Annotated in this window: 44 protein-coding genes, 10 pseudogenes and 1 CRISPR repeat array (2 of these 55 cut by a window edge); of the genes and pseudogenes, 31 read left to right on the plus strand and 23 right to left on the minus strand. The window is 31.3% G+C overall.

What is annotated here, in order from left to right; translation table 11 throughout:
* The 6 genes from AC0L5U_RS04025 to AC0L5U_RS04050 form a co-directional block, all read left to right on the plus strand.
* Window positions 1-572 carry the 3' portion of a beta-galactosidase gene (locus AC0L5U_RS04025; protein ID WP_473414792.1) on the plus strand. 460 nt of this gene lie to the left of the window's left edge, so 572 of the gene's 1032 nt are visible here — the last part of the coding sequence; its start codon lies beyond the left edge, outside the window; the stop codon is at window positions 570-572.
* Window positions 569-1687: a hypothetical protein gene (locus AC0L5U_RS04030; protein WP_473414793.1), complete on the plus strand. Its 1119-nt coding sequence runs from the start codon at window positions 569-571 to the stop codon at window positions 1685-1687. The genes AC0L5U_RS04025 and AC0L5U_RS04030 overlap by 4 nt, the downstream gene beginning before the upstream one ends.
* Window positions 1688-2824: 1137 nt before the next feature.
* On the plus strand, window positions 2825-3283 hold the full coding sequence (locus tag AC0L5U_RS04035; protein WP_473414794.1) for an HNH endonuclease: 459 nt from the start codon (window positions 2825-2827) through the stop codon (window positions 3281-3283).
* Window positions 3284-3499: 216 nt separating this feature from the next.
* The gene (locus AC0L5U_RS04040; RefSeq protein ID WP_473414795.1) at window positions 3500-3886 is read left to right on the plus strand and encodes a hypothetical protein; all 387 of its coding nucleotides are present in this window, start codon (window positions 3500-3502) and stop codon (window positions 3884-3886) included.
* 188 nt (window positions 3887-4074) lie between these two features.
* Complete coding sequence (locus AC0L5U_RS04045) at window positions 4075-5505, plus strand: hypothetical protein (RefSeq protein WP_473414796.1); 1431 nt, start codon at window positions 4075-4077, stop codon at window positions 5503-5505.
* Complete coding sequence (locus tag AC0L5U_RS04050) at window positions 5489-7027, plus strand: hypothetical protein (protein ID WP_473414798.1); 1539 nt, start codon at window positions 5489-5491, stop codon at window positions 7025-7027. Before AC0L5U_RS04045 ends, AC0L5U_RS04050 begins: the two co-directional genes overlap by 17 nt.
* Before the next feature lie 238 nt (window positions 7028-7265).
* Here the strand turns inward: AC0L5U_RS04050 and AC0L5U_RS04055 are convergent, their stop codons facing one another.
* Together AC0L5U_RS04055 and AC0L5U_RS04060 are read right to left on the minus strand one after the other, a co-directional pair.
* On the minus strand, window positions 7266-7994 hold the full coding sequence (locus tag AC0L5U_RS04055; protein ID WP_473414799.1) for a hypothetical protein: 729 nt from the start codon (window positions 7992-7994) through the stop codon (window positions 7266-7268).
* A 26-nt stretch (window positions 7995-8020) separates the two neighbouring features.
* Entirely contained in the window at window positions 8021-8386 is a 366-nt protein-coding gene (locus tag AC0L5U_RS04060; RefSeq protein WP_473414800.1) for a hypothetical protein, read from the minus strand.
* A 290-nt stretch (window positions 8387-8676) separates the two neighbouring features.
* Here AC0L5U_RS04060 and AC0L5U_RS04065 point away from each other — a divergent pair, with 290 nt between their 5' ends.
* On the plus strand, window positions 8677-9096 hold the full coding sequence (locus AC0L5U_RS04065) for a hypothetical protein (RefSeq protein WP_473414801.1): 420 nt from the start codon (window positions 8677-8679) through the stop codon (window positions 9094-9096).
* Between the two features lie 614 nt (window positions 9097-9710).
* Here the strand turns inward: AC0L5U_RS04065 and AC0L5U_RS04070 are convergent.
* Complete coding sequence (locus AC0L5U_RS04070) at window positions 9711-14741, minus strand: DUF5724 domain-containing protein (RefSeq protein WP_473414802.1); 5031 nt, start codon at window positions 14739-14741, stop codon at window positions 9711-9713.
* A 16-nt stretch (window positions 14742-14757) separates the two neighbouring features.
* A complete protein-coding gene (locus tag AC0L5U_RS04075; RefSeq protein WP_473414803.1) occupies window positions 14758-15174 on the minus strand; it encodes a hypothetical protein in 417 nt (138 codons plus the stop codon).
* A gap of 290 nt (window positions 15175-15464) precedes the next feature.
* Here AC0L5U_RS04075 and gcvT point away from each other — a divergent pair, with 290 nt between their 5' ends.
* From gcvT to AC0L5U_RS04140, 13 genes and pseudogenes are all read left to right on the plus strand, one after another.
* Window positions 15465-16547: a glycine cleavage system aminomethyltransferase GcvT gene (gene gcvT, locus AC0L5U_RS04080; RefSeq protein ID WP_473414804.1), complete on the plus strand. Its 1083-nt coding sequence runs from the start codon at window positions 15465-15467 to the stop codon at window positions 16545-16547.
* Window positions 16548-16571: 24 nt separating this feature from the next.
* Window positions 16572-17401: pseudogene (locus AC0L5U_RS04085) on the plus strand (sugar nucleotide-binding protein).
* Between the two features lie 151 nt (window positions 17402-17552).
* Window positions 17553-17846: a 4a-hydroxytetrahydrobiopterin dehydratase gene (locus AC0L5U_RS04090; protein ID WP_473414805.1), complete on the plus strand. Its 294-nt coding sequence runs from the start codon at window positions 17553-17555 to the stop codon at window positions 17844-17846.
* Between the two features lie 18 nt (window positions 17847-17864).
* Complete coding sequence (locus AC0L5U_RS04095) at window positions 17865-18698, plus strand: hypothetical protein (RefSeq protein ID WP_473414806.1); 834 nt, start codon at window positions 17865-17867, stop codon at window positions 18696-18698.
* A complete protein-coding gene (locus AC0L5U_RS04100; protein WP_473414807.1) occupies window positions 18602-18853 on the plus strand; it encodes a PDZ domain-containing protein in 252 nt (83 codons plus the stop codon). The genes AC0L5U_RS04095 and AC0L5U_RS04100 overlap by 97 nt, the downstream gene beginning before the upstream one ends.
* Complete coding sequence (locus AC0L5U_RS04105; RefSeq protein ID WP_473414808.1) at window positions 18838-19053, plus strand: hypothetical protein; 216 nt, start codon at window positions 18838-18840, stop codon at window positions 19051-19053. Before AC0L5U_RS04100 ends, AC0L5U_RS04105 begins: the two co-directional genes overlap by 16 nt.
* A 2-nt stretch (window positions 19054-19055) precedes the next feature.
* Complete coding sequence (locus AC0L5U_RS04110) at window positions 19056-19187, plus strand: S41 family peptidase (protein ID WP_473416161.1); 132 nt, start codon at window positions 19056-19058, stop codon at window positions 19185-19187.
* On the plus strand, window positions 19153-19326 hold the full coding sequence (locus AC0L5U_RS04115; RefSeq protein ID WP_473414809.1) for a S41 family peptidase: 174 nt from the start codon (window positions 19153-19155) through the stop codon (window positions 19324-19326). The genes AC0L5U_RS04110 and AC0L5U_RS04115 overlap by 35 nt, the downstream gene beginning before the upstream one ends.
* 10 nt (window positions 19327-19336) lie before the next feature.
* Window positions 19337-19933, plus strand: coding sequence for a carboxy terminal-processing peptidase (locus tag AC0L5U_RS04120; RefSeq protein ID WP_473414810.1), 597 nt, complete (start codon window positions 19337-19339; stop codon window positions 19931-19933).
* Window positions 19934-19943: 10 nt separating this feature from the next.
* A complete protein-coding gene (locus AC0L5U_RS04125) occupies window positions 19944-20108 on the plus strand; it encodes a hypothetical protein (RefSeq protein ID WP_473414811.1) in 165 nt (54 codons plus the stop codon).
* Between the two features lie 177 nt (window positions 20109-20285).
* The gene (locus AC0L5U_RS04130; RefSeq protein ID WP_473414812.1) at window positions 20286-20477 is read left to right on the plus strand and encodes a hypothetical protein; all 192 of its coding nucleotides are present in this window, start codon (window positions 20286-20288) and stop codon (window positions 20475-20477) included.
* Between the two features lie 240 nt (window positions 20478-20717).
* Entirely contained in the window at window positions 20718-20891 is a 174-nt protein-coding gene (locus AC0L5U_RS04135) for a hypothetical protein (RefSeq protein WP_473414813.1), read from the plus strand.
* A gap of 148 nt (window positions 20892-21039) precedes the next feature.
* Window positions 21040-21756 (plus strand): annotated as a pseudogene (locus tag AC0L5U_RS04140) (YebC/PmpR family DNA-binding transcriptional regulator).
* An 87-nt stretch (window positions 21757-21843) separates the two neighbouring features.
* On the opposite strand, the gene AC0L5U_RS04145 reads toward AC0L5U_RS04140, so the two are convergent.
* From AC0L5U_RS04145 to AC0L5U_RS04190, 10 genes and pseudogenes are all read right to left on the minus strand, one after another.
* On the minus strand, window positions 21844-22263 hold the full coding sequence (locus AC0L5U_RS04145) for a hypothetical protein (RefSeq protein ID WP_473414814.1): 420 nt from the start codon (window positions 22261-22263) through the stop codon (window positions 21844-21846).
* Complete coding sequence (locus AC0L5U_RS04150) at window positions 22220-22465, minus strand: hypothetical protein (protein ID WP_473414815.1); 246 nt, start codon at window positions 22463-22465, stop codon at window positions 22220-22222. The genes AC0L5U_RS04145 and AC0L5U_RS04150 overlap by 44 nt, the downstream gene beginning before the upstream one ends.
* 214 nt (window positions 22466-22679) lie before the next feature.
* Window positions 22680-23450, minus strand: coding sequence for a lysostaphin resistance A-like protein (locus AC0L5U_RS04155; RefSeq protein ID WP_473414816.1), 771 nt, complete (start codon window positions 23448-23450; stop codon window positions 22680-22682).
* 403 nt (window positions 23451-23853) lie between these two features.
* Window positions 23854-24887, minus strand: a pseudogene (locus AC0L5U_RS04160) (o-succinylbenzoate synthase).
* A gap of 9 nt (window positions 24888-24896) precedes the next feature.
* Window positions 24897-25585, minus strand: a pseudogene (locus AC0L5U_RS04165) (DUF2490 domain-containing protein).
* Window positions 25586-25599: 14 nt separating this feature from the next.
* On the minus strand, window positions 25600-26277 hold the full coding sequence (locus tag AC0L5U_RS04170) for a metal-dependent hydrolase (protein WP_473414817.1): 678 nt from the start codon (window positions 26275-26277) through the stop codon (window positions 25600-25602).
* A 32-nt stretch (window positions 26278-26309) separates the two neighbouring features.
* Window positions 26310-27026 carry a hypothetical protein gene (locus AC0L5U_RS04175; protein WP_473414818.1) on the minus strand — a complete coding sequence of 239 codons (717 nt, stop codon included), beginning with the start codon at window positions 27024-27026 and terminating at the stop codon, window positions 26310-26312.
* 59 nt (window positions 27027-27085) lie between these two features.
* On the minus strand, window positions 27086-27805 hold the full coding sequence (locus AC0L5U_RS04180) for a hypothetical protein (RefSeq protein ID WP_473414819.1): 720 nt from the start codon (window positions 27803-27805) through the stop codon (window positions 27086-27088).
* A 16-nt stretch (window positions 27806-27821) separates the two neighbouring features.
* A pseudogene (menA, locus tag AC0L5U_RS04185) lies at window positions 27822-28725 on the minus strand (1,4-dihydroxy-2-naphthoate octaprenyltransferase).
* Window positions 28726-29566 (minus strand): annotated as a pseudogene (locus tag AC0L5U_RS04190) (1,4-dihydroxy-2-naphthoyl-CoA synthase). It lies immediately after the preceding pseudogene.
* Window positions 29567-29847: 281 nt separating this feature from the next.
* Between AC0L5U_RS04190 and AC0L5U_RS04195 the strand changes: the two are divergent.
* On the plus strand, window positions 29848-30042 hold the full coding sequence (locus AC0L5U_RS04195) for a hypothetical protein (protein WP_473414821.1): 195 nt from the start codon (window positions 29848-29850) through the stop codon (window positions 30040-30042).
* A gap of 3 nt (window positions 30043-30045) precedes the next feature.
* Here the strand turns inward: AC0L5U_RS04195 and AC0L5U_RS04200 are convergent.
* Together AC0L5U_RS04200 and holA are read right to left on the minus strand one after the other, a co-directional pair.
* A pseudogene (locus tag AC0L5U_RS04200) lies at window positions 30046-30710 on the minus strand (uracil-DNA glycosylase).
* Window positions 30710-31714 (minus strand): DNA polymerase III subunit delta, encoded by a 1005-nt coding sequence (holA, locus tag AC0L5U_RS04205; RefSeq protein WP_473414822.1) that lies wholly within the window; start codon window positions 31712-31714, stop codon window positions 30710-30712. Before holA ends, AC0L5U_RS04200 begins: the two are co-directional and overlap by 1 nt.
* Window positions 31715-31775: 61 nt before the next feature.
* On the opposite strand from holA, the gene AC0L5U_RS04210 reads away from it, so the two are divergent.
* The 3 genes and pseudogenes from AC0L5U_RS04210 (at window position 31776) to AC0L5U_RS04220 (ending at window position 34149) form a co-directional block, all read left to right on the plus strand.
* Window positions 31776-32222: a type I restriction enzyme HsdR N-terminal domain-containing protein gene (locus AC0L5U_RS04210; RefSeq protein WP_473414823.1), complete on the plus strand. Its 447-nt coding sequence runs from the start codon at window positions 31776-31778 to the stop codon at window positions 32220-32222.
* Window positions 32219-33209, plus strand: a pseudogene (locus tag AC0L5U_RS04215) (glycosyltransferase family 2 protein). The gene AC0L5U_RS04210 and the pseudogene AC0L5U_RS04215 overlap by 4 nt, the downstream one beginning before the upstream one ends.
* Window positions 33210-33315: 106 nt before the next feature.
* Window positions 33316-34149 (plus strand): OmpA/MotB family protein, encoded by an 834-nt coding sequence (locus AC0L5U_RS04220; protein ID WP_473414824.1) that lies wholly within the window; start codon window positions 33316-33318, stop codon window positions 34147-34149.
* A gap of 276 nt (window positions 34150-34425) precedes the next feature.
* Window positions 34426-36829: direct repeats of the CRISPR family, unit length 46 nt; unit sequence GTTGTGAATTGCTTTCAGAATTGTATTTTTACTTAGCATTCGCAGT.
* Between the two features lie 108 nt (window positions 36830-36937).
* Here the strand turns inward: AC0L5U_RS04220 and cas2 are convergent.
* The 5 genes and pseudogenes from cas2 to AC0L5U_RS04245 form a co-directional block, all read right to left on the minus strand.
* Window positions 36938-37284 (minus strand): annotated as a pseudogene (gene cas2, locus AC0L5U_RS04225) (CRISPR-associated endonuclease Cas2).
* Between the two features lie 28 nt (window positions 37285-37312).
* The gene (cas1, locus tag AC0L5U_RS04230; protein WP_473416162.1) at window positions 37313-37981 is read right to left on the minus strand and encodes a type II CRISPR-associated endonuclease Cas1; all 669 of its coding nucleotides are present in this window, start codon (window positions 37979-37981) and stop codon (window positions 37313-37315) included.
* Complete coding sequence (locus AC0L5U_RS04235) at window positions 37960-38208, minus strand: hypothetical protein (RefSeq protein ID WP_473414825.1); 249 nt, start codon at window positions 38206-38208, stop codon at window positions 37960-37962. Before AC0L5U_RS04235 ends, cas1 begins: the two co-directional genes overlap by 22 nt.
* Window positions 38209-38210: 2 nt before the next feature.
* Complete coding sequence (gene cas9 / locus AC0L5U_RS04240; protein ID WP_473414826.1) at window positions 38211-41687, minus strand: type II CRISPR RNA-guided endonuclease Cas9; 3477 nt, start codon at window positions 41685-41687, stop codon at window positions 38211-38213.
* Between the two features lie 385 nt (window positions 41688-42072).
* Window positions 42073-42693: an L-threonylcarbamoyladenylate synthase gene (locus tag AC0L5U_RS04245; RefSeq protein WP_473414827.1), complete on the minus strand. Its 621-nt coding sequence runs from the start codon at window positions 42691-42693 to the stop codon at window positions 42073-42075.
* A 172-nt stretch (window positions 42694-42865) separates the two neighbouring features.
* Between AC0L5U_RS04245 and AC0L5U_RS04250 the strand changes: the two genes are divergently transcribed.
* From AC0L5U_RS04250 to AC0L5U_RS04260, 3 genes are read left to right on the plus strand one after another with little or no spacing between them, the layout of a single operon-like run.
* Window positions 42866-43600 carry an alpha/beta hydrolase fold domain-containing protein gene (locus AC0L5U_RS04250; RefSeq protein WP_473416163.1) on the plus strand — a complete coding sequence of 245 codons (735 nt, stop codon included), beginning with the start codon at window positions 42866-42868 and terminating at the stop codon, window positions 43598-43600.
* Window positions 43601-43643: 43 nt separating this feature from the next.
* Window positions 43644-44612: a pepsin/retropepsin-like aspartic protease family protein gene (locus AC0L5U_RS04255; protein WP_473414828.1), complete on the plus strand. Its 969-nt coding sequence runs from the start codon at window positions 43644-43646 to the stop codon at window positions 44610-44612.
* Entirely contained in the window at window positions 44609-45577 is a 969-nt protein-coding gene (locus AC0L5U_RS04260) for a glycogen-binding domain-containing protein (RefSeq protein ID WP_473414829.1), read from the plus strand. Before AC0L5U_RS04255 ends, AC0L5U_RS04260 begins: the two co-directional genes overlap by 4 nt.
* Window positions 45578-45711: 134 nt before the next feature.
* Here the strand turns inward: AC0L5U_RS04260 and AC0L5U_RS04265 are convergent, their stop codons facing one another.
* Window positions 45712-48063, minus strand: coding sequence for an ATP-dependent helicase (locus AC0L5U_RS04265; RefSeq protein ID WP_473416164.1), 2352 nt, complete (start codon window positions 48061-48063; stop codon window positions 45712-45714).
* A 130-nt stretch (window positions 48064-48193) separates the two neighbouring features.
* Between AC0L5U_RS04265 and AC0L5U_RS04270 the strand changes: the two are divergent.
* Window positions 48194-49748: pseudogene (locus AC0L5U_RS04270) on the plus strand (FMN-binding glutamate synthase family protein).
* Between the two features lie 30 nt (window positions 49749-49778).
* Window positions 49779-50300, plus strand: coding sequence for a DUF7935 family protein (locus AC0L5U_RS04275; RefSeq protein WP_473414830.1), 522 nt, complete (start codon window positions 49779-49781; stop codon window positions 50298-50300).
* A gap of 21 nt (window positions 50301-50321) precedes the next feature.
* Here AC0L5U_RS04275 and AC0L5U_RS04280 read toward each other — a convergent pair whose 3' ends face one another.
* Window positions 50322-51221, minus strand: a complete 900-nt coding sequence (locus AC0L5U_RS04280; RefSeq protein WP_473414831.1) for a patatin-like phospholipase family protein — start codon at window positions 51219-51221, stop codon at window positions 50322-50324.
* Window positions 51222-51404: 183 nt separating this feature from the next.
* On the opposite strand from AC0L5U_RS04280, the gene AC0L5U_RS04285 reads away from it, so the two are divergent.
* Window positions 51405-57503, plus strand: coding sequence for a PKD domain-containing protein (locus AC0L5U_RS04285; protein ID WP_473414832.1), 6099 nt, complete (start codon window positions 51405-51407; stop codon window positions 57501-57503).
* A gap of 5 nt (window positions 57504-57508) precedes the next feature.
* Window positions 57509-57671: the 5' end (the start) of a PorP/SprF family type IX secretion system membrane protein gene (locus tag AC0L5U_RS04290; RefSeq protein ID WP_473414833.1), read on the plus strand. The gene runs 836 nt beyond the window's last position; the window shows 163 of its 999 coding nt (coding positions 1-163); the start codon lies at window positions 57509-57511; the stop codon falls past the right edge of the window.

The following is a 57671-nucleotide window of genomic DNA, read 5'->3' on the forward strand; positions in this document are numbered from 1 at the left end:
TTTGGAATACAAACGTTCCTAAATGGGTGAAAAAACAAGACCCAGAGGTTACTAAGGGGAGGTGTACTTTTATTGGTTTTGATATTGATAATCCGTTAATGCGTGAAGTTTGGAGTGAGATATTGCAGAAAGCAGGAGCAATAACAAAAGGTAAAAAAGGCGTGCAATTAGGGTATATTTTGGCCAACGAACCTCATTGGTTTTCAGAGAAAGGAAATTGGGCGTTTAAACGTGGGGAAATGAATGAGCTTTCTTCATATACCTTAGAAAAATTCAATAATTGGTTAAGTGTTAAGTATCAAAATAATATAGCCGAATTGAATAAAAACTGGAATACAAATTTTAAATCTTTTAGCGATGTAACTTTTGTTTTTCCTTTAAGAAAAGAAACAAAAGGAACACCACTTAGATATGACTGGGATCGTTTCAATATGGATAGAGCTGTTGAATGGTTTTCTTTTTTACAAACAGAATTACATAAAACAAACCCAGATGGTGATACTCATATAAAATTAATATCGCATTTTTCTCTGATGATGAACGTTCTCATGGTATTGATTTGGAATCATTGACTGAATTAACTACAATGATTGGTGATGATGCAAAAACCCGAGAAAGAGACATTCGTTATAATAGAGTAGAGCCTTGGGAAAAGTATTATTCTTACCATTGGGAAGAGCTTTGTGTTTCGTACGATTTTATGGAATCAGTAGCTCCTGAGAAGATTCATGTAAATTCAGAAACGCACTTCCTGTCTAGTGTTGCATGGCGTAAACTAGATACATCACCTGAATATATTAGAAATAACTTCTGGTTGGCAACATTACATGGTATGGATGCAGGCTTGTCTTGGTTTTGGGCTAGAGACCCAGATGGTTCTCCTGAAGCTAGATTTGAAAACAATGTGTATTCAAAAGATGTAGCTCTTGCTAAATCTTTTGCAGCATCTGTTAATATGCAACCTCAAGTAGCTAATGAGCTTACTCAGGTAATGATGGATTTGAATAGTTTTTCGGAGGAAATTATGGCATTGCGTCGTCAGCCAAAACCAATACGATTATTTCATTCCGAAACATCAGCTATAAATAAAAAACATCATATGACTGAACAATACGACCTTTATGAATCATTGTTTTTTGAAGGTTTTCCAGTTGGATATGCAACGGAAAAAATCATTAAAAAACAGGATAACAAGAATTGGGATGTTGTACTTGTTTATAAAACAGAATTTGTAACCGATTCAGAATTTGAGACGCTACAAAATTATTTAAATGAAGGAGGAACAATTATTATAGATAATGAAACGAGTCTTTCAATGAATGAATATGGACAAAAACGTTCAAAAACTCTAAAAAGCAGTAAAGGAACTTTACATACTCTAAACACAGATGAATATGAAGCTTTAAAACTATTGGCATTAAAATTAGTAGACCATAAATTACCTGAAGTTGTTTTATCAGAATCAAACGGTTTAACACATAAAGGGTGTAATTGGAGGGTTGCTTCTAATAATAAAGGGGGGTATATAATGACTATTGTTAATCTAGGAAAAAACAAAGCACAATTAAAGGTGACAATGAAGAATGGTGATAGTGTTACATGTACAAATATGCTTACCAAACAGCCTATGGAAGCATCATTTGAACTTGATGTACACGGTGTTCTATTACTTGAAATAGAAAAATAAATATTTGATATACTACATAAATTCATTATTGCTTATTTAATAAAATTTGAGAAATTTCACTCGCCAAACATAATTCTTAATATAGATTCATTCTCTGGATAATGAATATTATAAAATTGCTATAATGTTCTGCGTTATGTAACTTGAGCTTTGGTTACGTCCGTATGAAAAAAGGTCTAGTAGACCTTTTGAAGTAGGAGCGAAGTGTAGAAAGGCAAAGTTGTTACTACAGTTTCAATACTTAACTAAAAGTCTGCTTCGAATTGTATTTAGCTAATAATGTCCTCAGGACATTCTATTAACGCTAAATAGTCTAAAATATAGCGAATGAGCCGTTAATTGTTTCCAAAATTATATGCAGCCTTGAATTTTTGTTTTAGGTATTTAGCTTTCGCTAAATAGTGTTTCAAGACACTATTTTAAAGAATTGATTGAGTATCAATTTTTAAAATACATAATAATAAAACATAAAAAAAGATTAATTGAAGTTCTACAGTTAACAAGTGTATAGAAATTTTTAAGCAAGGATTTGAGCAAGGGAAAATTTTATACTCTTGTGGCAAGCTTACGAGAATCGTCTAAAATTTTTTATAACGTACATTTTATCGAATACGCGATTTTTAATAAGAGCAAAAAGGTTAGCTTTTATTTTGGCGTTGGCAAGCGTTGGTAATCCCGATATAAAATCGGGACGAGCGCTTGGTAGCGGCTATTTTACATAACGGCAAATTATAGATACATTTTAATTTGTATAACTATGCCACAATTAACTTGTCATAATTACTGTCGATATAAGTCTAAAGACATTATATCTGCAATTATGTCAAATATCGCCAAAAAGCGCTATTACGCTAATTGTTGTAAAATGTACTATAATGTTCTCGCGTTATGTAACTTTGCTTTGGTAAAAGCGAAGTTTAAACTACTACTTTTTCTTATTTTTATATTCTAAAAACTTTTTTTACAATGCTAATGGAATACTTTTTATGCGACGACGTAGGAGGGAAGCGTAATATGTATGGAATGGAAATATATGTTCATAATAATATGATTTTTATTAAAGTATAGATTTTAATTGTCGAGATTTAAGTAATATATTTATTTTTCATTAAATAAAATTGAGTACAATAAATATATATGGGAAGAAAAGCTATAACTGATGCAGTAAAGAAAAAGCTTTTTGCCTTATCTGGTAATCAATGTTGCTTTCCAAGTTGTACAGAACGAGTTTATAATTTAGAAGAAGACATTTTACTTGGAGAAATGTGTCATATAAATGCGGTTAATCCAAATGGTGCAAGGTATGACTCTGAACTACCAATTGATGAAATCAATTCATTCGATAATATTTTACTTCTTTGCCCAAATCATCATGCATTTATTGATAAAAATGCTGAAAAATATGATTCCTCCGCTCTTCGTGAAATGAAAGCTAATCATGAAAACAAATTCTATAATAAAGCGAGTGAATTTGAGGAGTTATTTGAAGAAACTGTACAAGGTATTGCTTCAGACCGAATAGAAGAACTTAAAGCGATAGATGCTTCATTAAAACCAGAGGTGTATGAAGCATTGCCAGAAAAAAATATATTCTAAAGCCAAAGACTATATAACTAGGTATGTTACAACAGTAAGAGGAGAAGGTGAGTTCAGCCTTGAATCTAAAACTCTATTGAATGTCATAGATGAGAAAAAAGGATTACAGTCTTAGGAGTTGCAGGTTCTGGAAAAAGTATTGAACTAGCAAACGTTGCGTTTATACACTCACATGAAAATAGTGAACTGTATCCTGTAAAAATTAGACTTAATACTTTGACCAATCAAAGTCTTGAAGAACTTTTAGAACTTGAGTATGCAGAGTTCAAGAAAATTCCTCATAAAAAGTTATTGATATTATTGGATGCCTTGGACGAAGTGCATGTTGACTTTCTAGATATTGCTGTAAACAATATAACTATTTTAAGTAAAAAGTATAGTGATGCCAAAATAGTAGTTTCATGTAGAAACAATTTTTATATTGCCGAAACTGATAAAAGAAGAGCAAAACTTGAAGGCTTTTCAACATACCTAATTAAACCGTTAGACTATTTTGCTGTCCATTCTTATTTAAAAGGTAAGATTGATATTGAACCTGAAAAATTTATTGAAGACTTATGTAAAAAAAGTTTTATGACTTATTATATTCTCCTTTTTACTTAGTTAATCTAGTTGACTATTATAACTCTAAAAAGAAAATCCCAGAATCAAAGAAAACGGTATTTGATTTTTTAATTAAGCAAAGGATAGAAACGGATTATGATAAATATGAGAATTCTGGCGTAAGTATTCAAGATTATTCAATAAAAATAGAACCATTTATTGAGCAATTAGCTGTTATTGCTGAAAGTATGGGAAAGAATTATTTAGATGAGAGAACAGAAGTATTTCCATTACTATCTGATGCGCATCTTTTGAAAATTATAAAAAGAACATTTTTATTCAATAAAACATCAAAACTAACTCAATGGGAATTTGAACATAATAATTTCCAAGAATATTTAGCAGCAAAGTTTTTATCTAGACTACGAATTGAACAAATTCAAGAATTTGTGTCATTTAAACCTGAATTTAAAAAAATAAAACCCACTTGGTTAAATACCTTGTCATTTCTATTCAGTATTGTAGAATCTAAAAGTGAGAAGCTTGATGATTTAGTGTTATGGATTAAAACTATAGAACCCGATATTTTAATTAGGTTTGAAAAAGATAAAATTGATTTAGAAATAAGAGAGAAATTATTCGAAGATATTTATGAAGAGTATGAATCTAAAGAAATAATAATCAGAAATGAAAAATTTGAATCTGAAGATTTGGCGATGTTTGTTTCGGATAGTCATTCCATAATTAAATATTTAATTACAAAGATTGAAGGTTCAAACTCTATGCTAATAATATCGGAAGCCTTAAGAATGCTTCCATCTTTCAAGAACATCGACAATCATAAAGATAAAATTAGAGATGTTCTATTGTCTAAACTTTCTAACATTGAACTGTCAGATAAAATTAAGTATCATTGCTTATATTCATTATCAGAACTTAAAATTTTTGATAAGAAATTAACTGAAAATATATTAAAATTTAACACCCTTGAATCTGGGCAATATATAAGAGCAGGATTTTATAAATATTTAGACAATTCTGTTCAAATTGATGACCATTTAGAGCTTTTATTGAAAGGAATTGACTTTATACAGAAACCAACTGTAAGAATTAATAATCATACTAAAGATACAGAAACAAGACTTTCCGATGAAAAATATAATCTTGAATTTTTACTTGCTAAAATAGATTCTCCTAAGGGTGTATTGAGTCTACTAGAATGGTCAGCATCTCATGACAAAAACTCTTACCTTGAAGATATTTATTTTGAACAAATAAAATCGACATTAAAGAAAGCTACAAAAGTTTATTTAGATGGTTTTAAAGAAGTCTATAATAGTGTCTTAAATCTATTGGAAGTCTTTTCGAGACGATATTATCGTGAGTTAGGGAATGATTTTAAGCAATTTTTTATAGAAACAAAAACAGAATTTAAAGCATTTATAAAGTTATATAAAGATTACCAAGTAAAACTAAATGGAACAGATTCTCATTTTGACTATGGATTAACACTTGTATGCAATGAAGATGGCGTAAAATTCCTAATAAATGAAATTAAGGAAGGAAAACTTGTTGACCCTGAAACATGGCGTATTCGTAATTTCCTTGCTTTTGATGGTAGAAGTGAAATACATGATTTATACCATAATGAATTAGTCAAAATTGATAAAAAAATATAGTTATAATAAGATAGACCATGAAGCTTTAAAAAAATCAAGACTAAAAAGAGATATTGAATTGCTTTTTGATAAAGATGCTTTTTTTAATGAAGCAAAGTTAATATTTGAAGAAGATGCAAAAGATAAATCAAAAATTACTTCGAATGAATTATATAATTGGAAGAAAAAGAGATTTAATGATGATAAAATGTCAAATCAAATTGTTGTTGATACTTTAAGGGATAAAGCTAGGGAAAAAGAGTATGTTGAATTTTCAGAAGTTGAAGAACTAGTTAAAAGTGAAGATAATTGGAAATGGTTTACTCTTCATAATCTTGTCAAATTTGATAAGAATAATTCTGATTTTGAATATAATGAAAAAGCGAAAGCTTATATTAAAGCTTGGGTAAATAAGGAAATTTTAACAGCAAATTTTAAAACAGCCATTAAATTTTCTGCTGATAATTATAACTATAGATATACTGAACTTTTTATATCTTATTTTTCGCAAAGACTGAATATTAAATTACCCGAAGAAAATTATTTAGATTTTCTTTTTGTAGATTGTTATTTTCTTCCCGTTAAGAATATAGTTAAACAAGATGAAAGTGATTCTAAAATACCAAATACTAGAGATTTTTTAATAGAAAAATTAGGTGTAGATAAAGTTGCAATACAAATTCTTCAAAACCTTGAAAACGATGAAATTACACCAATTGTAAAGAAAAACCACTTTAAATATTGTAAAGAACTAAATTTAATACAAGCAATTCCTTTAATATTTAAAGAAATCCAAAATTCTGATAAGGACAAATTTGAGGTCAATGAACTTATTACACAATATCTCGAACTTGGCGGTAACAATAATGACATTCTCGATATTATTAATAATTTTTCAATTGATGTTCAACTTCATGCAACTAATCTTCTTGCCGAAAATAAATTTATTCCAGTAATAGCATATTTAGAAGCAAAAATAGATGTTGAAGAGAATGATGAAACTTGTTTACGTTATATCCAAAGGATTTCGAAGATAAAGGAAGAAGAAGCCTTTACTTTATTGAAAAAATGGATACTTAAAAACAAACAATTACCAGATAGAATTTTCGGTTTAAAAGGTTTGAAAGGTGCTAAATTGAATGACTTAATTGAAATATTTGAAGATTCATTAATAAATAAATATGGAACTGATGTTTGGACTAGTAGAAATGATTACCTATTAGCATTAGTAGAATTAGGAAGTAAAAATGAAGATGATTATAACTTGGTAAAATCAAAACTAAATGATTGGCTGAGTAAATATACTGAAATGAAGTTCCTACATTATCAATTACAAAAGTTAGAACAATTGTATTATTCAAATAAAATGCAATCTATAACATTTGATGAAGCTAGAGAGTTATTTAATAGAAAAGGTATTTTTCCCAAAATGAAAAAATCAAAGTTTAAAGTCTTTTGGGAGTCTAATAAAACATCTATTGAAATAATTTCAGTTGTCCTTACAATTTTAGGTCTAATAATAGGAATTCTGTCTTTGATGTGATTAAGAATCTCGTCCGACCTCATAAAATTTTGGTAAAACAATAGGTGAGGGAGCGTACATATTTTAGGGGTCTAGTAATACAGTTTCTTAATAGTTGTAACGATAAAATAACTTCAAATCAATCTTAACGAGTTAAAATATTTCCTAAAATATAGCGTAATGAGCCGTAATTGTTTCCAAAAGTTTATGCAGTCATGATTTTTTTGTTTCTTTTTTTATCCAAGAAAAAAGATAATCTTTAAATATTCAATCGTTTTTCAATAACTTCTAGTAATTCTAAATTTGATTCTTCATCCGACAAATTATCTTTTTTTATTATTTTATAACCAATATAAAAATTGATAAGGATTTGATGTGAGAGATTTAATGATGTAACAAACAAAAATATCAATGCCACAAAAAAAGAAATCAATGTTTGCCACCAAAACACATAACCAATTAAAATTAGGGTAGTAAGAATTATTAAGAATGATAAATTTCTCATTAGGGTACGATTAGAATTCACTTTGATTTTAGGGTGACTATAAAACTCAAGAATTCGTTGTATTTCATATCCAAATTTCACGATTTCATTTTTATCAATATCGAAATATTTAATTGTTTCTCCAGCTGAATAAGAAATCCATGATATTTTCAGGAAACGTGACTCATATTTTATAATTAATTTTGCGACTAATATTTCTATAAACCCAAGAAAGAAATAACTAATATTTGAAACAACATTCCCTATTGCAGTACTAGTCATAACTAAAGTAAAGAAAACTCCAATTTTTACGTTATTTGATATTTCAATAAAAATTGACAAGAAATTTTTAAAGTAACCACTAGTATTTAAATAGAAAAATTTAAGCAAAAAGAATACTGTTAAATATGTTATAATTCCTACTGATGTTTCAGTAAGAAAACGATAATAAGAAAATGAAATACCATCTTTAGATAATTGTATATCTTCTTTAATCGTCTTCATCTATAACATTGTATCATTTACAGAAATCAATTCATAAACTTCCTTTTTATTAGTTGAGTTTTTTTGAAATCTTTTAAATAGTATATAATATCCTTACCAAATTCTAATGATATAGGCAAATCTATAATTTTGAACTCTTCTTTATCATTAAATAGAACATTTCTAAAATTAGAATCTTCCCAAAAGATATTATATTTTTTTAAATGTTGTTTTACTTCATTTATTGATGAATAATGTTTGTTATATAAAACCTCTGAAGTTTTCCAACTAGTTAGGTTTTCCATTTCTATCATCAATGATGATTCTCCATCAGTATTATCTAAAAAGATGTCAATTATTTCGCAACAATTAGGATGTCTAAAATTAGTCCAAAAATCCGCCTGTTTTTTCAAAGCAAAAAAGGAATTATCATTTAAATTATCTTGATTAATAAAAAATGAACTCTTTAACACTTTTGTTGGTGATAATTCAAATAATGTAGATGTACCTCCTTTAGCAATTTTTTTGAAATATAATTAGTTTTTAAACTCAAATATCCTTTATAGTTTTTTTTGAATTTGGATTATAAAAATTACCAGTCATAATATATCTTCATTAATGATTATTAATATATCTAAAGTATGAATTTTATTTGATTTTATAAAAATTAATATATTGAGGTAATAAATATATCTTGTAACCTATGAATACTATCAATGAAAACGCTTTAAACTTTATGAAATCAGAGCTTAAAAAAGCTCAAATTGAAGTTTCAGCAAATGAAAGAGGGAGAGAAGGAGTTGATTTTTTAACTAGAAATAAGCAAATCTTCTTTCAGCCACTAGATTTAGATAACATACTACAAAGTTTTAAAATTTTAAAGCATGAGTTAGGAGAACTAAACGATAACTTGTTTATCGCTTTGGTTTTAATCATAGAAAAACAACCAAGAGTTGTTTATATTATTCCATCTAAAAAATTACAAGATTCTAATAATAACTTCTTTATAAACAATGACGTTAGCTTAATGCCAAGTTTATCTAATTGGGAAATTAAAATATCAAGTAAAACCATAGTAGAATTAGAAAAGTATGCTTTAAACAATATGATTGACAAACTTTAAATCATGTCTGTAAATATTATGTAAAATAGAATTTAAAAAAGTTTAATAGGAATTCTTAAATAGAACAAGTGTATAGAAATTTTAAAGCAAGGATTTGAGCAAGGGAAAATTTTATACTCTTGTGGCAACTTTACGAGAATCACGTAGAAAAAAATATGGAGCACAATTATTCAATTACGCTAAAATTTCAATAACATCTAAAAACTAGCTTTTTTTTGGCGTTGGCAAGCGGCGGTAAATTGTGTTTAAAAATAAATGTTATTGAAACATTTAAATTTTTAAAAAGCAATTGAGCGATTGGCAGCGGCAATTTTACATAACGGCAAATTATAATACAAATTTGAAAACGTGAAGTTTCTCGAGAATTGCGTATTTAAAAAAACTTGAACAATAGTTCAGAATATTAAAATTATACGAGAAGTACATTACTAATGTTTAATGACCCAAGTTCAAAGGTTTCTTTTGAATACAACACATTCTGGGATATTTTACATAATACTACATTATAACTATCTAATTTTAATGGAATGAATTTGTACTATAATTTATATTATGTAAAATAGAATATTTTAAGCCCAATGGCCTTTTATTCTAAAGTATATCGAAAATAAAAACTATGACCGTTGAATCTGAGCCAAAATCGTTGGATCTTTAATCTTATTATCCTCTGATAATAATTTCATCTTAGAAATAATTTCTGCAGTTTTAGGGTCATCATCTATAAAGGGTAAAAACAAACGTCCGCGATGTTGACTATGCACAGGAATTATAGACAATTGTAATCCTGTTTTGCTTACAATCCCGCTTCCTAAATGAATACTATAATCTGCCAATGTGCCTTTAATTAAAATATGTCTTTCTTTTACAGTAATATTACTTGCTTTAAATAATCTGGCAGTTTCTCTTGCTAATGCACCTCGCATTTGCATGGTAGAATGACTCGCTTCTGGGTCTACTCCGCCAACATGCGCCACACTTACCACCAAGTCTAAATCGCGCATAACCTCACTAAACGTTACAGCATCAATATCTGTTAAAGGTATTGGTTGGTAGTTATTTCTAGAATGAAATGCCACATGCTCTAATGTTGGTGCTTCTATATCGGCAGGAGAAAACCAGTCTGCCATGGCATAAATTGAGGCGATAAATCCTTTTTTGTGATATACTTTTTGCAAACCTTCCTCATGATTTACCGTCCAACCTCTAGTCCTTAATAATGCTACTGTTTTTTGAGGTTGTATTTGATGGCCTTGATAACGTTCTGATTTTAAACTGCTTTCAATTTCATTTTTAGTAATTACGTACAGCTCTCTAAATATTTGTTTAAAAGGCTGTACCAACTTGGTGTCAAAAGCATGTTTTTGATATAAATCCCAAACAACACTTTGGTATAAATGAGACGGGTGTGCAATGAGAATTGCGTCCTTTTGTTCGATGGGAACTAGATTCCCATCGTTATCTTCTAATTTATCATCTTTATAAAAGCCAAAGGTACCCTGTGTTTTATTAAACAGCACTAATTTGGTTAACATGGCCTTTACAACAGGATGTATTAAGATGTTTTTAAGTTCATCCTTAGTAAATACTTCTTCTCGTAACATGGCATTTTCTAAAGAAACACGAGTTCTAGAGTATTGTTTTCTTAAGTAAGCTTTATTTTTCTGAAGCGCTTTAATGCTCTTATCTTTTCTGTATTTCGCAGGAATAGATTTTTGGGATTTCCCATCTTTAGTAACTTTTGCATCAGCCTTTCCTTGCTCATTTACAAATAGTTCTACAACCACATTATCTATTTCAACAATTGCTTGCTCCATAATTTTTTGGGTAGCCTCCCCTTCCATTGCCCAGGAAAACCGAATACTATCGTCATATCCTGCATTTCTGGCCAAATTATCCAAAGCTATTTCTACAGCATTTTTTTCACTTTCTTGTCGCTGAGATCCAAATTGTTTACTCTCTCTTAAAAATTCCTGTAAAATATTATAGCGATTTAAAAGGTCCTTTTTTCGATTAGCTTTACTTAAAGGAATTAATCCAAAAGCTTTTACATAATCCTTATCTCTTTTATCATGTATTTTAGCTAATGTTTCTCGGATTTTAATTTCTCCAAGAATTACAGAAGAATACAATTTCACAAGTCGGTGTCCATTCCCATCAGAAATATATTTGGCAGCATCATGTAGTACTTTCCAGTTTTGTTTTCCAAACTTAGGATATACCTCGTTAAACCAATCTAGATCTATAACTCCTTTGGCAAAATCAGCGCGATCAATATTAGAATATCTAGAAATAATGGTTTCTTTTTCAGCATTCATATAGTCTGATGCGTGTGCATGAAACCACCAAACGGCATCTTCCAGTTTTTCAATGCCTAAAAATTCGCCAATCCAATTTGCCCATTGTGGCGCATAAATAGCAGTTTCAATCCATCGTTTTTTAGTGATTTTTGAAGTTTTTGCTGCAGATAAAAAATCTGGAAATTCTTCGGTGTTCTTCGGAATACTCTTTTTAATTAAGTTACTAAACACTTCCTTTTTAGAATCAAAACGATACCATGAATATCCTCTATGGAACGTGTCTTTTCCTAAACGTGTTAATAATTCGAATAAATAGTGTGTACCTTCTACAGAACCTAAATGATTCATATAGTGTGAGGCTTCAGTAGATAAATCGCCTCTTTCTAATTCTACAGATAGTAAGTTTTTCTTCAAATCATGTGCAATATCTGAAGGAATAGCATCAATATTAATACTATTATTCTTGTAATATCTGGTCTTCTCTATACTATTTAATAAGCCTGTATTTACTAGTAATTGATATTTAAAATCATCTGCATTAATCACATTAGCTTTGAACAATGCTACTGTTATCCATTCTGGCGGGAAATTTGGTTGTACCGTATTAATATCTGTTTTAGCAATTTCAGAAATATTAATAGGCGTTTTTGGATGGGTTACTTTAGCTGCAAATAAATACATTTTTAAATCCCAATAGCGTTTAAGTAATTTGGTGTTATTCGGAATTTGATGTAATTCTGTAGATAGTGAGTTTAACTCTAAAGTTTGATATTCTATAATGTCAGTCCAATTTGTTACTTTTTGGTTCCAACGGTCCTTAGTCGTTTTTCGTTTTAAATCTTCTGGAATTCTTGCAATAGCATCTTCTAATACATCAATTTTAAATTGAAGTACTGTTGGGTAATCTGCAAAACCTTTAAAAATAAGGTCTAAAAGTCGTCCTACTTTTTTGTTTATAGAATCCCATCTGTTAGATTTAACTAATCGTAATCCATTAAAATTAGGAATGTATTGTTTTACAAAACTAATGTACTGTTCGCTTTTATATAAATAAGGGAAATTGTCGCAGTAATAAATAGCTGCTAACATTTCAAAGTCGTTTAACTTAGAATTTTCATACCAATTTATCCAAACATCAGCTAAAGGGAGAAATTGTAATTTCGCTCTGGCATCTTCCAGATCATGTGCCTTTTTATCTGTATAATTGATACTTCTTGAGAGTAAAACAACTTCTTTTGTGCCATTTTGATAAAAGGCTTCGTACTCGTAATTTTGATGTTTTTCAAACAGACGAATAAGCGAGTTGATTGCATGTACTGTTTTTTCGTTATCAATTAAATTACTGAACAAAAAAGTAGCTTTTGGAGTAAGCTTTGAAATAATACTTGAAAGCAATGATTTATTAGCGTTTCCAAAAATAATTTTAGGAGTGATTAATGGTTCTAAATTATTATAGTCTATAGCACCAAAACCATTTTCGAAACTATAAGCTTGAGTGGTTTTAGAAAATTTATCGATATAAACCTGTTCATTTTTGGATAGTTTTGGCCGTTCTGAATATAAATTAATTTGAGCATCAACAAACGGCACCATACGATTAGTATCATGTAGTACAGACATTATTTCTAGGGCAGCCAACCTTTGATCTACTTTCGGAGATTCTATGAGGTTTGTAGTGATGGCTTCCACCCTATTTTCTTTTTGTTTTAATATCAGTTTAATAATATTTTCTCGTAAATCTTTATGCTTTCTTTGTAGCAAATCTTCGAGAACCAAAATATCATCATCATTCAAATCTATAGATTCAAACAAACTGATTCCTGTTGCCATAACAGACGTGTTTCTATCTTTAATGGCTTGATGAATAACGTCTCTTTTCCAAGGTGCTGTTCTCAAATTAACCTTCGGATTTTTCTTTTGATTTGCATTATAATAAGACCAAGAATAATGATCTGGAAATAGTTTTCTAATTAAATTACTACGCTCATCAGAAGTTATAACACTTAAATTTTTGGCTAATATCTGGTGCTGGTCTTTATTGGCATGATTTACTAAATACTCAAAAAAGTAATTGGGTTTAATGGTGTAAGCAGTCCATGAAAAAACTTGCCCTTTAACAGATTTTCCTTTAGTTGGAAGGCTTTCTCCGTAGTGTTTTATGTTGTTGAACAACTCATCGCTTAGCTTTGGGTTAACTGGAATGGTTTGCAAAACCCAAAAATCTACTTCTAAATCGTTTCCAAAATTTGAGTTAATCCAATCTAAAACTTTATGATTTGTTCTCCCTGTTTGTGAGATAAACATACAGGCTAATATTTTTTTGTCTTTACTAGCATTGTTAATTAAGTCAATAGCTTTCAAATTCGCACCATCAACATCCTCTAAGCCTAAAAACCATAACGCTACATATACCTCTAAATTATCTTTACTTGTTAATGCATCATTGGTTAAAGTAGGATTTTCAAAAAAGGACAGACTTAGTTCTAAAACTCTTTTTATAGTGGCTGTTTTTGGGGCTTCCCATCCAAAGCCAAACCAAGTATCTACAGCTCTTACTACGCTACTAAATCGCATTAAGTTGTGCTCTAAAATCACTTTTATAAAATAATGAAGTGCGCCAATAGAGGTTTCGTCTAAAGCTTCTAAAATGGTTTGCCTTAAGCCTTCTTGGCGTTGAGCTGCCAATAATAAATCTTCTACTAACTTCCAATTTTTAGGATTGTTGGTTAGTAATAATCCTTTAACCAAACCTCTAGTTACACCTCCAATTTCATCTTCACTTAAAAAAATATCTTTTATTAAATTATGAAGTGATTCAGATTGTTTTTTACTATTTAAAGCAGCTGCAAATAGATATGAATGATTCTTGTAATAGTATTCATCGTAAACATCATATTGTGCCAATTCTAAAATAGATAATGTTGAATAGCCCAGAGACCCAGATTTGTATAAATTTTGTAAAAAACGAATTCTATTTACGGTATAGTCATCTGCAGTTTTACTTCTAAATGAACGTCTTGCATATCCACTTTGATATGGAGATTTTAAAATTAAGTCCCAAACGTCTGCTATGTAAATGGCTTGATGTTCTCCAAACAATAATTTTGCTAATTTTAAACCTTCTTTACTTTGCCATGGATTTGTTGATAAGTCAGTTCCAAAATAATCTTTATAAGGGGCTACGTTCAAGTTATTTGAGTAATAACTTTGTGAAGTTTTATTTGAAAGTTGTGTAATTAACAATCCTAATACATTGTATTTTTTGCTGAAACTATCAAAATGACTTCTTCGTAATGCCGAAGGTTTTTTACGTTCAATAAAGGCTTGTGCGTCTTCTAATTTAATCATACTAAAAATTTGGTTTTTACCAATAGGTCCCAGTTAAAAATGTCATTCTTAAAAAGGTAATATTTGTATCTTGGGCAATGGTAATTTTGTCTTCTAAAGCAGTTATTTCATCATCATTTACAAACACTAAAAACATGCCGTCTTTATAAGCTTGAAGTGCAGTTTCTATACTTTCAGCTTCATTTGCCATTTTAAAATTATTGATGTCTCCGAAACCTATTTTTCCAGTTTCTGATTGTTCTTGAATTTGCGAAGGTGTTAAAAAGGATAGAAGTTTATTATGTTCTCTTTTGTAATTATATTGTTTCACTTTACTTGATACACAGGCTACAATTAAATCCTTTAAATCATTAATTTGATACTCTATAGTAATAGTTTCGGTATAAATTTTCCGTTTTCCTAATCGCTTTAAATTGATGAGAAATTCTTGCACTTATTTATAAATTGATTACTGCAATATAGGATAATTTACACAAAAACAGCCTTTCATTATTTGTACTTTTACTTGATGACATTAGAGATTTAGAAAATTAAATATCTATATATTTTCAATACATTTGTGTTCATAGTTATGGAGGATTTTTTAATAGGGATTTTAAAATTTATTGGAGCAACATTTGATGATATTGTTTCTTCTTTTAAATCTAAATATGCAATTGTTGTTATTACTAGTACCTTATTAATTTGCTTCCTAATAGTTTACATTTTAATAAAAACGCATAAATGAAAAATACTGCCTTAACAAAAACGCACGAAGCTTTAGGTGCTAAACTAGTCCCTTTTGCAGGATATAATATGCCTGTACAATATGAAGGTGTAACTATAGAACACGAAACGGTACGTAATGCTGTTGGTGTATTTGATGTGTCTCATATGGGCGAATTTTTGATTGAAGGCGAACACGCTTTAGAATTAATTCAAAAGGTATCTAGTAATGATGCTTCAAAACTCACTATAGGTAAGGCGCAATACAGTTGTTTACCAAATGATGATGGTGGTATTGTAGACGATTTAATCATTTATCGAGTTAAAGAAAACACCTATTTATTGGTAGTTAATGCCAGTAATATTGAAAAAGATTGGAATTGGATTCAGTCTAAAAACGCTATTGGTGCCACCATGCGAGATTTAAGCGAAGCCTATTCCCTACTTGCCATTCAAGGCCCTAAAGCCATTGAAGCCATGCAATCTTTAACCAGCGAAGATTTATCAGCCATTAAGTTTTACAATTTCGTGGTAGGAGATTTTGCAGGGATTGATCATGTTATTATTTCGGCTACAGGTTATACTGGTAGCGGCGGCTTTGAGATTTATTGTAAGAATGATGAAGTAGAGCAAATTTGGGATAAAGTTTTAGAGGCAGGAACAAATTTTGGTATCAAACCTATTGGACTAGCTGCTCGTGATACCTTACGTTTAGAAATGGGCTATTGCCTGTACGGCAATGATATTGATGATACCACTTCTCCTATTGAAGCTGGTTTAAGTTGGATTACAAAATTCACAAAAAACTTTACAAACTCAGAAGCTTTAAAAGCTGAAAAAGAACGTGGTGCAGATCGTAAATTAGTCGGTTTTGAATTAGATGAACGTGGTATTCCTCGTCATGGTTACGATATTGTAGATGGTAATGGCAATAAAATAGGTACTGTAACTTCTGGAACTATGGCACCATCATTAAGTAAAGGTATTGGTTTGGGCTACGTCCCTCCTATTTTTGCAGATGCTGGTAGCAAAATCAACATTCAAATTCGTAAAAAAGCAGTACCTGCTACAGTTGTAAAATTACCGTTTTATAAAGGGTAATCGTTGTTTGCTTGAAGTATGAAGATGAAGCAGGAAAATAAACATCGTATTTTAATTTTAGGAGGTAGTGGTTTTTTAGGGAATGCCATTTACAAAGAGCTGTGCTCCTATTTTAGAACATTTTCAACTTACAGTACGTCAAATAGTCAATTAGAAAAAACCAACACTTTTTTCATTACAATTTTGAAGACGATGATATTTACGAAATTCTAGATATCGTAAAACCTACAATTATTATTTCGGCGTTAAGAGGCGATTTTTCTAAACAAGTTTTATTGCATCAGCATCTTTCAGATTATCTCATAGTTAATAAAACCAAGTTGATGTTCTTGTCATCTGCTAATGTATTTGATGCCTATAGTAAATACCCCAGTTATGAGCAGGATAAAACCTTAAGTAATAGCGTTTACGGCCATTTTAAAATTAAAATTGAAAATATGTTGTTGCGCTTACCAAAAAGACAAGTCGCCATTTTAAGGTTGCCAATGGTATTTGGAACACACTCTCCAAGGGTTCAAGAAATCGCCCAAAATATCAAAGAAAAAGAACCTATTGAAGTGTTTCCTAATTTAATACTAAATGTAACCACAGATTCAAAATTAACACAGCAAATTCATTATATCATTAACCGGAATAAGTCTGGCATATTTCATCTCGGAAGTACTGATTTGGTGCATCACGATGAATTTATAAAAGAAATTATAAACGCTTTAGAATTAAAAGAAAATCCAATTTTCAAAAGAGTATATACCACAAATGATGATAGATATTTGGCGGTACTTCCCAAATACAACAAACTTCCTAAGCATTTACAATTAAATAGCAATTATTTGTTGAATGAATTAAAATTGTAGCTTTAATAATGTTAAAAATTAATTATTTTAGTAGAAATTGCTAAATACATGACAAAAATTAAAACAATTAGTTCGAATTATTAAAATCAAAGCTTTAATAATTCCTCCCCTTTTTTAAGGTGGCAATTGTTAATTCTAAAACATTTTTAAAATGAATAAACTTTCAGAAGAAGATATAGAAAAAAGATTATTGCGATATCCAGATTGGGACTATTTTGATAATGCTATACATGCGGAATTCGAATTTGAAAACTTCAAAGATTGTTTTGGTGCTATGAGCAGAATTGCCTTTGAATGTGAAGCCTTAAACCATCATCCAGATTGGAGTAATGTTTATAATGTATTATCAATTTCGCTCTCTACTCATGACGCCGATGGTGTTACCGATAAAGATTTTAAACTCGCCGAAGCTATTGAAACTATTGTAGAACCTGAAGACGAATAGTACTTGTACTAATATTTAATGACTAAAACTACATTTATATTTGTTACACATTTATTATGTTTTGGCTTTCAAACATTTAGCCAGAACACTACTTTTTGCGAACAGGTTTCTGCATTAAAGAAAGTGGTTGAAAACGAACATTATAAACCAAAAAAAGTAGACGATTCACTTTCTAACCATGTTTTTAAAATTTTCGTTAAAGATTTAGATGATGAAAAACGATTATTTACCAAACAAGATATTGCTACATTTGAGAATGATAGATTCAAAATTGATGATTATATCAAAACTCAGAATTGCGAATTCATTACTAAATATGCACAAGCAGTAGAAACACATATAAAAAACTCAAAATTGTATTTAGAGGAGTTAATTACTAAACCACTAGATTATTCTGGTAAGGATACTTTATATTTTGATGCCAATAAAGATTTCAAATATTTTAAAGACACAAATGCTGCAAAAAAATATTGGTCAAAACGAGTGCGCTACAATATTCTATTAGAAATGATTGAGGACACTACTAACGTTAACGTCATTAAAGCTAATTTTAAATTGAATGAAGCTGAAATTAAAAAAAGAGTCATCGCTAAGGAGATATGTTTATTGAATGAAAAACTCAATAAAAATGGGAGTGTTTCCCAAATGGTAGAACATACATTTTTAAATGCATTTTTAAAATATCACGACCCCACTCCACTTTTTTTAATGCTTCAGAAAAAGATGTATTTGAACACGCACTTAGTAATAACCAAATGTCCTTTGGAATTACAACTTCAAAAAATGACAATGGCGATATTGTTATTTCATACATTGCTCCAGGTAGTCCCGCTTTCAAAAATCAAAATTTAGAGGTTAATGATGTTATAAAATCTATTGAATCTAACAATATTACCTTAGAAGCCTTTTGCGTATCAAACGATGCTGTTATAGAATTTTTAAATGTAGGTTCAACAAACGAAGCTACTTTTAAAATAAAGAAAAAAGCGGCATGGTTAAAGATGTAAAACTCATTAAAAGCATTGTTGAAAATGAAGAAAACTCTATTAGAGGTTATATTATTGAGCAACAAGATAATTCACTTAAAGTAGGCTATATCAACATCCCAAGATTTTATACAGATTTTGAATCTGTTAATGGTTTAGGTATGGCAAATGATGTTGCCAAAGAAATATACAAATTAAAAAAGATGCAATTGATGGTTTAATTATTGACTTAAGATTTAATGGTGGAGGCTCCATAAAAGAAGCTGTCGATTTATCAGGAATGTTTATAGATAGAGGGCCAGTTACCATTATGAAATATCATGATGACTCTACTTTACACTTTAAAAGATACTAAAAGAGGTACAGTATTTACAGCACCAATTGTAGTTTTAGTTAATAATTTTAGTGCTTCGGCTTCAGAACTTTTTGCAGCTGTAATGCAAGATTATCCACAGAGCTATTATTGTTGGTACAACTACACATGGCAAGTCTAGTGCACAAGTGGTGTTACCTCTTAATAACACTAAAGATTTAGGATTTGCAAAATTAACGGTAGAAAGTTTTTATAGAGCTTCAGGTAAAAGCCGCCAATCTATTGGTGTTGTTCCAGATATAAAACTACCTTCATTATATGATAATTTTAAAACAGAAGAGCAATATATAGATTATACCTTACCTAATGATGATGTAGAAGTGTCGTTGACTTTTAAACCTCTAAAAACGATAGATTTAGATACTATTAAAATCCGAAGTAAAAAACGAATAAAAGAAAGTGCTGCATTTGATTTTCTTGTGGATGTAAATAAAAATATAGTAAAAAACTATATTAATAAAAACACTCAATATCCGCTTACATTAGATAATGTATTTCAAGATATAAACGCATATAAAGTACTTTGGGAAAACTTTAAAACTAGTAATACCACAAATAAAAATAATTTAATTATAAAGAATACGTCGGCAACCGACAGAGTATTACTTTATGATACATCAAAAAATGAAATTAATCTTACGGTTTTAAAAGATGTGTCAAAAGATATCACAATACAAGAAGCATTTTTTATTTTAAACGACATCATAACACCAAACAGTAATAATTAATAAAAAACACATGAATTTATTAAAAACATCTATTGCCATTATAGTGCTGGTGGCATCTTTTACAACTACAGCGCAAAACTTTAAAACAGCATCAGAATATTTGGATTTTGTTGGTAAAGAGCAAAAAACCATAACCAAAAAACATGTGGAATTATACAAAAGCAATTGCACATAGTAAAAGTGATAGAACTGTTGATGCCAGAAGAAAATTATTGATTAAATCAGTGGAACGTGCTATTGGAAAAATAACAGAGCAAAAGGTTTTGATGGCGATGATTACAAGAATAAAGTTTTAAAACATCTCAATTTTAATTTAGATTTATTGAGGCAAGATTATGCTAAAATAATTGATATGAAAGAAGTTGCAGAACAATCTTATGATCTTATGGAAGCCTATATGCTGGCTCAAGAATTAGCAGATAAAAAACTGAAAGAATCTCAACAAGAATACGAAACAGATTTTATGCTTTTGCCAACAAACATAAAATTCAAATTATTAAGGCGATACCGATTTAAATGCATGCAATATCCAATGAAGCTTTAAGCATTACAAGATATGTATTTAAAAATATTTTAAAGTTTTTATAAGCGAAGTTTTACCTAATGGATGCCATTGAAAAAAATGATGTTGGCGCCATAGAACAAAGTCGCTTCGCATTAAGCAGTTTCTGCTAAAGAAGGTTTAGAAATTTTAAACGACATAACATTATATAAAAATGATAAAAGTATCATCAATGCAACTAAAGAAGCGTTTAACTTTTTTATAGATGAAGCTGATAATAAAGTGCCAAACATCACAGAGTTTTTGGTTTTAAGTGAAGATTTTGAAACTATTAAAAATACCATTGAAAGTACACCACAAAAAAAGCGTACTAAAAAGCAAATTGATGATTATAATGCGCAAGTAAAAAACTCAATAAAGGTGTTAAAGACTACAATAAAATTAATGCGGAATTAAATAAGAACGAACAAATTGCACTTAATCAATTAAATGGTGCAAACGAGAGGTTTTATCAAAGCACTTCCAAAAGACTAATTTGGTTTATTAAATTTGCAACATCAAAATATTAAGACTTTAAGTACTTTACTAACTTTAACTTAAAACTATGGGAAGAGCTTTTGAATTCAGAAAAGCACGAAAAATGAAACGTTGGTCGCTATGAGCAAAGCCTTTACTCGTATTGGTAAAGATATTGTAATGGCTGTAAAAGAAGGTGGTCCAGATCCTGATAGTAATTCGCGCTTACGTGCAGTCATACAGAATGCAAAATCTGTAAACATGCCAAAAGACAATGTAGAGCGTGCCATAAAACGTGCCTTCGATAAAAGTCAAGGCGATTATAAAGAAGTTGTTTTTGAAGGCTATGCACCTCATGGTATTGCTATTTTAGTAGAAACCGCTACTGATAATAATACTAGAACTGTTGCAAATGTTAGAAGTTATTTTAATAAATGTGATGGAAGTTTAGGTACTTCTGGTTCTGTTGTTTTTATGTTTGATCATACTTGTAATTTTAGAATAAACGCCAGAAGGCTTAGATCCTGAAGAAATTGAATTAGAATTTATTGATTACGGTGCAGAAGAAGTTTTTGCCGATGATGATGGTATATTAATCTATGCCTTTGAAAGTTTTGGCGCAATTCAATCTGAATTAGAATCTAGAGGCATTGAAATTTTATCTTCTGGTTTTGAACGTATTCCTCAAGTGACAAAAACAATTACTCCTGAGCAAGCTGAAGATGTTGAAAAACTTTTAGAAAAACTGGAGGAAGATGATGATGTGCAAAATGTATATCATACCATGGAAGAGACTACTGAGTAATCCATTCTTAACACTTGTTTTAGTATCAAGGTTATTTAAATAAATATATTATGCTGGATAAATTCAGCATAATAAAATTTACGTGTTTTATGACCCCAAAACCTCATGTATGGTTTTCGCACGATGCACTTTTCCAGAAGCGGTTTCTATAAATTTATTTACAAAAAATATAGATTTGAAGCTTTTCCATACGTTTTCTAAGTCATCAAACAATGAATCGTCCAATATTCTTTCTTGACCCTCAATCAATATTATTTTATCTCCTAAAGTATCATCCAAACACTTCCTATAAAAACGATTAGACATATTGTCTTGAAGTTTTGCTTCTAATTGTTCTGGAAACACTTTGATGCCTCCAGTATTAATTACATTATCAAAACGTCCAATCAATTCAAATTCATCTTCAGAATGTATTTTTACAATATCATTGGTTACTATTTTTTCATCACACAAATTAGGAGCATCAATAATCAAGGCATCCACGTTCATCTTGAGAAATACTAACATTTGGTAATACTTTAAAATTTCCGTCAGTATCAGAATCTATAAAATTATTTAGTTTTTTAACTGCGATATGAGATACGGTTTCCGTCATACCATAAGTTTCATACACTTGTGGTTTTATGTCTTTAATCAATCCTTTAATATGATTAGAAACACGTCCCCCTCCAACAATAACAGTTTTTATAGATTTTAAATATTTTTGCAAAATTCTTAAGTTGCATTGGTGTAAACGCGCAAAAATCATAATCTTTTTCATAATCAATTCGAGGTAATGCAGAAGGCACAACCATATCTACTTCTAAACCTAAAACTATAGCTCTTACCATCATCATTTTTCCCGCAATAAAATTTGAAGGCAAACAGTTTAAAACCTCTTACCTGGTGTTAAATTAAAAAATCTCCAGTAATAATAGCAGAATTTACCATCGCCTGCTTTTTAATTTTGAGGGTTTTGGTTTTCCTGTTGAGCCAGAAGTTTTAACATTTATAGAGTCATTTTTGTCTAACCAATCTAGTAAAAAAAGTCCCAATTGTTCTTGGTAAGGATAGCCTTCTTTTACAAAACTGTATGCAACTTCCATTAAATCTTCACGGTTGTAACTAATCCCATCAAGTTTAAATCGTCTGTGTACTTTGGTGTAATCTGGAATCATATATGTTAGTCTTCTAAAATTTTGTAATCTTCTCTTTGGTGGTTCAACTACTGGTCCAAATAATTTATCTTTCCAATTGCTCCACTTGTATTTCTTTGACATTATTAGTAAAATAATTGGATAAACAATTAGTATTGGTGCAATTATTTCTGAAAGAATATCAACTGTTTGCTCAGATGTATATTTGAATAAAGAATCTGTTTGCAATGCCGACCAATCTGAAGTGATTAATATAGCAGCTAATAAATTATTACCAAAATGAAACCCTAATGCAAGCTCTAACCCTTCATCCATTAAGGTCATAATTCCAAGTAAAAGTCCAGTTCCAATATAAAACACCATAATTACTGGTCCTATTTCAGCTACTTCGGGATTTGCACTATGTGCAATTCCAAATAAAACTGACGTAAGAATTAAAGGGAACCATTTATTCTTCACCATGGTTCCAATGTGTTGCATAAAATAACCTCTGAATAAATATTCCTCTAAACCTATTTGAAAAGGAAATAGTATTAAACTTATCAGTAGTAAAATCACGAATTGTGTTGGTTGAAAATTCCAAATTATTTCTGAAGAATCACTATAATAAGAAATACCAAAAGAATTAAAGTAATACTTACAATTAGTGAAAATGAAAATAATACCCGACTCCAATCTACTTTGGGTCTGGAAGTCGTAAGCGATAATATACTTCGCTTATGTATGAACTTTACCAGAACAAACAAAAGCCCAAGTAGAATTGCAAATGGTATTAAATTAACGAGCAAGTTCAAATTTCCTGGAATTGATTTCATCAAATCATATGCAGCTTCCATATCTTCTTTAGAAGTAAATAGAAATATTATAAAATTAAGGATGAACATTCCGGAAATTAAAATAGATGTTAAAATAAACATCCATAGTTCCCTTTCTCCTTTATAAGCTTGTTGTATATATTTCATTATAATTTAATTTTCCAGTTTTTATTAGTATTGTAATTTAAACATCCTTTTTCTACACACAAAGGCGATTCAAAATTATTAGAAAATAAACCGCCAGTCCCTAAACCTTGGGGTAATTTATTGTTCTTTTTATAAGTATATTGTGCAATAGCATTAAGTCCAATATTGCTTTCTAAAGCACTTGTGATCCACCACCCTATTTTATGTTGTTCTGCAATAGTAATCCAATCATCGCTACCTTGAAATCCACCAACTAAGGTGGGTTTTAAGATAACGTATTGCGGGCGAATTGTTTGTAGCAATTCTTGTTTTTTTGTTACTGAAAGTACACCTATTAGTTCTTCATCTAAAGCAATTGATAATGGTGTAGCTTCACAAAGATGAGCCATGTCGCTAATGTGTCCTTGTCGGATTGGTTGCTCGATAGAATGCAAATCAAGTTCTGAGAGTATCTTTAACTTTTCTAAAGCTTCACTTATTTTAAAAGCACCATTTGCATCTACTCGTAATTCTATATCTTTTGAAGTGAATTCTTTTCTTATGGATTGTAATAATTCTAATTCCGTTTGAAAATCGATAGCTCCAATTTTCATTTTAATACAATTGAAACCAGCATCAATTTTATCTTTTATTTGCTGATTCATAAAGGCTTTAGTTCCCATCCAAATGAGTCCGTTTATAGGAATGGAATCTCTGCCTTTTGTAAATTCTGAAGGTAATACATCAAATTTGTATTCGCTTTCTAAAGATTTTAAAGGCCATTTCTAATCCAAACTGAATACTTGAATTCCATTAATTCACCATATAAATACGCTAAACCTTTGCTGATGTTGTTGCAAGTCCATTTTAGTTTAGCTTCAAAATCTGGTCTGTCATCAATTGAAAGTCCTCTAAACATACCACGCTCTCCTATGCCTTCTTTTCCTTCTGAATTTAAAATAATAAACCATGTTTCTTTGGTTTTTAAAATGCCTCTAGAAGTCCCACTCGCTTGTTTAAAATTCAGAATGTAATTATGATAAGTTGCAGTCATTACCGAATATTAAAAACTATGATGAAAACTTAATTGTAATTGTCCTTTGCCCCAATTAACTGTTTTTTGATTCATCCAACCTAATTGAAACTTCATACCTTGCTTTAAAACATAACCAAAACCTAAATATGTTCTATTTCTATCGAAGAATCCAACTGTTCTATCATTTCCAATATTCGTTTCTCCATTGATAAATAACTCATTATACAAAGCAATATAAACTGATTGTTCAGTAAGTTCCTTTTTATTCAAAGGAATATTCAAAAATACATTATAACGGTAGCGTGTTCTAAAGTCTTGATTTTCAACAAAACGTTGCTCGTATCTAAAGCGATGCGCTAAGTAAAATCTACCACCCAATTTTGAGGAATCAAAGCTTCCTGATAAATTCTACTTTCAGAAGTTGTAGCATTACTATCCCCAAATTGTCCTGTTGTGATATTCCCATAGCCTAAAGTGAATAAAATATTGGCGTTTTTTGGAGTATATGTTACTCCAGAACGGATTAAAAGTTGTTCTAGATCTCCGAAAGTATTCCAATTTCGGTATTGCAAATCACCTTGAATTCCAAACTGACTATTTTTAAATTGATGCTTAAAAAAGTACATGTACCAAGCACCAGTTTTTGATTGATCTATCTGAGCATTTGATGAACTAAAAATCAAGCAAGCTCCAATTAATAATAAAAGTTTACGCATGTATAAATTTTAAATTATAACTCTATAGATGTACCAATATCTAATAACATTAAGTCTTTGTTTTTTTCAAAGAATTTGCGTTTTGCGACTTCATGGTCAATTTCTATGTAGCCAAAGGTATCATAGTGATAGCCGAGGATTTTATCACATTCTAAAAAATCGCTCGCTATGATGGCATCATCAATGCCCATTGTAAAATTATCGCCTATAGGTAAAATGGCTAAATCCAACTTTGTTTGGAGTGAGATTAACTTCATATCAAAAGTTAAAGCCGTATCTCCAGCTATGTAAATGTTTTTATGTTCGCCCTCAATTACAAAACCACCTGGTTGTCCACCATAACTACCGTCCGGAAATGAAGATGTATGAATTGCATTTACGTATTTAACCGATCCGAAATCAAAATCCCATGTACCTCCATGGTTCATAGGGTGCGTTTCATACCCTAAACTATCATAATGCGTTGCTATTTCATAATTAGACACAATAACTGCACCTGTTTGTTTTGCAATAAGTTCTACATCAAGAATATGGTCTTGATGGGCGTGAGTAATTAGAATATAATCAGACTTAAGTGATTCTATATCAACACTAGAAGCTTTGGGGTTTGCAGATATGTATGGATCTACAATAATTGTAACATCCCCAATTGAAATCCCTAAACTGGCGTGACCATAAAATGTGATTTTCATATACTTTAATTTTATCTAGTAAAATAATGATTTTACTCCAAAATTAAAAATTGTTTTTTACCACCTCTTCCACTTATTGTAATAAAACGATTGCCATTAAAAACACCATAGTAAGGTGTATAAAATGTGTTACCCTTATTGTCTTGTATTTTATTATAACTAACTTCTCCTTGATTATCAAAAACTATATCATACAATGATGTGGACTCAAGCCAGCCTTTTGATACTTTTACTCTCCCATCATCTTTTTCAGTTAATCTTTTGCCTGAATTCAAAATAACATGAAGCTCATTATTTTTAATAAAAGCATTGTATGATGGTGCATTTGCCATTTTAAATATACTTCTTCCCCAAACTAATTCTCCTGAAGTATCAAGTTTTAGAACTAAAACATTATTATAATGATAAACAGTTTGCCAATACCCACCTCCATTTACTCCATTAGAAACATAAATTTGGGTTATAAAAAATTGTTCAGCTAGTAAATACGTATTGCCTTCATCATCATTTATAATATAATCTACGTAATAGCTTCCAAACTCTTTATTCTTTCCTTTCTTTCGCTTTGCAGTCCTTTCAGTATATAAATCTTTATAAACATCTTCTGGAAGCTTAAAAGATTTACTTTCTACAACACTTAAATTACTTGTTTCTACATTAAATATTAAAGTCCCTTTTATTTTACCAGCCTTTTCATTAGAATAAAAACCAATTAAACGAATGTTATTATCTATGTTAGAAATTATCAATGAACTTATATGTGAATCTTTACTGACATCTACTTTTGTTGTGATAGTCTCAGATTTATTTATTTTATTGAGTACAAACTCATAATTTGCCTTGCCTCCCTTTTTTCTTTACGTCCTTCTAAAAATAATTTCCCTAAAGCAAATACATTTTTATCATCATCAATTGATAAATCATTGGGTTCATAAAATTTCTTTGTATTTTTTTGATATGATCTTTTATAGATTAAATCAAGTGTTAAAGAATTATAAACGTGGATGGTGAATGAATTTGAATTTTTCTTAATATCATCGGTTGAAACAACAAAATATTCTCCATTTGGCGATAAAGCAAAACCTGTTTCGCGCTTGTTACTCCCTGAAAATATGCTTTGATTTTTCTCAACATCTGCACTAAATAATTTTGTCTTTTTATGAGAACCATCGCTCAGATTAAACTCATGACAATATAGTATGCGCTCTTTATTAGATGGTGCATATACTGTAAAAATTTTTATGGTATTATCAAAAGTTAAATCGCCGCGATAACTTTCTTTTTTATCTTTTGGAATCAGGCGGTTTTTTATACGACCTAATGATTCATTAAATACATCAAAAAGAAAGCTTTTTTTACTGTATCTTACAATGCCTGTTAAACCTGAAGGAGAAGTGTGCATTGATAATACAGCCCCCGATTTGACTTTATCTTTAAACTCAGCACTCTCCAGTACTTTTAAAGTGGTTTTTTGAGAATAACTTAATAGTCCTGTTACTAATAATAGACAGCAAATTATTTTTTTCATAAAATTATTTTTTTGTTTAGAATAAATACCCTAAAGCCATTAAAATTGACAACAGAAAAGTGGTCAACGCTATTTTCTTTAATTCAGGATCTAATAACTTAGGGTTTTTGTTTACTTTTATTTTTTTAAGATGAAGTAATAAAGGAATATAAGCAAGAACGAAAATTAAATTGAAAGGAGAAGTATAATAAAGAATTCCAAAAAGTCCCGAAACCACAATAGCAGAAATGATTAAAAAGAAATGGTAAATTTTAGATTTTTCTTGACCTAATTTTACCGCCATTGTAATTTTATTAGCTTTTTTATCAGATTCTATATCTCTCATATTATTAAGATTAAGTACGGCTGCACTTAATAAACCTATCGTTATAGCTGGTAAAAACACTAAATGATCTATGGTTTTTGCATATAAGATATAACAGCCTACAACACTTACTAACCCAAAGAATATAAAAACAAAAATATCTCCCAAACCTCTATAGCCATATGCTCCTCCACCAATTGTATAACGCATAGCAGCAACTACCGAGGCAATCCCCAATCCAAAAAATAATAGTGTAAGCAAAAAATGCTGTGAGCCAAATGCTGTAAAAATTAGCAAAAATGCTAGAGCGATACAAATGAGAATATTCAATTTAATAGCATCAAACATGGCTTCTGGAGAAATGGCACCACTCTGTATGGCACGTTCTGGCCCTAATCTTTGATCGTTATCGGTACCTTTTAACACCATCACCATAATCATTAGCCAAGTTAGATAGTATTTGTAAACTTATAGTTGTTAAGATTGCTAGTGTAAACACATACCAATTAAAACAACCATTATAAGCAGCAAAACTAGATGCAATAATTATTCCCGATACCGAAAGCGGAAGCGTTCTTAAACGCATTGCTGAAATCCAAATAGAAATATTACTCATTTAAGGAATCCATTTTTTATCAAAATTAGGCTTACGTTTTTCTAAAAACGCATTACGCCCTTCTTTAGCTTCTTCGGTCATATATGCTAATCGTGTGGCTTCTCCAGCAAATACCTGTTGGCCAACCATACCATCGTCAGTCAAGTTCATGGCAAACTTAAGCATTTTAATAGATGTAGGAGATTTTGCCAGTATTTCTTGAGCCCATTCATAGGCTGTGACCTCTAATTCATTGTGCGGAATTACAGCATTTACCATTCCCATTTCAAAAGCCTCTTGCGCAGAATAATTCCTGCCTAGAAAAAATATTTCTCTAGCTTTTTTTTGTCCTACCATTTTTGCAAGATAAGCAGAACCATACCCTCCATCAAAACTTGTAACATCTGCATCTGTTTGTTTAAAAATAGCGTGTTCTTTGCTTGCCAAAGTCAAATCACAAACTACATGTAGGCTATGACCTCCTCCAACTGCCCAACCTGGAACTACTGCAATAACAGCTTTTGGCATAAAGCGAATTAAACGTTGTACTTCTAATATGTTTAAACGATGATAACCATCTTCACCAACATAACCCTGATGCCCTCTTGCTTTTTGGTCTCCACCACTACAAAAAGAATACACACCATCTCTTGTTGATGGGCCTTCAGCAGATAGTAGTACTACTCCAATGTTTACATCTTCATTTGCATCGTAAAAAGCATCATAAAGTTCGCTAGTAGTTTTTGGTCTTGAACGCATTTCTAACATCAGGTCTGTTAAAGGCTATACGAGCAACACCATTATATTTCTTATAGGTAATGTCTTCGTAATCCTTAACAACTATCCATTTTGGTTCTTCCATATTGACATATTTTAGCCAAAATAAATTTTATTTCTTAAGACTTTCAAGTATTTAGTTAACGAATACAGTAATTGCTCTCTTAACAATTGATAGCTAAATGGTTAGTGAGTTGATTGTTACTATATTGTTAAAAATTACTTTGTATGAAAAATACGTACTTATACGCATTGTGAATCATTAAATTTTTATTAACTTTGACAAAAGTTTAACATTTCAACCAAAAAATTTGCATTTCGTCGAAATTTTATATACTTTTATCGAATAAATAATACCCCATGCCTATGTTATTTAACATTACTCTATCTATTTTTGCTTTAATTGCTTTAAATGTTGTGATATTCTTAGTCGTTAAATTTTTACCTAAAAATGTAAAAGTTGTTAAGGAAGAATTAATCAATTCTATTGAACCAATTCAATTGAATAGTACTTTAGAAGTTGAGACTACTAGCCAAGAACTTGCTCCAACAGGAAGCTAATTACTACCATTTTATCATAGCTTTATTTTGTGCAGCAAGTAGTTTATTTGTTTTACTAAAATGCTTGTTACCATACCAGTATCCTCTGTTTGCACTTAAAGGAGAAGGATGACCTGATGTTAACACATAATGTTTTGAGTTATCTATAAGTTTCGTTTTTTGTTTTGCAAAACCTCCCCATAATAAAAACACAACATTTTCTTTTGAATCACTAATGCACTTTATAACTGCATTTGTAAAAGTTTCCCATCCCTTTTTTGATGACTCCCTGCTTGATGAGCTCTTACCGTGAGTGTTGCATTTAAAAGCAATACACCTTGTTTAGCCCAACGAGATAAATCTCCACTTTTTGGATATGGATTTCCGAGATCTGAGTCAATTTCTTTAAAGATATTTATCAATGAAGGTGGATGAGCAATACCATCGTTTACAGAAAAGCATAATCCGTTTGCTTGTCCAGGACCATGGTAAGGATCTTGACCAATAACCACCACCTTTAAATCATCAAAATGACAATAATTAAAAGCATTAAAAATTTCTTTTCCCGGAGGAAAGCATTGATAATTCAAATATTCATCTTTAACAAAACTTGTTAAACTTTCAAAATAAGGTTTATCAAACTCGGTTTTTAAGTGAGATTTCCAACTATCGTGAATTGCTACATCCATTAATTTAATATTCTAACTAATAATTCTTTTAATAAATCCCCTTGTGGAACTGCATTGGCTCCTACTCCTTTGCTTTTAACATCAAAAGCCCTTAAAGTAGATACAACTGCACTTACCTTGCGCATCGGGAAGTTTCTTGCTGCTGTAACATATTCGTTAACGAAATATGGATTTATTTTTAGCGCAGAAGCTACACTTCGAGGCGTTTTATCTTTTAATCCATGAAAATGTAACAATTGTGAGAAGAAATTAAAAAGTAAAGACACCGTAACCACCATAGGATTATCTTTTGGATTTTCAGCAAAATAATTCACTATTTGATGTGCTTTTACAGCATTTCTATTACCAATTGCCTTGCGCAATTCAAAATTATTATAATCCTTACTAATACCAATATTTTCTTCAATTACCTCTGGTGTAATTTGACTATCCTTTGGTAATATAATTTGAAGCTTTTCAAGTTCATTATTAATTTTACTTAAATCTGTACCTAAAAACTCAACTAGCATTTGTGCTGCTTTTGGTGTAATGGTATAGCCTTTTGGAGATAGTACGCGTCTTATCCAATCAGCTACTTGATTTTCATAAAGCTTTTTACTTTCATATACTACTCCAGTTTTTTTAAGCGTTTTGTATAGTGCCTTACGCTTATCAATCTTTTTGTATTTATAGTTTATAACTAAAACTGTTGAAGGTTGCGGATTTTCTGCATAAGCTGCCAATTTCTCAATAGTACGGGATAAATCTTGCGCTTCTTTTACAATTACCACTTGATATTCTGCCATCATCGGGTAACGCTTTGCATTACTTACAATATCATCTACTGAAATATCTCTGCCATACAACACCATTTGATTGAAACCCTTTTCTGCTTCAGTTAAAATAGTATCTTCTATAAAATCTGAAACTTTATCTATATAATAAGCCTCCTCGCCCATTAAAAAATAAATAGGTTTTAAATTTCGATTTTTAATATCTGTTACTAGTTGTTTAACTTCGTCCAAATCTCAAGAAAATTTTCTGTAAAAAGTATCTAAAATACTATTAGAATGATAAATTTGTGATGTGCAAAAATTGAATTTCCCAACATGTGCGTTTCGATTCAAAAATAGCGAAAATAAAGTTTCTATTTTTGATATCATCCGTAAAAAATTTGTGATTTTACAACCCGAAGAATGGGTACGCCAACATTGTGTGCATTATTTAATTGAACATAAAAACTACCCTAAGTCTTTAATTAATGTTGAAAAAGAATTGAAGGTTAATGATTTAAAGAAACGTTATGATATTGTTATTTTTAAATCTAATGGCGAAATTAACTTAATAGTAGAATGTAAAGCACCAAAAATTGACATTAAACAAGCTACTTTCGATCAAATAGCGCGATATAATATGGTATTGAAAGCAGATTATTTAATGGTTACTAACGGATTTAATCATTATTATTGTCGAATGGATTTTGAAAGAGAACAATATATATTTTTAGAAGATATTCCAGATTACAGTAAATGAAGATTGCAATAGTCATATTAAATTGGAATGGAAAAAAACTTTTAGAACAGTTTTTGCCTTCGGTAACAAAATATTCTGAAGAAGCAGACATTTACATTGCTGACAATGATTCAACTGATGATTCGGTGGAGTTTATTAAAACCAATTACCCAACTTTAAAAATCATTCAAAACAAAGAAAACGGTGGGTTTGCCAAAGGTTATAATGATGCCCTAACGCATGTTAAAGCTGATATTTATTGTTTATTGAATAGTGATGTAGAAGTAACCAAGAACTGGCTTAGTCCAATTCAAGAAACATTTAAAGAAAATGCTGACATCTCTATTATTCAACCTAAAATATTAGATTTTAAAAAGAAAACTCATTTTGAATATGCAGGTGCAGCTGGTGGTTTTATTGATAAATTCGGTTACCCTTATTGCAGAGGACGAATTTTTGAAACTATTGAAGAGGACACTAAACAATACAATGACACCGTCCCTATTTTTTGGGCTTTCTGGCGCATGCTTTTTCATAAAAAGCAGTGCTTATCAAGAATTAAGTGGTTTTGACGAATCTTTTTTTGCTCATATGGAAGAAATAGATTTATGCTGGCGGGCACATAATAAAGGTTACAAAACAGTATATGTTGGAGCATCTGAAGTTTTTCATGTAGGTGGTGCTACTTTAAACAATATAAAACCTAAAAAGACTTTTTTAAATTTTAGAAATAGTCTTTTTGCCTTGGTTAAAAATGCAAACGGCAATTTATTTTTCTTGGTATTAGCAAGGTTGATTTTAGATGGAATTGCAGGCATTAAATTCTTATTCCAATTAAAGTTAAATCACTTTATTGCAATTATAAAAGCCCATTTTAGCTTTTACGCACACCTTTCTAGTTTACTAAAAAAAAGAAAACAATTCAAAGCTAAGCGAAAATATTACACCATAACATCCATTGTTTGGGATTATTTCGTAAATAAAACCAAGAATTACAAAAGTTTATAACTCGGTTAGTAAAAGTTTTGTTAACAGTTCTATATTCAACCTATTTTTATATACTTTTGTCGAAATAATTTGCAAATATTTAATCCGAAAATAACCATTTATTATTATGAAAAAAGTTTTATTACTTAGTTTATCTACATTATTACTGTTAAGCTCATGTGTATCTAAAAAAGATTTTATGGCACTTGAAGAAAAACAAAAAGAAACTCAAGATTTGTTAAACTCAGCAACAGTAAAGTTAAACTCTTGTTTAGAAGAGAGAGCTTCTGCTACTGCAAAAGTTTCTGTTTTAGAAGAAAGAGTTAAAGATTTAAAAGATGCTAATGATAACCTTGGAATAATTTCGGCTAAAGGTGCGAGTAATGTTGAAAAAACATTAGAAAGTTTAAAAGAAAAAGATTTAAAAATTACACGATTACAAGATGCTGTAACCAAGAAGGATAGCGTAACATTAGCATTAGTAACTAGCTTTAAACGTGAGGTTGGAATTAACGATCCAGACATTGAAGTAAATGTTGAAAAAGGCGTTGTATTCATCTCTATATCAGACAAATTACTATTCAAAAGCGGAAGTTACAATGTAACTACAAGAGCTAAAGAAGTATTAGGAAAAGTTGCTAAAGTTGTTAATGCAAAACCTGATTTTGAATGTATGGTTGAAGGTCATACAGATAGCAGATCATACTCTAGCGGTGTGTTAATAGATAACTGGGATTTAAGTGTTAAACGTGCTACTTCAATTATTCGTGTTCTAGAAGAGTTAGATGTAAATCCTAATAGACTAATTGCAGCAGGGCGTAGCTCATATGTTCCTTTAGTAGATAATGATACTGCTGAAAACAGAGCAACAAACAGACGTACACGTATTGTAGTACTTCCAAAATTAGATCAGTTCTACGATTTAGTTGAAAAGGAAATGAAAAACTTAGAAGGTAACTAATACCTTAACTTATAATATTTGAATCAAGCCCGACTTTTATAGTTGGGCTTTTTCTTTTTTAAAAATTTGGGCGTTACTCCGAAAAGGGGTCAGGCTTTCACTACTCGCTCCTCCTCCGTCGGGAGCTCAAACATGCCGTTCAATCCTTAACGCAGAAGAATATCCTGAAAAATTATTGTTTACCTTTTAGAATGTTTAATGTAGAGTAAAAGATTATAAATTGTATTTTTACTTAGCATTCGCAGTATACAAACCGTTAGGCTAGAATAACCACAAGTTGTGAATTGCTTTCAGAATTGTATTTTTACTTAGCATTCGCAGTTTTCTAAAGTTGTAATATTAATAGTAGCTTGTTGTGAATTGCTTTCAGAATTGTATTTTTACTTAGCATTCGCATTAGTTAGTGATACTATTGTACATACGTTAACGTTGTGAATTGCTTTCAGAATTGTATTTTTACTTAGCATTCGCAGTTCCTAATAGTACAGACCGTTACCTAGACATGTTGTGAATTGCTTTCAGAATTGTATTTTTACTTAGCATTCGCAGTCAATAATGGTTGGTATTTGGTTTACACCCCGTTGTGAATTGCTTTCAGAATTGTATTTTTACTTAGCATTCGCAGTACAAGAAGTTCAAGATAGAACGTACAACAGGTTGTGAATTGCTTTCAGAATTGTATTTTTACTTAGCATTCGCAGTATTTTATTAGTAGCCTTAGAGCGTTGGTTAGTTGTGAATTGCTTTCAGAATTGTATTTTTACTTAGCATTCGCAGTATGATTGGATTTGGGAAAAGAATAACGCAGTTGTGAATTGCTTTCAGAATTGTATTTTTACTTAGCATTCGCAGTAAATACTTCGTCATAAAAAATTAGAAACTAGTTGTGAATTGCTTTCAGAATTGTATTTTTACTTAGCATTCGCAGTATACCAAAGTGATTTATTCAACAACTGGATGTTGTGAATTGCTTTCAGAATTGTATTTTTACTTAGCATTCGCAGTATACAACATCTTTAAACGCCGCATCCTATAGTTGTGAATTGCTTTCAGAATTGTATTTTTACTTAGCATTCGCAGTTTCCATAATGGAATCGGTTAATCACACAGGTGTTGTGAATTGCTTTCAGAATTGTATTTTTACTTAGCATTCGCAGTATGTCGAAAAAGAAGATTAAATACGAAATAGTTGTGAATTGCTTTCAGAATTGTATTTTTACTTAGCATTCGCAGTTAACAATACAAACTTATACAGCGTAGTTTAGTTGTGAATTGCTTTCAGAATTGTATTTTTACTTAGCATTCGCAGTTAAAGAAAATGGGAAAACAGATGAAATGTAGTTGTGAATTGCTTTCAGAATTGTATTTTTACTTAGCATTCGCAGTAACGACAAAGCCGTATTAAACCGCTCTTCTGTTGTGAATTGCTTTCAGAATTGTATTTTTACTTAGCATTCGCAGCCATTCAATTATGCATTATATACAGCCGTATAGTTGTGAATTGCTTTCAGAATTGTATTTTTACTTAGCATTCGCAGTACACAGTTTTGGAATGAGATTATACAACCAGTTGTGAATTGCTTTCAGAATTGTATTTTTACTTAGCATTCGCAGTCGATTATTTCAAATTGATTGAAACTTATTAGTTGTGAATTGCTTTCAGAATTGTATTTTTACTTAGCATTCGCAGTAACTACTAATGATAAGCGTGGTATTATCAAGTTGTGAATTGCTTTCAGAATTGTATTTTTACTTAGCATTCGCAGTAATGAAATGACAGAAGATGAATATGTAGGTGTTGTGAATTGCTTTCAGAATTGTATTTTTACTTAGCATTCGCAGTAAAACCACTCCAATAAAGAAGTGATATCCAGTTGTGAATTGCTTTCAGAATTGTATTTTTACTTAGCATTCGCAGTAAAACCTGTCTTAAAAACAAACCCGTTAAAGTTGTGAATTGCTTTCAGAATTGTATTTTTACTTAGCATTCGCAGTAATGAAGGATGTGTTATTGTTAGTCAAGGTGTTGTGAATTGCTTTCAGAATTGTATTTTTACTTAGCATTCGCAGTTATTTTAGCGTTACGGGTGCGGCTTCTTATGTTGTGAATTGCTTTCAGAATTGTATTTTTACTTAGCATTCGCAGCGTATTGAAAAAATGCGTGAAGCTTCAGCTGGTTGTGAATTGCTTTCAGAATTGTATTTTTACTTAGCATTCGCAGTACTACTGGAGGGGCTGTTGCAGGGTATCAAGTTGTGAATTGCTTTCAGAATTGTATTTTTACTTAGCATTCGCAGTAAAAGCTGTGCTACCCATTTGTACGAACTAGTTGTGAATTGCTTTCAGAATTGTATTTTTACTTAGCATTCGCAGTAAAAGAAATGTTTTACCGTTTTGACTGTCTGTTGTGAATTGCTTTCAGAATTGTATTTTTACTTAGCATTCGCAGTGCTTGGTTGTAGGTAAACCGTAGCTGGACAGTTGTGAATTGCTTTCAGAATTGTATTTTTACTTAGCATTCGCAGTTATAGTATCTGATTCGTAATACTTACTGCTGTTGTGAATTGCTTTCAGAATTGTATTTTTACTTAGCATTCGCAGTGCTTGCGGCCTTGTTGGTTGCGGCCTTGTTCGTTGTGAATTGCTTTCAGAATTGTATTTTTACTTAGCATTCGCAGTATATCAAGTTTTAAAATATTGATATACTGCATGTTAAGTGCTTTTGTAGGATTTAATATTTGTACGTTTTAAGAGGTTTCGACTGCGCTCAACCTGACATTTCAATTTCTAAAATAATTCCAGTTGTTGTGAAGGTGTTTCTAATTCAGTAGGTTTTTGTCCGTGAAACAATTGCATCATCCCGAATTGCTTATCGGTTATTTGCATGACGCCTATTTTACCATATTCGGGCAAACTTTTTTTAACACGTTTGGTATGTACTTCAGCATTTTCTCTACTGGCACAAAACCGCATATAAATACTAAACTGAAACATGCTAAACCCATCATTCAATAAGTTTTTTCTAAACTTTGTAGCACGACTTCTATCCCTCTTTGTTTCAGTTGGCAAATCAAAAAAACTAGTACCCACATACTTCTATATTGGTTTAATCGTGAAAATCTATCATTTCTCATAGTGCTACCTCAAACTAAGTCTAAAATTTTAATCGAACTCTGGATATAAAACCTTTCTACTTAAACCAGTAAAGCATTCGTATAAACTATTAGTGGTTCTACTCATGGCTATCATCAACGGACTTTGCTTTCCATCTATAAAAACATCCATTGCTGGGATCATTAATAATTCGCTTTTAATTGCTGTTGTAATTTCATCAATATCCAAACCTCTTTCTAAAATATCAAACACCAAAGCATCCACATAAGGCCTGTAAGGTTCCATAATATCATCTGCCAAACAAAAGGCATTGTATTTATTACGATGAAATACACCTAATGATGGCAATAATCCACTTCCAATTAAAGCTCTGGCTGTTACCGCACGCAAAATAGCATAGCCATAATTCAGTAAGTTGTTTGGAGGTGTACCATGTTGCCCTCTTGTAAAATCTTCAATCCCAAAAATATGCTGCCAGTAATACACCGCAGCTCTACTCTCATGGTTTTCGACATCACCACTTTTTACTTCGCTTACCCATTTGTACATTTTACGGGTTGGTATGTTATTCTGATCCATAAACCTAGCCTGATTATAGATTTTCGCACTTATGGTTTGTTGCCAAATATTCTTTTTAAGTGGTACACTAGCGTTAAATTGATGACGCATACGTTCCGTTTGTTCACTATGCCCTATTAATGGTTGTAAAAATGAAATAGGTAAATGTTGTTTATTGCAAGTAACAACCCCGTTTTATTTTCCACTAATTTCATCAACAATCCATTGGTAATAGTGATTTGCGGATCTTCTAAAATGATATAGCCTAAATCTTCAATGGGTATAGTCGCTTCTTTTTTATCCGCTTCAGGGAAATTAACCACCAATTGTTGATTTTTGGTGCTTAAATAGGCTGGGTTACCGAAGAATAGTGTGCGTTTTATCATAATTAGTATTCTCCAATTTTTACGATTTGTCCTAGATTATTTATTTGAACTTTTTGACATTTACTAATGAATCTCCCATAACTTCTAATATTTATCGTTGCAAACTCATAAATATTATCCAGAGTGGTTTCTAAATGGTTTCGAAAAACTATATTAGGACTACCTTTTGCATCTATTGATAATTTTTGAACCCTAAAAAGACTTTTAGAAATAAGTCCATAATTATTTTCATCTAATAAGTCAGTCTCTATTGTCAATTCATCATTATAAAACACGAAATAGTCGTTAATTTGAATATTAAATGAATAATCCCACCCGAGTTCATGCTGTCTTTTTACAATTGGCAAGTTTTGTTTTGCGCGTTCTACAGCTTCAAAAAAACTTACTTTCTCTCCATGAATCTTTTCGTTTTCATCTTGGTAAATTGCTATATGATGATTATTGCCCAAATTCACGTAGCCCCTACCCACATCTTGCAAATCTGTATATCTAGCTTTTATTTTTACGCGTTTAATTTCAATAGATTCATTTTTATCTAAATATATTGGGTTATCCTCTAAGTTAGAAAACGCCAATTTTTTATTACCATTAAAAGCATCTAATCGATTTTTTAAAATTGACTGTATACCTTTATCAATAACATTTTCAATATTTAGCTTGTCATCTATTGGTTTTCTTATAACAAATGTATTTTCATAACAAACAACATTTTTAATTGGTTTTCCATCTATTAGTAAAGGCGTTTTTTTCAAAACCTTAGTATCAAAAGCTTTTACAGGATTATTATCAAATTTCTCTAATTGCGCTTTTACTAAAGTTTTAATAGTATCATTAACAATCAAATCCGCATATTCAACAGGAAATCGTTTATTTAAAACTAAAGGTTTATCTCTTAGTTGCTTTATTTTTCCATATACAGTTTCTTCATGTAATTGTCCTCTGGGTGTTAGTGTTGTTTGTATATGTTCTCTTTTACTAGCTTTAGTTTTATTTATATTCTTAGTGACAACTTTATTTTTTTGTTTAAATGAAATTAAAGTATTGTCCAGAGCATGTTTTACATCTCTACGTAAACTAAGCCATGGCATATCAAATTTTTGTGCAGCAACTTTAACATTGTCCTCATTATCGCTGTAACGTTCTTCAAAAGATGCGTTTAATGTATTTAAATGTTGAATGTGTTTTTGTTTGGTAAGCGCCACCACAATAGCATCAAGAGCATGATGACGATGATCGTTTCTTTTACTCCAAAATGATTTATTTCCTTTTTTATCTAAATGAAAAATTTGCTCTACTTTTTTAGTTTTGTTTCCATTTGTTTTTATTTCTCTAATTTCTGTTTGATCAATTCCTTTATATTTATCTAAGTTTAAATCTTGAATTATAAATGGTAATTCCCATTGCGATTTTAATAAATCGGTTATTGAGCCACTAGTTGTTGTTACATTTTTAGAAACTGAAACTAAAAGCTCTTTTGCCTTTTTAGCGATGTATTGGGTTTCACTTAATTGCCTATTAATAAAATCATCTGGAATATTATCAGAAGTCATTAATAGTTTTTCACGTTTTGGTTTAAATATTTTCTTGTTACCTTTTATTAGCGAAACATAATTGTTCAAATTATTTTCCCCTCTAGAACTCATGTAATCAAAAGCAGTTTGATTACTTTTTTCTCTATTTAATTTTGATTCGCAAAGAGTTTTGTTTTGAAAAGAATCATCAAAGAGTCTTGCTTTAGGTATAATATGTTCTATATCATAATCTTGTGTGAATAATCGAGAAGGCTTTATAGGGTTACCGGAGTATAAAGAAATCCAATTTGTTTCTTCAGCAAGCTTATATTTAATAATATCATTTCTACTTGGACGATTAATATTAAACTCCTCTTTTAATTTTATTCTTATAGATTGATGCCGTTTCGTACTATCATTTATACGTTTTGTTAAAACTTTTCTCCTTTTTGCATTCATGTGCAATTCACGAGCCATTTCTATTCTTATTTCATCTGGTCTGCCTAAACTATCATCTTTAATAATTGCATTAACAACATTAATCAATTGGTTAATTACTTTTTCCACAACAGGATTTCTCAAACTATTTTTCTGTAATAGTTTTAAGTCTTTAGGTTTCCAGTTTTCTTTTTCTTCATTTGTAACATAACTTGAGTGCCTATAACCTGCTTTTTCACATGCATCAGTATAATTATAACCTTGTTGCATATATGGCAAAATCTTTTTTATAGCTCTTGCTGATAAACTTCCATACTTTAATTTATAAAGAACTTTATTTGAAATTTCTTTGGCCTGTTCATCATTAAAACTAAATTTCTCCTTTAAATTATCTATAAGTTTATCCGTTGATTTTGCTGCATATATTAAATGCCAAAGTTGAAGTACTGGTTGTTTGTCGTAATTATTTCCAGCAATAGAAATATCTAAATCTAAAATATCAGTTGTATCGTAACCTGTTTTTGCTAAAATTTTTAATAACTGTGCTCTTGTAGTATTGCCATCTATCTTCTCAAAGTTTAAATTATACTCATAAGGATTTGAGTTTAATTCTCTTAGAATCTGTTTATCTGTAAGTTTTTCAACTTCTTGAAGTTTATCAAATAATGCCTCTTTCTGTTCTTGTTTTAAAGTATATTCTATAGAAAATCTATCCTTCAAAACTATATCATGCAATTTCTGCCAAATTCTAAATTCTTGAAATAGTGGAGATGATATAGGAATAACTTTATGATGTTTCTCAAACTCGCATTCTGAGAGTAAACCTTTTTGAGATTTTAAATCACGTTGATAAAAGATAATTTCATCTTTAATAGTTTTTTTTAAATCATCGGTAAGTTTTGGGTAGTGTTTTGATTGTTCGTTCCAAATAGCATCAAACTCTTTCACATAACTTTTGCGGGAATACACTCTATCTTTTAGTCTTGCCAAAGAATTCATTTGCAATAACTCAAAAAACTTTTGTCCAATAGTTATATTTTTTTCTATTAATTCTTCATCACGATCTGAAATTTTAGAAAGATAATCAGAGTCACTATCATCGTCATTTGTTTTTCTGTTACTTTGATACCCTCTTTTACCATTTAATAAGAACAAAACTTTTGCTAAATCTTTCTTTTTAATTTTGCGTTCTACGGCTAAAGCCCTATTTTCATATAATTCGATTGATTTATTTGATTTTAAATCTTCTTCAGATGAAATAAACTTTAATTCAATTAAAATATTAAGGAGTTTATTTCTACGTTGTTTAAATCTTTGATTATTTCTACGCGCTCCTCTTTTTTGTGTACGCTCTAAATTAGTAGAAAGTGCATTTCCTTTTGAAAACTCATCCTTTTCATTAACTGTTAAAGGAATAATTCTAACTCCTGTTTTAATTATTGATGATGTTTCTTTTTTGTTTTCTGCTTCATTAATAAAAGCCCAACCAATCGAAGTGCTGCCTAAATCTAATCCTAATATTTTTTTCATTTAAGTTTATTTCTATTTTTAAACTTATAAATATATATATATATATATACTTTTAAGATTTAACTGACAAAAATCAGCTACATTTAATAAATTTTATATAAATTTGTAATACAATTCTAAAAGCAATTCACAATAAGGATTATTCCGTTGTGAAAACATTCAAGGTGGTAGATTAATTTCTATCGCCTTTTCTTTTTTTGTTATGTGCTACTAATTACAAGGAAGAGTTTAAATGTAAGAAAATTAACTTTAAAAATTGAGATTTTTTTAATATAAGAGAAAAATTTTCTTCTGCGCTAAGGATTGAACGGCATGTTGGAGCTCCCGACCTAAGGAGGAGCGACTAGTGAAAGCCTGACCCCTTGTGGGTAGCGCCCAAATAATTTTAAAAAATCTCCAAATCCCCCTTGCCTTCTCTAACAATAACAGGTTCATCTTCAGATAAATCAATAACAGTAGAGGCTTCATTGCCGCCATATCCACCATCAATAACTAAATCGACTAGATTATCCCATTTTTCTAGAATAAGCTCTGGATCTGTGGTGTATTCTAAAATTTCGTCTTCATCATGTATAGATGTAGAGATTATAGGGTTTCCCAATTGTTTTACAATATCCAAAGCAATAGTATTATCAGGTACTCTTATACCAACTGTTTTTCGTTTTTTAAATGGATTTGGTAAAGATTTAGATCCTGGTAGAATAAATGTATACGCACCAGGAAGTGCACGCTTTAATATTTTAAATACCGAAGTATCAATTTGTTTTACATAATCACTAAGATTACTTAAATCGTGACAGATAAAAGAAAAGTTCGCTTTTTCTAACTTAATACCTTTAATTCTAGCTACTTTTTCTAAGGCTTTAATATTAGTAATGTCACAGCCTAAACCATAAACAGTATCGGTTGGGTAAATTATAAGTCCACCTTTTTTAAGCACATTTACCACCTTAGAAATTTCTCTGGGGTTTGGGTTTTCCTCATAAATTCTTAAAAACTCAGCCATAATAAGTATCTTGTAACTTCGTTTACAAAGTAAAGTATTTATTTATGAAAACTTTAAAATTTCTATGCGTTAATCTAATTGTTGTTCTTTTTTTATTGGATGTTCTGAGGATGACTCCAATCAAAATGTACCTAACACTTTAGATGTCACAAAAATTTATGAAGCTTTGGACGTGCCTTACGGTGCTCACGGACGTCAAAAACTTGATATTTACCTTCCTGCAAATAGAAACCAGTCTACTAAAACCATGATTTTAATTCATGGTGGCGGTTGGTCATCAGGAAATAAAAGTGATATGAATGCCATCGCACAATTAATCCGTAATGATTTACCTAATTTAGCAGTAGTTAATATAAATTACCGACTAGCAGATGCTGATAATCAACCCTATCCCATGCAAATCGATGATATTACCAGCGTAGTCAATTTTCTAAAAGAAAACAAAACGAAGTATTCTATTTCTGATGATATTGGTTTTATTGGTATTAGTGCTGGTGCACATTTATCACTATTGTGGAGTTATGCATTTGATACCAATAAACAAGTTGACATGGTATGTAGCATAGTTGGGCCAACAAATCTTAATGACCCTGCGTATCTAAATACTACAAGTGAACCGCTTCAAGAATTATTGGATTTATATGGTGTAGATGCATCTACTGAGTTTCTTAATGAAGTAAGCCCGCTACATCATGTTAAAAACAGTTCACCTCCTACTATTTTATTTTATGGCGGACAAGACCCATTAATTCCAACTTCTCAAGGAGTTGATTTAAAGGATAAATTAGTGTCTTTAAACGTAACGCATGAGTTTACGCTGTACCCAAATGCAGGGCATGGTTGGATTGGTTTAGAGTTACTGGATACTTGGAATAAATTGAAATTATTTACTGAAACACATTTATAATTATAAAGCTGTAACATTTTAGTGTTTTAATAGTCTTTTATATATGCAACGAGGACTAAGTTTTCTATTCATTATTTTCTTTGTGGTTATTTTTACTGCAAAAGCTGAAAATAACGCAAATCCTCCTATTTATTTTCCAAAAGCTGAAGTGCTTAATCAATATACTACTAGAATTCCCTTTAAACTAATAGACCATCTTATTGTTGTTGAAGCTGAACTTTTTGATAAAAAAGGCAATTTTATTATCGATACAGGATCAGAAACCTTGATTTTGAATAAAGTTCATTTTGATAAATTATATGAATTTCAAAGAAACAATACAGATGTTTCGGGAGTAAACCAAGTACTAGATTATTCCTATAAAAAACAAGTTAAAGAATTTGATTTAAATGGCTTTAAACTTCAAAACAAATCATCTGATGTTATTGATTTATCCCATATTGAAACCAGTAAAAAAATAAAGTTACTTGGTGTTATTGGCTATAGTATTCTTAAAGATTATGAAGTGTTTGTTGATCTACATTTAAATCAAATCACGCTTACAAAAGTTGATAAATATGGTCATAAATTAAATGATAAAGTATATTTGGAAAAAATAGTAGATAGTTTAGATTTCAAATTAAAAAAACATACCATTATTGTAAACGGATTTGTCAATAATCAAAAAGTGAAGTTAGGTATTGATACTGCTGCTGAATTTAATCAAATTAACAAAAGTATACCTAAGAAAGCATTGCGTTATTTTATTCCAAAAAAACGATTAAAGCTAAGTGGCGTAAGTAATAAAAGTATTCATGTTTTGGCAGGGAAATTGCATCGTGTTAAATTGAGCAACACAATTTATTTTGGACCAATGTATACCGTTTTAACTAATTTAAATCAAATGAATGAAGCCTTTGGAACGCAACTAGATGGTATTTTAGGTTACGAGTTTTTTGCTCAAAAACGTACCATTATTAACTATCAAAAAGAAAAATTATATTTTATTGATTATCCTTTAAACACCAAATGAGTATATTAAAATCACATATTATATTTTTAGTAACTGCGCTCACTTGTTTAGTTATGATGGGGCAAAAACAGGTATTTAAAGGTTATCAAATTGAAAATGATACTGTTGTTTTTACATTTGATGTTAGAGATTATTCAAAATTTACAAAAGAACATACAGGGCAAACACTTGAGTTTTCTGACTTTAATATAGAAAACGTTGTGGTTTCAGGCGAGTTTAATTTATGGTCTAGAGATAGCTGGAAAATGAATAAAGTAAATAATTATGTTTACCAACTCAAAAAAAATGTTGATGATTTTGAAGATTCATTTTCTTGGGAATTCAAGTACATCATCAATAATTCGTATTGGGCAGAACCATCACGGCATGATTCAAATGTTACCAAAGCCATTAAAAACGGTAGAAAGTTAAGAGGTGTTTATAATTTGAAAATGTTTACGGCATATCCTGATAAAAATGGAAATGCTAGTTTTAAATTAAAAGGCTATCAAAATGCTAAGCATGTTATTTTAGCTGGTTCTTTTAATAAATGGAACGAGCATCTTTTTAAAATGAATAAAACAAATAATGGTTGGGAACTCACTCTAAAAATGAAACCCGATGTGTATCAATACCGATTTATTGTAGATGGGCAATGGATGGAAGATCCTCACAATTCAAATAAAACAGAGAACGAATTTGGAGAATACAATTCAGTTTTAGATATAAAGAAACATACTACTTTTAAATTGAAAGGCTATTCTAATGCTAAAAAAGTAATTCTAGCGGGTTCATTTAACAATTGGAGTGAACATGATTTAGTGATGCAAAAAACAACTCAAGGCTGGGAATATAGCATACCTCTTTCAGGAGGAAAACATCATTATAAATATATTGTAGATGGAAATTGGTTAGTTGATCCTGATAATAAAGTTAAAGAGTATGACGGAGAAGGTCATGTTAATTCTGTTTGTATGGTTAAGTAAACTGAAAATTAAAAAAATCTCACGTAAATACGCTGAGGCGCAAAGCGTTTTTGTGGTTAAATGATACAACAGAAAAAAATGTGAATTTTAGTAAGAATATAAGATATCTAACCAAGACTGTAAACTGAAAACACCTACCCAATAACCTCTAGCTTAGCAAAACGCAACAATAACTTCTTACTCCCTCCTACTTCAAATCTTATTTCTGCTTTAGTATCAGCGCCTTGCCCTTCAATTTTAAGCACTTCTCCTTTTCCAAAACGAATGTGTTTTACAATATTCCCAACCACTAATTTATTATCAAATAAGTTTGCGGAGCCATTACTAGATTTAGAAACAGGTTTTAAGTTTTTAGGTGTAGAAACCTGAAATTTTTGAGGTTCAGATTTCAAAGTTCCCTTTTTACGTTCTAATGTTTTTGCAGGTTTGAAACGAATTTTATCAGGAGAAGCCGTTTTATTTGGTGATACATCTCCAAAAATATCTGCGGAAAGCATAGGGTTAAATCTACGTTCTTCAATAGGCGTTACAATATCTAGGTATTGCTCATCTATTTCTTCAATAAATCGGCTAGGTTCAGCATCAATTAATTTCCCCCAACGGTATCTTGATAAAGCATAGGTTAAATAGGCTTGCTTTTCGGCTCTAGTTAATGCAACGTAAAATAAGCGTCGCTCCTCCTCTAGCTCGCTACGCGTATTCATACTCATAGCACTCGGGAATAAATCCTCCTCTAAACCAACAATAAATACATAAGGAAATTCTAATCCTTTTGCTAAATGTATCGTCATTAGTGCCACATGGTCGCTATCGCCTTTATCAGCATCTAAATCGGTAGCGAGTGCAACATCTTCTAAGAATTCAGCTAAAGAACCTGTTGAATCTGCAATTTCTTTTTGTCCTTCCACAAAATCTTTCATACCGTTTAAAAGCTCTTCAATATTTTCCATTTTAGCAACACCTTCTGGTGTACCATCTTTATTGAATTCCTTAATTAAACCTGTAGTTCTGGTAACATGTTCAGCCAATTCAAAAACATCAGCGGTTTGATTCAGCACTTGAAAACTTTCAATAAGCGTTACAAAATTTTGAAGCTTGATTTTAGTCCCGGAGTTGATTTTAACATCGGTTTTATCAATGTTTTTCATCACTTCAAAAATGGTACGTCCGTAACCATTAGCAGAAACTATCAATTTATCAACTGTGGTTTGTCCAATACCACGAGCTGGAAAATTAATCACACGTTTTAAAGCTTCCTCATCCGCAGGATTTATAATTAAGCGTAAATAAGACAATACATCTTTAATCTCTTTCCGTTGGTAAAATGATAATCCACCATATATTCTATAAGGGATGTCTCGTTTTCTTAACGCATCCTCTATGGCACGAGATTGCGCATTGGTTCTGTAAAGAATTGCAAAATCACTATTCATTAATTGATCTTGCATTTTATTTTCCCAAATAGTGCTTGCTACATAGCGTCCTTCATCTCCATCAGTTAATGAACGATTCACTTTGATTTTTTCACCTTCATCATTGGCTGTCCAAACTATTTTATCAAGCTTGGTTTGGTTTTTATCAATGATGGAATTTGCAGCATTTACAATATTTTTAGTAGAACGGTAATTTTGCTCTAATCTAAATACTTTTACATCATCATAATCCTTTTGGAAATTCAAAATGTTATTGATATTTGCTCCGCGGAAAGCATAAATACTTTGCGCATCATCACCAACTACACATATATTTTGAAACTTATCAGATAGTGCACGCACAATCAAATATTGTGAATGGTTTGTATCTTGATACTCATCCACTAAAATGTATTTAAAACGGTTTTGGTACTTTGCTAAAACCTCTGGAAATCGTGTTAGTAATTCATTGGTTTTCAATAGTAAATCATCAAAATCCATTGCGCCAGCCTTGAAACAACGGTCTACATAAGCTTTATAAATATCTCCCATTCTTGGGCGACGTGCCATAGCATCAGCTTCTTTTAATTCTGGATTTTGAAAATAAGCGCGTACGGTAATTAAACTATTTTTATAAGAAGAAATACGTGAACGCACTTGCTTATACTTATAAATATCTTTATCCAACTGCATTTCTTTGATGATTGAAGCAATCAACCTATCAGAATCCTGAGTATCATAAATTGTAAAGTTGCTTGGATAACCTAATCTGTCAGCTTCAATACGTAAAATTTTAGCAAATACAGAGTGAAATGTTCCCATCCATAAATTCTTTGCTTCGCTTGCTCCAACAATAGAAGCAATACGCTCTTTCATTTCGCGAGCTGCTTTGTTAGTAAACGTTAACGATAAGATATTAAATGGGTCAATGCCCTTGCTCATCATATAAGCAATACGATAGGTAAGCACTCTTGTTTTTCCAGATCCAGCACCCGCTATAACAATCATAGGGCCATCAACCTGAATGGTAGGTTCTAATTGTGCGCTATTTAACTGACTTAAATATTTCTCCAAACTATATTCTTTTTCAACACGTGAAAATAACCATTGTAAACGGTAAATAATATCAGAATTATCAATAATTATAAACAATTCATTTTAATTAAATTTTGAATATATTTAGGCTAATTTTTAAACCCATATAATGGATACAGTTTTAGAGTTTTTATCAAATATCTCATGGTGGTTATGGATTGTAATAGCGTTAGTTTTAATAGCGCTTAGAGATATTTTTCAAAAAACACACTATCATACATAATTTTCCTTTAGTAGGACACATTCGCTATATGCTAGAAAGTATTGGTCCGGAAATGCGTCAATATTTTGTAGCTAATAACAGAGAAGAATTGCCTTTTAACCGTATAGAACGTGGTTGGGTATATGCATCAGCAAAAAAGCAGAACAATTACGAAGGGTTTGGAACTGATAGAGATATATATGCTCACCAACATATTTTTATCAATAACGCGATGATGCCCTTCAAAATAGAAGATAACCACCCTAATGCAATAGATAAAAGTTTTTTACCCTGTGCTAAAGTCATGGGAGAATTTAATAAACGTAAGAAGCCATACCGTCCTGCATCAATTATCAATGTTTCTGCTATGAGCTTTGGTTCTCTTTCAGCTAAAGCAATAGAATCTTTAAACAAAGGGGTTAAAATAGCAGGGGCTTATCATAACACAGGAGAAGGTGGTTTATCCCCGTATCATAGCAATGGCGGAGATGTTGTATTTCATTTTGGAACTGGATATTTTGGTGTTCGTGCTAAAGATGGAGGTTTCTCCATGGAAAAAATGGCAAAGTTAGTTGAAGACAATCCGTTTATAAGAGCTATTGAAGTCAAGCTTTCCCAAGGTGCAAAACCCGGAAAAGGCGGTGTGTTACCCGGCGCAAAAATCACAAAGCAAATAGCAGAAATAAGAGGTGTAGAAGTTGGTAAAGATGTTTTGTCTCCACCAAACCATAAAGCGTTTTCTGACGTTCCTGAAATGGTAGATTTTATTGAGGCTATTGCTGAAAAAACAGGACTACCTGTTGGAATAAAAGCCGCTATTGGGAAATTAGAACAATGGGAAGAGCTTGCTGATATCATGAAGAAAACAGGTAAAGGTCCAGATTTTATTACCGTTGATGGTGGTGAAGGTGGTACTGGTGCTGCACCACCTAGTTTTGCAGATCATGTATCGTTGCCATGGGTGTATGGATTTAGTGATTTGTATCGACTGTTTAAAACTAAAGGTCTTAGTGAACGCATTGTATTTATTGGTAGTGGTAAACTTGGTTTTCCTGCAAAAGCAGCTATGGCATTTGCTATGGGTGCAGATTGTATAAATGTGGCCAGAGAAGCCATGTTAAGCATAGGTTGTATTCAAGCTCAAATATGCCATACAAATAAGTGCCCTACCGGAATTGCAACACAAAGTAAGTGGTTACAAAATGGAATTGACCCTACTTTAAAATCTGAAAGACTAGCACAATATTTTAAAACGTTTAGAAAAGAATTAATTGAAATTACCCATGCTGCGGGATACGAGCATCCATGCGAATTCAAAATGAGTGATATAGACGTTAATGTTGAAGACCATAATCTCTCAAAAGAATTGGATCTAGCTTATAAATACCAAAAAACACCTGTTATTTTTAAAGGAATGCAACATTTGAAAGATTGCGTATATTTGGGAGGTAACAAAAAGTAGCTCAAGAAAATTAACTTAACCAATATTGATATGGATTCTAGTAGAATTATAGACTTATTTTTATTTACATTACCGTCCCTAATTACAGGACTAATTGCCTATTATTTTTTTAAAACGCATACTGCTAATGAAGATGGTAGACGTAGATTTTTATTAAAAAAGGATTTACAAACCAAATCACTACCTCTACGCTTTCAAGCTTATGAAAGATTGACATTGTTTTTAGAGCGTATTTCTCCAAATAAATTACTACTAAGAGTTTCTCCAACATCTTCAGATAAAGATGATTATGAGGCTTTATTAATACAAAGTATTCAACAAGAAATGGAGCACAATTTAGCACAACAAATCTATGTAAGCGAAAAATGTTGGAGTGTTATTAGCACAGCAAAAAGTGCAACCGTACAATTAATTAGAAAAGCAAATCTCTCTGAAAAAACAGATTCTGCAAATAAACTTAGAGAGGTTTTATTAACTGAAATGATGGAACGTCATTCTCCAAGTGATGCAGCAATTTCAATTTTAAAAGAAGAGGTTAGAGATTTGTTTTAAAACTCTATTTGTCTTCCAGCCTTAATTCATTAGATCTTGCTTGTTCACATTTTCCTTAGCATAATCCCAACCTTGTTCCCACCAAGAAGTCATCAGTTTTTTATTGAAGATTAGTGAGTTTTCAGTTAGTTTTGATGGTGTGTAGTACAGATTGAGTTTTACATCTTTATTTTTTGCTGCCAACTTACCAATCATAATATCATTGCGTTCTAATTGATCTGCTAAATGCCCAAATAGGTTAATCATCAATGAAAAAGGATTCTTACCCAAAACCTTATTATATTCCAAAGATTCTGATTCTAAAACAATCGCATCTACCTCTGTTGCACCTCTCAAAATAGCCTCTCTAATAGGTATAACACAACCTAATCCGCCATCAGCATATTCAAAACCATTCTTTTTTACTAAAGACATGAATGGAATGTAATTACATGAAATCCATATCCATTCACAAAACTCATCATAATCAAAATCCTTGATAGACTTATACTCTACCCTATTTTTAGAAAGATTTGCTACTGTAACAACAACATCATCTTTAGTGGTTTTAATTTTATCATATTCTTCTTTTGAAAAATGCTTTTTTATATGACGCTTTAAGGCTTTGCTTTCACCAAAAGTGCGTTTCATTTTAATAAACTGCCAGATGGTGTTTAAAAAATCAATAGAAACAAATTCTCGATTCCCTTTTTTCCTGATATTGAATGGGTTTACACTAAATATATCATGCTGCTGTACATTAGTATAGACATGATACAATTTGTCAATTTCTCCAGCGGCTAGATGAGGCACCAACAAACTCCCTGTTGAAGTTCCTAAAAACATATCATAATCACGCCCCTCAACTTCCATTAAATATTGAGCAACACCTCCTGCATAGGCACCTTTACTTCCTCCTCCTGATATGACTAGGGCTTTCATAGTTAAATTTAGCTCATAAATATAATCATTATGGGTTTAGTATTAAAAATTGGATAATATATTTAAACTTTCATACCTAGTATTAGGTATTTTAAAGAGAAAAAACAGCTTTATTCCGAAAAATTTAATTTTAGGTTGAAAAGAATATATATTTTAGTATCAGCTATTAACCTAACTTTTTTTATGCTGAAGAAATCTTTTCTTGTTGCATTATTTTCAACATTAATAATTGCTTCTTTTATTACTTTAAATTCATTAGAACATGAATTTTCTAGTTTTATAGATAAAGAACTATCGATTGTAAATTATAATAAATTAGTTTTACCACCTTCTGCAACTATTTCTGGAACTACAGAAGTTTGTGTAAATACAGCTCCTCAACCAGAAATCACATTTACTGGTTCAGCAGGAACTGCTCCTTACACGTTTACTTATACTTTAAATGCTGGTGGTAATTTAACCATAACTACAACAGGGACAAACAATTCAGTTAATTTACCTGTTAGTACTGCAACAACTGGAACATTTACTTATCAGTTAGTTTCGGTTAGAGACAATACTGGAGATACTACAAACGTAAATAATTCAGCAACTATTACAGTTAATGAATTGCCAACTATTGATTTTACATTTGATAACAATAGCGCATGTTCAGGAACTGCAGTTAATTTCACTCCTAGTGCAACTGGAGCAGCTCCATTTACTTTTGCGTGGAGTTTTGGTGATGGAGGTACTTCAGCAAATAATAATCCTTCGCATGAGTTTACGTCTTTAGGATGCGGAAATCAAATTTTCAATGTAACACTTACTGTTACCGATGACAATGGATGTACAGCTTCAATTATAAAACAAATCACAGTAAGACAAAAACCTCTATTGGAGTTTATTGATGTAGATAGCAGATTTGACCTGTTCAATAATTGTGGTAACAACACCACAGATCCTTCATACACTATTAATGTTGGCTTACAAAACGCATCTCCATGTGTTAATTCTTATGATGTAAATTGGGGAGATGGTAGTCCAGTTGAAACAGGCGTTACATTTCCAGCTACCCATACTTATACACAATTAGGTTCTTTTAATATGGACATTACGGGTAATGGCACCAACTGTGATAATACTGTGCGTTATCTCATAAAAAATTCTAGTAACCCTACGGGCTCTATAGTAAACCCAGGAAATACTGTAAATTTATGTACACCTGCAAATCCACTTGAATTTGCCATCGGCTCGTGGGCTACAAACCCTCCTGACACCAATTATTCGGTTGATTTTGGGGATGGTAGTACTGAGAATTATACACAAGCGCAATTAGAAGCTTCTACATTTTTTAATGCTGCAGACCCAGTAAACTCGCAAGATTTTCCAATACCGCACACATACACAACAACTAGCTGCCCTAATAGTTACACGGTAATTTTATTAATTACAACATCATGTGGACAAACAAATTTAACAGCAGGACCTATAATTATCCTACGAAAACCTGAAGTAGATTTTGAAGACCCTCCAAATAGCTGTGTAAATACTCCTGTTCTGTTTGAAAACACATCATTAGATGGCTATACCAATAATTGTGCAATTAATGATGGCTATTTTTGGGATTTTGGGGATGGTCAAACATCAATGGATAGAAACCCTTCGCATACATACACTACTACTGGAACATTTACGGTTTCTCTTTATGCTGAAAATTCCTGTGGCGTCACCAATACGGTCACTAAAACAATTTGTATTGAACCTGAATTGGTTGCAGATTTTACTTTAGATAGTGATAATGGCTGTACACCACTCGCAATACAAGCAACAAACACTACAGATTTAACAGATAGTTGTGGAGGTGTTGCATATTTATGGGAAGTGACATATGCTCCAGGTTTTTGCGGAACTACTTTTGGGCAATGGAGTTTTACTAATGGTACAGATGAAAATTCAATATCTCCTTCATTTGAATTTATTAGCGCAGGAACTTATACATTAACGCTTACCACAACTAATACCTGTGGAAACGATTCTGTTTCTCAACAAATTGAAGTTAAACGACCACCAACAGCTACAATCAATGCTATTGCAGATTTTTGTGGTACTGCTTCCATAACACCTACTGCAAATGTAAATACATGTGCGCCAACAACAGAAACTATTACTTACAGTTGGGGATTTCCAGGAGGAACACCAGCAACAGCAAACACTTTAGACCCAGGAACTATAGTTTACAATACACCTGGAAATTATCAAGTTACGTTTAGTGTAACTTCAAGTTGTGGTACTACAACAGATACTGAAGATTTTGTAATTAATGAAATACCTACAATAACAAATACTAATTTAGCGCAGACTATTTGCTCTGGAACAGATACTGCTGAGGTTAATCTAACATCAGATGTTACAGGGACAACTTACACGTGGACTGCAACTGCTCCAACTGGAGTAACTGGGTTTATTGCTAATGGAACTACAAGCACTATACCTGTTCAAACTATATTCAACTCTAATACAACTTCAGAAAATGTCACTTTTACCATTACACCTTCAAACGGAACTTGTGCTGGATCATCTGTAAATTTAGTAATAACAGTAGATCCTGCACCAGAATATACAACTCAACCACAATCTGAAATAATTTGTTTAAACGGTCCCATAAACCAATTATCAGTTACTGTTAATGGCCCAGGGACACCAACCTATCAATGGTATAGCAATACAGTTAACAATACCGCAACGGGAACTGCTATTGCCGGAGAGACCAATGCAACATATACACCACCTAATAATCCAGTTGGAATTGTTTATTATTATGTAATTGCTTCTTTTACATCTGGTGCTGGTTGTGACGAAATCACATCAAACGTAGCGGAAATAGAAGTTGTTGACGGTATTCAAATTGATACAAACCCGTTACCAACACAAAGTATTTGTGTAGGTGGAGCTATTAATAATAACTTAGAGGTAACACATTCTGGAGGCACAGGAACTGTTACCTATCAATGGTATTCAAACACAACTAATTCTAATACTGGAGGTACTGCAATAGCGGGAGCAACAAATAGCAATTACCAACCTCCAATATTTACAACATCTGGAAGTTATTACTATTACATCACTATTTCTATTAGCGGAAGTGGATGTGCACCCGTTACAAGTAATGTTGCTGAAGTTATTGTTGTAGATGACCCCACAATTTCATCACAGCCATTAGCAACTCAAACCTTATGTCAAGGAACAGCACCTCAAGATTTAGAAGTAATTACAACTGGCGGACTAGGAACTACCTATACTTATCAATGGTTTGTCAATACCGGAAATAATAATGCTGGAGGATCTTTAATAGCTGGAGCTACAAATGCAACTTACACACCACCTACAACAACAGTAGGCACATTATATTATTATGTAGAAATATCGCAACCAGGCTCTGGTTGTAGCGTTATTAGCAACGCTTCCGAGGTCATCATAAATCAAGCACCAACCATTACTACACAACCAATTTCTGAAACCATTTGTTTTGGAGAAACGTTTAATACCCTTTCGGTGGCTTATGCAAACGGTGTAGGGACACCAACTTATCAATGGTATAATAATACAGCAAATGATAGCACAACAGGAACTGCAATTGGAGGTGCAACTGGAACAACTTATACACCACCTTCTGGAACTGTTGGCACGATTTTTTATTATGTGATTATTACGTTTTCGTCTGGAGGGTGTACAGAAATAACATCTCAAATTTCTGAGCAAACGGTAAATGAAACGCCAAATATTAGTGATAAATCGGATGTTATATGTAGTGGAAATGCTTTCAATATAACTCCAGATAGTTCTGGTGGAGACATTGCTCCTACTGGTACAACATACACTTGGACGAATCCTGTTATTAATCCAGCAGCCACTATTACTGGAGCATCTGGAGAAACAAATCCACAGAGTTCAATTTCTCAAACACTTACAAACACAACAACTAATCCATCAACCGTAACATATACAGTAACCCCTACTTTAGGAACTTGCATTGGTGCGGATTTTGAAATTGTCGTTACAGTAAATCCATCCATAAGCATCGTAACAAACCAAACGAATAGTGATTGTTATCTCGATAATGGCGGTGTGTTAGAAATAGCAATTTCAGGAGGCGTACCTTTTGCAACAGGAAATCCGTATCAAATAAATTGGACAGGACCAAACGGCTATTCAAATACAAATCAAGATATTTTCAACTTAGCACCAGGAGATTATACAGTTTCAATATTAGATGATGGTGGCTGCCCGTTTTCTGAAACATTTACCATTACAGAACCAGATGAACTTATCTTTAGCATGATAGATTTTGATCCTGAAACCATTTCATGTTTTGGCGCAAATGATGGCGAAATTGGTATTGAAGTTTCGGGAGGGACAGAACCTTACTCCTATGCATGGACAAGAAATGGGACACCTTTTGCTACTACCGAAGATTTATCTAATTTAGATGAAGGCACTTATGAAATTACGGTTACAGATGCAAAAAACTGTACACCGATTGTACAAAATTTTACGGTAATTGAACCGCCTGAATTACAAGCAAGTTTAATAAATCAAGTGGATATCATTTGTTTTGGAGATGCCACAGGCGAAATAAATGTTAGCATTTCTGGTGGAAGACAAATTGAAAGCTCTCCGGGTGTTTTCGATTATTTGTACAGTTGGACTGGGCCAAATGGGTATACAAGCACCAATCAAAATTTAACAGGATTAATCGCTGGAACTTATAATTTAACCGTTACTGATAAATCGAATTGTACGGATACTTTAGAGGTTATTTTAGATGAATCTGATGAAATAATTATTGATTATACGGCCACCGAAATTGAATGTTATAATGATAACGATGCATCAATAACAATTAATTCTATTTCTGGCGGAAATGGACCATATACAGTAGCTTGGAGTAATTTAGGGTCTGGCTTAGTACAATCTAATTTGTCTCCCGGTACATATATAATTACAGTAACAGATAATACAAATTGTGAAAAACAAGCCACTATAATTATTGCTGAACCTCCAATTTTCAGAATAACACCAGAAGTTACAAACGTATCTTGTTTTGGAGAAAATGACGGTCGTATCATTCTAAATTTAGAAGGTGGTATAGATCCAGTAAATTTAAATTGGGACGATGACCCAACTGCTGGAGTAGAACGAAATAATATAGGGCCAGGAACTTATACTGTAACAATTACTGATGGAAAACCATGTGTAATTACTGAAACCTTTGTGATTACAGAACCTGCTGCTTTAGATATTTCTGGAACTAAAATTGATGCTTTAGATTGCGATGATGCCAATAGCGGCAGCATTAATTTGATTGTTACAGGAGGTACTTTGCCACTTAGCTATTCATGGTCTAATGGAGCAACTAATGAAGATTTAAATAATATTCCACCAGGAAATTATACCATTACGGTTACTGATGCAAATAATTGTGAAATTTCTGAAAGCTTTGTTATCAATAGATTTGAACCTCTTGAAATAGATGTTGAAGTAATTACAGATTTTGATTGTGCTGCTAAAACTGTCGATCAATCTTTTGTAGCTAAACCAAGTGGCGGTGTTCCTCCTTATCTAATTAGTTGGTCTAGCGGAACAGTTAGTGGCGCGAATAATGAAATTATGGAAACAGATATTAGCGGACTCGTAATTATAGATGTAACTGATAGTTTAGGCTGTACAACATCGTTTTCATACAACGTTGATATTCCAGAGTTAGGAGATCCTGATTTTACAGTCAGTTCAACTGCATTTAGCACCTTCGGATTTTATTCTATTGAAGATCCTATTCAATTCACAAATACCTCTACTGGCGATTTTGAAAGTGTATCATGGAATTTTGGGGATGGTAATTTCTCAAGTGAAGAAAATCCAATTCATATTTATAAAGCTATCGGTACTTATGAGGTAATACAAACCGTCACATATCCATTTGGATGTGTTTATACTAAAGTCATTCTACTCGATGTTGAAAAAGGGTATAGCTTAATAATGCCGAATGCCTTTACTCCAAATAATGATGCTTTAAATAATTATTTTCTCCCTTCGCAAATTGCACTATCTAATATGGAACTGAATATTTATGATACTTGGGGAAGCATGATTTATTCAGAAAAAGGAGATAATTTACGAGGTTGGGATGGAAAAATAAAAGATGCTAATGCTGAAAATGGAAATTATTATTACACATTTTCTGGCGATACATTTTATGGAGAAACCATCACTAGTAAAGGAACTGTGGTTTTAATTAAATAGATGAAATGAAGCTTAAACTATATATATTTATCATAACTGCATGTTTTTGTTTTAAAGTAAATGCGCAAGACCCAGTTTTCACACAATACTTTATGATGCCCGAAAGTTTAAATCCAGCGTTTTCAGGGTTTGAACAAGCCACTTATTTTGGCGTGATGCACAGAACTC

The organism is Jejuia sp. G7-7 (genome assembly GCF_055808955.1).

Coding starts and splice junctions, on each gene's coding strand:
- AC0L5U_RS04035 (WP_473414794.1), top strand. CDS start 2,825: ATGGGAAGAAAAGCTATAACTGATGCAGTAAAGAAAAAGCTTTTTGCC.
- AC0L5U_RS04045 (WP_473414796.1), top strand. CDS start 4,075: ATGGGAAAGAATTATTTAGATGAGAGAACAGAAGTATTTCCATTACTA.
- AC0L5U_RS04055 (WP_473414799.1), bottom strand. CDS start 7,994: ATGAAGACGATTAAAGAAGATATACAATTATCTAAAGATGGTATTTCA.
- AC0L5U_RS04065 (WP_473414801.1), top strand. CDS start 8,677: ATGAATACTATCAATGAAAACGCTTTAAACTTTATGAAATCAGAGCTT.
- AC0L5U_RS04070 (WP_473414802.1), bottom strand. CDS start 14,741: ATGATTAAATTAGAAGACGCACAAGCCTTTATTGAACGTAAAAAACCT.
- gcvT (WP_473414804.1), top strand. CDS start 15,465: ATGAAAAATACTGCCTTAACAAAAACGCACGAAGCTTTAGGTGCTAAA.
- AC0L5U_RS04090 (WP_473414805.1), top strand. CDS start 17,553: ATGAATAAACTTTCAGAAGAAGATATAGAAAAAAGATTATTGCGATAT.
- AC0L5U_RS04095 (WP_473414806.1), top strand. CDS start 17,865: ATGACTAAAACTACATTTATATTTGTTACACATTTATTATGTTTTGGC.
- AC0L5U_RS04100 (WP_473414807.1), top strand. CDS start 18,602: ATGTCCTTTGGAATTACAACTTCAAAAAATGACAATGGCGATATTGTT.
- AC0L5U_RS04105 (WP_473414808.1), top strand. CDS start 18,838: ATGGTTAAAGATGTAAAACTCATTAAAAGCATTGTTGAAAATGAAGAA.
- AC0L5U_RS04115 (WP_473414809.1), top strand. CDS start 19,153: ATGATGACTCTACTTTACACTTTAAAAGATACTAAAAGAGGTACAGTA.
- AC0L5U_RS04125 (WP_473414811.1), top strand. CDS start 19,944: ATGAATTTATTAAAAACATCTATTGCCATTATAGTGCTGGTGGCATCT.
- AC0L5U_RS04130 (WP_473414812.1), top strand. CDS start 20,286: ATGAAAGAAGTTGCAGAACAATCTTATGATCTTATGGAAGCCTATATG.
- AC0L5U_RS04145 (WP_473414814.1), bottom strand. CDS start 22,263: ATGTTAGTATTTCTCAAGATGAACGTGGATGCCTTGATTATTGATGCT.
- AC0L5U_RS04170 (WP_473414817.1), bottom strand. CDS start 26,277: ATGAAAATCACATTTTATGGTCACGCCAGTTTAGGGATTTCAATTGGG.
- AC0L5U_RS04180 (WP_473414819.1), bottom strand. CDS start 27,805: ATGAAAAAAATAATTTGCTGTCTATTATTAGTAACAGGACTATTAAGT.
- AC0L5U_RS04195 (WP_473414821.1), top strand. CDS start 29,848: ATGTTATTTAACATTACTCTATCTATTTTTGCTTTAATTGCTTTAAAT.
- AC0L5U_RS04220 (WP_473414824.1), top strand. CDS start 33,316: ATGAAAAAAGTTTTATTACTTAGTTTATCTACATTATTACTGTTAAGC.
- AC0L5U_RS04235 (WP_473414825.1), bottom strand. CDS start 38,208: ATGATAAAACGCACACTATTCTTCGGTAACCCAGCCTATTTAAGCACC.
- cas9 (WP_473414826.1), bottom strand. CDS start 41,687: ATGAAAAAAATATTAGGATTAGATTTAGGCAGCACTTCGATTGGTTGG.
- AC0L5U_RS04245 (WP_473414827.1), bottom strand. CDS start 42,693: ATGGCTGAGTTTTTAAGAATTTATGAGGAAAACCCAAACCCCAGAGAA.
- AC0L5U_RS04255 (WP_473414828.1), top strand. CDS start 43,644: ATGCAACGAGGACTAAGTTTTCTATTCATTATTTTCTTTGTGGTTATT.
- AC0L5U_RS04260 (WP_473414829.1), top strand. CDS start 44,609: ATGAGTATATTAAAATCACATATTATATTTTTAGTAACTGCGCTCACT.
- AC0L5U_RS04275 (WP_473414830.1), top strand. CDS start 49,779: ATGGATTCTAGTAGAATTATAGACTTATTTTTATTTACATTACCGTCC.
- AC0L5U_RS04280 (WP_473414831.1), bottom strand. CDS start 51,221: ATGAAAGCCCTAGTCATATCAGGAGGAGGAAGTAAAGGTGCCTATGCA.
- AC0L5U_RS04285 (WP_473414832.1), top strand. CDS start 51,405: ATGCTGAAGAAATCTTTTCTTGTTGCATTATTTTCAACATTAATAATT.